General features: G+C 62.2%; 59 protein-coding genes and 2 riboswitches (1 of these 61 cut by a window edge). Of the genes, 37 read left to right on the top strand and 22 right to left on the bottom strand.

Translation table 11 applies throughout. From position 1 onward, the window contains the following. Positions 1–1,654, top strand: partial view of a phosphogluconate dehydratase gene (gene edd, locus ABIT12_RS00295; RefSeq protein ID WP_348040234.1) — the 3' portion only. The gene continues 161 nt to the left of window position 1, outside the view; only the last 1,654 of its 1,815 coding nucleotides appear in the window; the start codon falls outside the window, past its left edge; it ends in the stop codon at positions 1,652–1,654. Between the two features lie 143 nt (positions 1,655–1,797). Here the strand turns inward: edd and ABIT12_RS00290 are convergent, their stop codons facing one another. Next, positions 1,798–2,928 carry a citrate synthase gene (locus ABIT12_RS00290; protein ID WP_348040232.1) on the bottom strand — a complete coding sequence of 377 codons (1,131 nt, stop codon included), beginning with the start codon at positions 2,926–2,928 and terminating at the stop codon, positions 1,798–1,800. Positions 2,929–3,011: 83 nt separating this feature from the next. Between ABIT12_RS00290 and ABIT12_RS00285 the strand changes: the two genes are divergently transcribed. Further along, the gene (locus ABIT12_RS00285) at positions 3,012–4,088 is read left to right on the top strand and encodes a citrate synthase/methylcitrate synthase (RefSeq protein ID WP_348040230.1); all 1,077 of its coding nucleotides are present in this window, start codon (positions 3,012–3,014) and stop codon (positions 4,086–4,088) included. A 43-nt stretch (positions 4,089–4,131) separates the two neighbouring features. Here the strand turns inward: ABIT12_RS00285 and mutL are convergent, their stop codons facing one another. Further along, positions 4,132–5,931 carry a DNA mismatch repair endonuclease MutL gene (mutL, locus tag ABIT12_RS00280; RefSeq protein WP_348040228.1) on the bottom strand — a complete coding sequence of 600 codons (1,800 nt, stop codon included), beginning with the start codon at positions 5,929–5,931 and terminating at the stop codon, positions 4,132–4,134. Between the two features lie 181 nt (positions 5,932–6,112). Here mutL and fabV point away from each other — a divergent pair, with 181 nt between their 5' ends. From fabV to ABIT12_RS00265, 3 genes are all read left to right on the top strand, one after another. Continuing rightward, positions 6,113–7,288 (top strand): enoyl-ACP reductase FabV, encoded by a 1,176-nt coding sequence (gene fabV, locus ABIT12_RS00275; protein WP_348040226.1) that lies wholly within the window; start codon positions 6,113–6,115, stop codon positions 7,286–7,288. Between the two features lie 5 nt (positions 7,289–7,293). Next, positions 7,294–7,746: a nucleoside deaminase gene (locus tag ABIT12_RS00270; protein WP_348040224.1), complete on the top strand. Its 453-nt coding sequence runs from the start codon at positions 7,294–7,296 to the stop codon at positions 7,744–7,746. 89 nt (positions 7,747–7,835) lie between these two features. Next, on the top strand, positions 7,836–8,174 hold the full coding sequence (locus tag ABIT12_RS00265) for a hypothetical protein (protein WP_348040223.1): 339 nt from the start codon (positions 7,836–7,838) through the stop codon (positions 8,172–8,174). Positions 8,175–8,214: 40 nt separating this feature from the next. On the opposite strand, the gene ABIT12_RS00260 is transcribed toward ABIT12_RS00265, so the two are convergent. After that, positions 8,215–8,967 (bottom strand): SDR family oxidoreductase, encoded by a 753-nt coding sequence (locus ABIT12_RS00260; RefSeq protein ID WP_348040222.1) that lies wholly within the window; start codon positions 8,965–8,967, stop codon positions 8,215–8,217. A gap of 110 nt (positions 8,968–9,077) precedes the next feature. Between ABIT12_RS00260 and ABIT12_RS00255 the strand changes: the two genes are divergently transcribed. After that, positions 9,078–9,491 (top strand): helix-turn-helix domain-containing protein, encoded by a 414-nt coding sequence (locus tag ABIT12_RS00255; protein ID WP_348040221.1) that lies wholly within the window; start codon positions 9,078–9,080, stop codon positions 9,489–9,491. Between the two features lie 303 nt (positions 9,492–9,794). After that, positions 9,795–10,586 (top strand): alpha/beta hydrolase, encoded by a 792-nt coding sequence (locus ABIT12_RS00250; RefSeq protein ID WP_348040220.1) that lies wholly within the window; start codon positions 9,795–9,797, stop codon positions 10,584–10,586. 118 nt (positions 10,587–10,704) lie between these two features. On the opposite strand, the gene ABIT12_RS00245 is transcribed toward ABIT12_RS00250, so the two are convergent. The 4 genes from ABIT12_RS00245 to purD all read right to left on the bottom strand — a co-directional run bounded on the left by ABIT12_RS00245 (position 10,705) and on the right by purD (position 14,255). Continuing rightward, the gene (locus tag ABIT12_RS00245; protein WP_348040218.1) at positions 10,705–11,487 is read right to left on the bottom strand and encodes an AraC family transcriptional regulator; all 783 of its coding nucleotides are present in this window, start codon (positions 11,485–11,487) and stop codon (positions 10,705–10,707) included. Positions 11,488–11,511: 24 nt separating this feature from the next. Then, positions 11,512–11,817, bottom strand: coding sequence for an antibiotic biosynthesis monooxygenase (locus tag ABIT12_RS00240; RefSeq protein ID WP_348040216.1), 306 nt, complete (start codon positions 11,815–11,817; stop codon positions 11,512–11,514). 133 nt (positions 11,818–11,950) lie between these two features. Beyond that, positions 11,951–12,817, bottom strand: coding sequence for a patatin-like phospholipase family protein (locus tag ABIT12_RS00235; RefSeq protein WP_348040214.1), 867 nt, complete (start codon positions 12,815–12,817; stop codon positions 11,951–11,953). Positions 12,818–12,974: 157 nt separating this feature from the next. Beyond that, positions 12,975–14,255: a phosphoribosylamine--glycine ligase gene (gene purD, locus ABIT12_RS00230; protein ID WP_348040212.1), complete on the bottom strand. Its 1,281-nt coding sequence runs from the start codon at positions 14,253–14,255 to the stop codon at positions 12,975–12,977. A 240-nt stretch (positions 14,256–14,495) separates the two neighbouring features. Here purD and xseA point away from each other — a divergent pair, with 240 nt between their 5' ends. Genes xseA through ABIT12_RS00215 form a run of 3 tightly spaced genes read left to right on the top strand, consistent with a single transcriptional unit; the run spans position 14,496 to position 17,539 of the window. Further along, a complete protein-coding gene (gene xseA / locus ABIT12_RS00225) occupies positions 14,496–16,112 on the top strand; it encodes an exodeoxyribonuclease VII large subunit (protein ID WP_348040210.1) in 1,617 nt (538 codons plus the stop codon). A gap of 54 nt (positions 16,113–16,166) precedes the next feature. Beyond that, positions 16,167–16,391 (top strand): DUF2093 domain-containing protein, encoded by a 225-nt coding sequence (locus tag ABIT12_RS00220; RefSeq protein WP_348040208.1) that lies wholly within the window; start codon positions 16,167–16,169, stop codon positions 16,389–16,391. After that, entirely contained in the window at positions 16,388–17,539 is a 1,152-nt protein-coding gene (locus tag ABIT12_RS00215) for a hypothetical protein (RefSeq protein WP_348040206.1), read from the top strand. The genes ABIT12_RS00220 and ABIT12_RS00215 overlap by 4 nt, the downstream gene beginning before the upstream one ends. Before the next feature lie 12 nt (positions 17,540–17,551). Here the strand turns inward: ABIT12_RS00215 and ABIT12_RS00210 are convergent, their stop codons facing one another. After that, positions 17,552–17,791 carry a DUF4170 domain-containing protein gene (locus ABIT12_RS00210; protein WP_348040204.1) on the bottom strand — a complete coding sequence of 80 codons (240 nt, stop codon included), beginning with the start codon at positions 17,789–17,791 and terminating at the stop codon, positions 17,552–17,554. Between the two features lie 15 nt (positions 17,792–17,806). After that, positions 17,807–18,643 carry a 3'(2'),5'-bisphosphate nucleotidase CysQ gene (locus ABIT12_RS00205; RefSeq protein WP_348040202.1) on the bottom strand — a complete coding sequence of 279 codons (837 nt, stop codon included), beginning with the start codon at positions 18,641–18,643 and terminating at the stop codon, positions 17,807–17,809. A gap of 304 nt (positions 18,644–18,947) precedes the next feature. On the opposite strand from ABIT12_RS00205, the gene ABIT12_RS00200 reads away from it, so the two are divergent. Next, positions 18,948–19,457, top strand: a complete 510-nt coding sequence (locus ABIT12_RS00200) for a DUF6101 family protein (protein ID WP_348040200.1) — start codon at positions 18,948–18,950, stop codon at positions 19,455–19,457. A 167-nt stretch (positions 19,458–19,624) separates the two neighbouring features. Here the strand turns inward: ABIT12_RS00200 and ubiA are convergent, their stop codons facing one another. Continuing rightward, complete coding sequence (ubiA, locus tag ABIT12_RS00195) at positions 19,625–20,554, bottom strand: 4-hydroxybenzoate octaprenyltransferase (protein WP_348040198.1); 930 nt, start codon at positions 20,552–20,554, stop codon at positions 19,625–19,627. Positions 20,555–20,747: 193 nt separating this feature from the next. Here ubiA and ABIT12_RS00190 point away from each other — a divergent pair, with 193 nt between their 5' ends. Together ABIT12_RS00190 and ABIT12_RS00185 are read left to right on the top strand one after the other, a co-directional pair. Further along, entirely contained in the window at positions 20,748–21,497 is a 750-nt protein-coding gene (locus ABIT12_RS00190; RefSeq protein WP_348040196.1) for a 16S rRNA (uracil(1498)-N(3))-methyltransferase, read from the top strand. Between the two features lie 72 nt (positions 21,498–21,569). Further along, the gene (locus ABIT12_RS00185; protein ID WP_348040194.1) at positions 21,570–22,937 is read left to right on the top strand and encodes a glutamate--cysteine ligase; all 1,368 of its coding nucleotides are present in this window, start codon (positions 21,570–21,572) and stop codon (positions 22,935–22,937) included. Between the two features lies 1 nt (position 22,938). On the opposite strand, the gene ABIT12_RS00180 is transcribed toward ABIT12_RS00185, so the two are convergent. From ABIT12_RS00180 to ABIT12_RS00170, 3 genes are read right to left on the bottom strand one after another with little or no spacing between them, the layout of a single operon-like run. Beyond that, positions 22,939–24,300 (bottom strand): HAMP domain-containing sensor histidine kinase, encoded by a 1,362-nt coding sequence (locus ABIT12_RS00180; RefSeq protein WP_348040192.1) that lies wholly within the window; start codon positions 24,298–24,300, stop codon positions 22,939–22,941. After that, positions 24,297–24,962, bottom strand: a complete 666-nt coding sequence (locus tag ABIT12_RS00175; protein WP_348040190.1) for a response regulator transcription factor — start codon at positions 24,960–24,962, stop codon at positions 24,297–24,299. The genes ABIT12_RS00180 and ABIT12_RS00175 overlap by 4 nt, the downstream gene beginning before the upstream one ends. Before the next feature lie 4 nt (positions 24,963–24,966). Then, positions 24,967–25,371 (bottom strand): hypothetical protein, encoded by a 405-nt coding sequence (locus tag ABIT12_RS00170; RefSeq protein WP_348040188.1) that lies wholly within the window; start codon positions 25,369–25,371, stop codon positions 24,967–24,969. A 122-nt stretch (positions 25,372–25,493) separates the two neighbouring features. On the opposite strand from ABIT12_RS00170, the gene ABIT12_RS00165 reads away from it, so the two are divergent. Further along, a complete protein-coding gene (locus ABIT12_RS00165; RefSeq protein ID WP_348040186.1) occupies positions 25,494–25,877 on the top strand; it encodes a hypothetical protein in 384 nt (127 codons plus the stop codon). A gap of 115 nt (positions 25,878–25,992) precedes the next feature. Here ABIT12_RS00165 and ABIT12_RS00160 read toward each other — a convergent pair whose 3' ends face one another. After that, positions 25,993–26,883, bottom strand: coding sequence for a LysR substrate-binding domain-containing protein (locus tag ABIT12_RS00160; RefSeq protein WP_348040184.1), 891 nt, complete (start codon positions 26,881–26,883; stop codon positions 25,993–25,995). 152 nt (positions 26,884–27,035) lie between these two features. Between ABIT12_RS00160 and ABIT12_RS00155 the strand changes: the two genes are divergently transcribed. Further along, positions 27,036–27,296 (top strand): DUF1127 domain-containing protein, encoded by a 261-nt coding sequence (locus ABIT12_RS00155; protein WP_348040182.1) that lies wholly within the window; start codon positions 27,036–27,038, stop codon positions 27,294–27,296. Between the two features lie 162 nt (positions 27,297–27,458). Here the strand turns inward: ABIT12_RS00155 and ABIT12_RS00150 are convergent, their stop codons facing one another. Beyond that, positions 27,459–27,719, bottom strand: coding sequence for a PilZ domain-containing protein (locus ABIT12_RS00150; RefSeq protein WP_348040180.1), 261 nt, complete (start codon positions 27,717–27,719; stop codon positions 27,459–27,461). Beyond that, positions 27,716–28,216, bottom strand: coding sequence for an invasion associated locus B family protein (locus ABIT12_RS00145; RefSeq protein ID WP_348040307.1), 501 nt, complete (start codon positions 28,214–28,216; stop codon positions 27,716–27,718). Before ABIT12_RS00145 ends, ABIT12_RS00150 begins: the two co-directional genes overlap by 4 nt. 329 nt (positions 28,217–28,545) lie before the next feature. On the opposite strand from ABIT12_RS00145, the gene coxB reads away from it, so the two are divergent. From coxB to ABIT12_RS00075, 14 genes are all read left to right on the top strand, one after another. Beyond that, positions 28,546–29,478, top strand: coding sequence for a cytochrome c oxidase subunit II (gene coxB, locus ABIT12_RS00140; RefSeq protein WP_348040178.1), 933 nt, complete (start codon positions 28,546–28,548; stop codon positions 29,476–29,478). A 24-nt stretch (positions 29,479–29,502) separates the two neighbouring features. Next, positions 29,503–31,209 carry a cytochrome c oxidase subunit I gene (gene ctaD, locus ABIT12_RS00135; protein ID WP_348040176.1) on the top strand — a complete coding sequence of 569 codons (1,707 nt, stop codon included), beginning with the start codon at positions 29,503–29,505 and terminating at the stop codon, positions 31,207–31,209. A 62-nt stretch (positions 31,210–31,271) separates the two neighbouring features. Then, positions 31,272–32,207, top strand: coding sequence for a heme o synthase (locus ABIT12_RS00130; protein WP_407065566.1), 936 nt, complete (start codon positions 31,272–31,274; stop codon positions 32,205–32,207). Further along, complete coding sequence (locus ABIT12_RS00125) at positions 32,204–32,386, top strand: hypothetical protein (protein WP_348040311.1); 183 nt, start codon at positions 32,204–32,206, stop codon at positions 32,384–32,386. The genes ABIT12_RS00130 and ABIT12_RS00125 overlap by 4 nt, the downstream gene beginning before the upstream one ends. Positions 32,387–32,389: 3 nt before the next feature. After that, complete coding sequence (locus ABIT12_RS00120; protein WP_348040174.1) at positions 32,390–32,941, top strand: cytochrome c oxidase assembly protein; 552 nt, start codon at positions 32,390–32,392, stop codon at positions 32,939–32,941. 2 nt (positions 32,942–32,943) lie between these two features. Continuing rightward, positions 32,944–33,780: a cytochrome c oxidase subunit 3 gene (locus tag ABIT12_RS00115; protein WP_348040172.1), complete on the top strand. Its 837-nt coding sequence runs from the start codon at positions 32,944–32,946 to the stop codon at positions 33,778–33,780. A gap of 211 nt (positions 33,781–33,991) precedes the next feature. Then, positions 33,992–34,735: an SURF1 family protein gene (locus ABIT12_RS00110; protein ID WP_348040170.1), complete on the top strand. Its 744-nt coding sequence runs from the start codon at positions 33,992–33,994 to the stop codon at positions 34,733–34,735. A 280-nt stretch (positions 34,736–35,015) separates the two neighbouring features. Next, a complete protein-coding gene (thrC, locus tag ABIT12_RS00105; protein ID WP_348040168.1) occupies positions 35,016–36,407 on the top strand; it encodes a threonine synthase in 1,392 nt (463 codons plus the stop codon). Between the two features lie 78 nt (positions 36,408–36,485). Beyond that, positions 36,486–37,748 (top strand): pitrilysin family protein, encoded by a 1,263-nt coding sequence (locus tag ABIT12_RS00100; protein WP_348040166.1) that lies wholly within the window; start codon positions 36,486–36,488, stop codon positions 37,746–37,748. Between the two features lie 7 nt (positions 37,749–37,755). Further along, positions 37,756–38,376, top strand: coding sequence for a GNAT family protein (locus ABIT12_RS00095; protein ID WP_348040164.1), 621 nt, complete (start codon positions 37,756–37,758; stop codon positions 38,374–38,376). Positions 38,377–38,527: 151 nt separating this feature from the next. Continuing rightward, positions 38,528–39,193, top strand: coding sequence for a GntR family transcriptional regulator (locus ABIT12_RS00090; RefSeq protein ID WP_348040162.1), 666 nt, complete (start codon positions 38,528–38,530; stop codon positions 39,191–39,193). A 92-nt stretch (positions 39,194–39,285) separates the two neighbouring features. Further along, positions 39,286–39,876, top strand: a complete 591-nt coding sequence (locus ABIT12_RS00085; RefSeq protein ID WP_348040160.1) for a biotin transporter BioY — start codon at positions 39,286–39,288, stop codon at positions 39,874–39,876. Further along, complete coding sequence (locus tag ABIT12_RS00080) at positions 39,873–40,304, top strand: DUF1284 domain-containing protein (RefSeq protein WP_348040158.1); 432 nt, start codon at positions 39,873–39,875, stop codon at positions 40,302–40,304. The genes ABIT12_RS00085 and ABIT12_RS00080 overlap by 4 nt, the downstream gene beginning before the upstream one ends. Positions 40,305–40,512: 208 nt before the next feature. Beyond that, complete coding sequence (locus tag ABIT12_RS00075; RefSeq protein WP_348040156.1) at positions 40,513–43,395, top strand: EAL domain-containing protein; 2,883 nt, start codon at positions 40,513–40,515, stop codon at positions 43,393–43,395. A 196-nt stretch (positions 43,396–43,591) separates the two neighbouring features. Here the strand turns inward: ABIT12_RS00075 and ABIT12_RS00070 are convergent, their stop codons facing one another. Then, positions 43,592–44,167, bottom strand: coding sequence for a YqgE/AlgH family protein (locus ABIT12_RS00070; protein WP_348040303.1), 576 nt, complete (start codon positions 44,165–44,167; stop codon positions 43,592–43,594). 114 nt (positions 44,168–44,281) lie between these two features. Between ABIT12_RS00070 and ABIT12_RS00065 the strand changes: the two genes are divergently transcribed. The 8 genes from ABIT12_RS00065 to ABIT12_RS00030 all read left to right on the top strand — a co-directional run bounded on the left by ABIT12_RS00065 (position 44,282) and on the right by ABIT12_RS00030 (position 52,047). Beyond that, on the top strand, positions 44,282–45,088 hold the full coding sequence (locus ABIT12_RS00065; protein WP_348040154.1) for a protein-disulfide reductase DsbD domain-containing protein: 807 nt from the start codon (positions 44,282–44,284) through the stop codon (positions 45,086–45,088). Between the two features lie 133 nt (positions 45,089–45,221). Beyond that, complete coding sequence (locus ABIT12_RS00060; RefSeq protein ID WP_348040152.1) at positions 45,222–45,716, top strand: peroxiredoxin; 495 nt, start codon at positions 45,222–45,224, stop codon at positions 45,714–45,716. Positions 45,717–45,741: 25 nt separating this feature from the next. Then, complete coding sequence (locus ABIT12_RS00055) at positions 45,742–46,329, top strand: hypothetical protein (protein ID WP_348040150.1); 588 nt, start codon at positions 45,742–45,744, stop codon at positions 46,327–46,329. 119 nt (positions 46,330–46,448) lie between these two features. Then, positions 46,449–46,536: riboswitch (glycine riboswitch) on the top strand. Between the two features lie 11 nt (positions 46,537–46,547). Continuing rightward, positions 46,548–46,657: riboswitch (glycine riboswitch) on the top strand. A 56-nt stretch (positions 46,658–46,713) separates the two neighbouring features. Further along, positions 46,714–47,883: a glycine cleavage system aminomethyltransferase GcvT gene (gcvT, locus tag ABIT12_RS00050; protein WP_348040148.1), complete on the top strand. Its 1,170-nt coding sequence runs from the start codon at positions 46,714–46,716 to the stop codon at positions 47,881–47,883. 31 nt (positions 47,884–47,914) lie between these two features. Beyond that, positions 47,915–48,283, top strand: coding sequence for a glycine cleavage system protein GcvH (gene gcvH / locus ABIT12_RS00045; RefSeq protein WP_348040146.1), 369 nt, complete (start codon positions 47,915–47,917; stop codon positions 48,281–48,283). A 145-nt stretch (positions 48,284–48,428) separates the two neighbouring features. Beyond that, a complete protein-coding gene (gene gcvPA, locus ABIT12_RS00040) occupies positions 48,429–49,772 on the top strand; it encodes an aminomethyl-transferring glycine dehydrogenase subunit GcvPA (RefSeq protein ID WP_348040144.1) in 1,344 nt (447 codons plus the stop codon). Beyond that, a complete protein-coding gene (gene gcvPB / locus ABIT12_RS00035) occupies positions 49,769–51,316 on the top strand; it encodes an aminomethyl-transferring glycine dehydrogenase subunit GcvPB (RefSeq protein WP_348040142.1) in 1,548 nt (515 codons plus the stop codon). Before gcvPA ends, gcvPB begins: the two co-directional genes overlap by 4 nt. An 89-nt stretch (positions 51,317–51,405) precedes the next feature. Continuing rightward, on the top strand, positions 51,406–52,047 hold the full coding sequence (locus tag ABIT12_RS00030) for an HD domain-containing protein (RefSeq protein WP_348040140.1): 642 nt from the start codon (positions 51,406–51,408) through the stop codon (positions 52,045–52,047). A 223-nt stretch (positions 52,048–52,270) separates the two neighbouring features. Here the strand turns inward: ABIT12_RS00030 and ABIT12_RS00025 are convergent, their stop codons facing one another. The 5 genes from ABIT12_RS00025 to ABIT12_RS00005 form a co-directional block, all read right to left on the bottom strand. Continuing rightward, complete coding sequence (locus ABIT12_RS00025) at positions 52,271–52,759, bottom strand: ATP F0F1 synthase subunit B (RefSeq protein ID WP_348040138.1); 489 nt, start codon at positions 52,757–52,759, stop codon at positions 52,271–52,273. A gap of 6 nt (positions 52,760–52,765) precedes the next feature. After that, a complete protein-coding gene (locus ABIT12_RS00020) occupies positions 52,766–53,410 on the bottom strand; it encodes a F0F1 ATP synthase subunit B (protein WP_348040136.1) in 645 nt (214 codons plus the stop codon). Between the two features lie 100 nt (positions 53,411–53,510). Beyond that, positions 53,511–53,738 (bottom strand): F0F1 ATP synthase subunit C, encoded by a 228-nt coding sequence (locus ABIT12_RS00015; RefSeq protein ID WP_348040134.1) that lies wholly within the window; start codon positions 53,736–53,738, stop codon positions 53,511–53,513. A gap of 76 nt (positions 53,739–53,814) precedes the next feature. Further along, positions 53,815–54,591, bottom strand: a complete 777-nt coding sequence (locus ABIT12_RS00010; protein ID WP_348040132.1) for a F0F1 ATP synthase subunit A — start codon at positions 54,589–54,591, stop codon at positions 53,815–53,817. A gap of 34 nt (positions 54,592–54,625) precedes the next feature. Further along, entirely contained in the window at positions 54,626–55,033 is a 408-nt protein-coding gene (locus ABIT12_RS00005) for an AtpZ/AtpI family protein (RefSeq protein ID WP_348040130.1), read from the bottom strand. Positions 55,034–55,492 lie beyond the last annotated feature (459 nt).

Here is a 55,492-nt window from a genome sequence, read left to right as displayed (position 1 = left end):
TACCCCCTCGGAAAAGGCGGCTTTGGCCGGCAACAAGACGCTGAACCTTGGCATCGTCACCTCGTACAATGACATGCTGTCAGCCCATCAGCCGTATCAGTTCTACCCCGAAATCATCAAGGAAGCCGCCCGCAAGATGGGCGCCACCGCGCAGGTCGCCGGTGGCGTGCCGGCGATGTGCGATGGCGTGACCCAGGGTCAGGCCGGCATGGACCTGTCGCTGTTTTCGCGCGACGTGATCGCTATGGCGACGGCTATTTCGCTCAGCCACAACATGTTCGACGCCGCGGTTTATCTCGGCATTTGCGACAAGATCGTCCCCGGCCTGCTGATCGGCGCGCTGACCTTTGGGCATTTGCCCGCAGTATTCGTGCCCGCCGGCCCGATGCCGTCCGGCCTGCCGAACGACGAAAAGAGCAAGGTCCGTCAGCTCTATATGGAGGGCAAGGTCGGTCGCGCTGAACTGCTCGAAGCCGAGTCCAGATCCTATCACTCGGCCGGCACCTGCACCTTTTATGGCACTGCCAATTCCAATCAGATGCTGATGGAAATCATGGGCCTGCACCTGCCCGGCGCCAGCTTCGTCAATCCCGGCACGCCGCTGCGTGATGAGCTGACGAAAGAAGCCACCCGCCGCGCGCTGTCGCTGTCGGCGCAGGGCAATAATTATACCCCGGTTGGCCACATCGTCGACGAAAAGACCATCGTCAATGGCCTGGTCGGCCTGCACGCCACGGGCGGTTCGACCAATCACACCATGCATCTGATCGCCATTGCTGCCGCTGCCGGGCTGCAAGTGACCTGGGACGATATGAGCGATCTGTCCGACGCTACGCCGCTGCTGGCCCGCGTCTATCCCAACGGCGTTGCCGACGTGAACCATTTCCACGCCGCTGGCGGCATGGGCTTCCTGATCAAGGAACTGCTGGAATCCGGCCATCTGCACGAAGACGTCCGCACCGTCTGGGGCACCGGCCTTTCCGGCTATACGGTCGAAGCCAAGCTGCTCGAAGACAAGCTCGCCTTCGAACCGTCGCCCAACGAGTCGGCGCTGCCAAAGGTTTTGACCTCGGCCAAGACGCCATTCCAGACCTCCGGTGGGCTCAAGCTGCTGACCGGCAATCTTGGACGTTCGGTGATCAAGGTTTCGGCGGTAAAGCCCGAACATCGGGTTATTGAAGCACCGGCCCGGGTGTTCCACGGTCAGGAAGGCATGCAGGCCGCGTTCAAGGCCGGCGAACTCAATGGCGACGTGATCGCCGTGGTGCGCTTTTCCGGCCCGCGCGCCATCGGCATGCCCGAACTGCACAAGCTGACCCCGGCGCTTGGCGTGTTGCAGGACCGCGGCTTCAAGGTCGCGCTGCTGACCGACGGCCGCATGTCTGGCGCATCGGGCAAGGTGCCTGCGGCGATCCACATGACCCCCGAAGCCATCGACGGTGGCCCGATCAGCAAGATCCGCGACGGCGACATGATCCGCCTCGACGCCAATGAGGGCACGCTGATGTTCCTTGGCGACGAAAAGGAGTTCCGCTCGCGCACCCCGTCGGTCGAGGATTTGCGGTCCCAGCATTATGGCATGGGACGGGAGCTGTTTGCCGGGTTCCGGAGCCTGGTGGGCGTGGCGGACCGTGGGGCAAGTGTGTTTCAGTAGGCGGGTGCCTGCGGCGGCAACCCCCTCCGTTCCCTCCCCGCAAGGGGGAGGGTGACATCGCGTTTGTTGCGCCATCTAGCCAATTCCACCGGGTTCACCCTCCCCCTTGCGGGGAGGGAAGGGAGGGGGTTCTTCGGGAACACTCAATCCAGTGGTGCAGGCCCCACATAATGCGCGCGAGGCCTGATCAGCGTCCCGGTCTGAACCTGTTCCAGCGCATGCGCCAGCCAGCCGACAGACCGCCCCAGCGCAAACAGGATCAGCGGGGCGTCGGCCGGCAAATCGTAGGCGGACGTCATTGCCGCCAGCATAAAATCGATATTTGGCTGTTCACCCACTGCTGCCACACCCACCTCGGCTAGTTCGGCATACAGCGCCGGCAAGGCGAAATGCGCGGCCAGTTCGATCGCCCGCGCGTCGCCATTGGGATAGAGCCGGTGGCCAAAGCAGGGGAGCGACCGCCCAGATAGCAAGGCGCTGCGGATCGCCTGATCGGCGCCATCACGGTGAGCATGGGCGATGAGGTCACGCATGGCGGCCGCCGCGCCGCCGTGGAGCGGGCCGCTCAAGGTGGCGAGGCCCGCCAGCACGGTCGCCGCCAGTGACGCGCCGGTCGAGGCGGCGACGCGTGCGGCAAAGGTGGACGCATTGAGTTCATGTTCGGCCAGCAGCACCAGTGCCCGCCGAATCAGATCGGCGGCGTTCGGGCGCTGCCAGTGGCGGGCAAGCCGCAGGTGGACGGGCTCAAGCCCTGGTCCGGCAAGCGCGCTGACCAGAATGCCGACAACTGTCGCGCCGTCTCGGTGCAACACGATTGTCGAGCGTCCCAGCGTGGGTAACGCAACGCCCGCCATGGCACCAAGGGCGACGAAAGCCGGGGCGATGCCCAGCCCGGTCGCCTGCTCGACGTCGGTCGCAAAACTCACGCGCTGGGCACCCCACAACAGTTCCGCGACCATTCCGAGGTCGTGGTCGCGCGACAGTATCGCGGCGTCCTGACCCCGATACAGCAGCCTGCCATCGGCGATGGTGGAAATGGACGTCAGCAGCACCGGATCGCCAAAATCGATGGCTTGCGCAGCGACGGTTTCGGCCCTGCGCCGCCCCTGCTGCCGAGCGGCCAACCGCTCTACATCCTCGCTGCTGTAAAGGCTGCGGCGGGTATCGGCGGGATCGGGTTTGGCGGCAATCCGGCCACGGCTGACATTGGCATACAGCGTTTGCGGCTTGGTGCCGAGGCGGTCGAGTGCCTGTTCTGCCGTGACCCAGCCCATTGCGCCTCACATTGATCTTTTGCATCAAGATTGACGTCAATCTTGATTAGGTAGATTTACCCCGAAAGCACAGGAGAAGCAACATGTACTCGGGTCTGGACGATGTGATCGCAGCGGAAACCACGCTGTCGGATGTTGACGGGATCAATGGCCGGCTGGTGATTGCCGGCTATTCGCTGGACGATCTGGCGGGCCGCACCAGCTATGAGCAATTGCTGGCTTTGCTGGCGGGCGGCTTTTTACAGGGCGATGCGGCAAGTATCAGGCGCGAACTGGCAACGGCGCGGCGCGAGGTGTTTCACCACCTCAAATCGGTGGATGCCACTATCCTTGCTTTGTCGCCGATCGAAGCGCTGCGCGCATTGATGGCGCGATTGCCCGATGGAGAGGACAAGGCGACGGCCTATCTTCTGCTCGCCGCGCCAGCGGTGTTCACCTCCGGCCTGCTAAGGGTGCGGCAGGGACTGGCGCTGGTGGCTCCAGATGCAGCATTGAGCCATGCAGCCGATATGTTGCGGATGCTGACCGGCGCGGCGCCATCTGCCGTACAGGTGGCGGCGCTCGATACCTATCTGGTCGCCGTGTCCGACCATGGGCTTAACGCCTCGACCTTTGCTGCCCGCGTCGTCGCCTCGACCCGCGCTGGGCTGACATCGGCAGTGCTGGCGGCGTTGGGTGCGCTCAAGGGACCGCTGCATGGCGGCGCGCCGGGGCCAGTGCTGGATATGCTTGACGCCATCGGCACGCCTGCCAACGCCGAGACATGGCTGGCCGCTGAACTGGCGCGGGGCGAGCGCATTATGGGTTTTGGCCACCGGATCTATCGCGTCCGCGATCCACGTGCCGATGCGCTGAAGACGGCACTGGGGCGGCTGGCGTCGGACGGCGCGGTTGCGGTGGAGCGCATGGCGCTGGCTGAAGCGACGGAGACCGCCGCGCTGCGGCTGCTGGCGATCAGGAAGCCGGATCGCAAGCTCGAAACCAATGTCGAGTTTTACACCGCGCTGTTGCTCGACGCGCTGGGCTTCCCGCGCGATGCATTCACCTGCGTTTTTGCGGTGGGACGTGTCGGTGGCTGGGTCGCGCATGCGCGCGAGCAGATCGACCATGGCCGGCTGATCCGGCCACAATCGCGCTATATCGGGCCGGTAGCGGCTTAAGGGTTCTGCACCAGTTCCACCCGTTCTGCTTGGGGCGGTCGCCCTACCGCGTCCGCCCGAACAGCCGCTCGATGTCGCGCTTCTTGAGTTCGACATAGGTCGGGCGGCCGTGGATGCATTGGCCGGAATGGGGCGTGGCTTCCATGTCGCGCAGCAGGGCGTTCATTTCATCGACCCGCAGCCGCCTGCCGGAGCGGACCGAGCCGTGGCAGGCCATGCGGCCGATGATGGCTTCCATGCGGTCACTGATCGCCGAGGAGGTTTCCCATTCGGCAAGACCATCGGCGAGGTCGCGGACCAGCCCGTCGATATCGGTATTGCCCAGCAGAGCCGGGGTTTCGCGCACGGCGATGGCGCGGGGGCCGAAGCGTTCGAGGTAAAGCCCGTAGCGTTCCAGATCGGGCGCCGCGTCTTCGAGCCGGGCACAATCTTCCTCGGGCAGTTCGATGATGACCGGGATCAAGTGACTCTGGCTGGCCACCGGTCCGGAAGCCAGCTGGGCCTTGAAGCGCTCATAGACCAGCCGCTCATGGGCCGCGTGCTGATCGACCAGCAGCAGGCCATCGGCGTTCTGGGCGATGATGAAATTATCAAACATCTGCGCCCGCGCCGTGCCGAGCGGATACTCGACCAGACCCGCCGGCTCGATGGCTTCGACCCTGCCGCTCGGCTCGGCAAACCCGGCAAAGGCCGTGGTCATTGGCTCGCCGTGATGCGGCTGATCATAGCTGCGCAATGCCGCCGCTTCGTTCGACATCATCAGCGGTGCCGAGGCGGGGCGCGTTGCCGCGTAGTGCGGGGTGGTGAAGGCCCCGACGATGTCCTCGGCTACAGTGGTCGAGGCCTTGAACCCAGCCGCCGTCAGCGCGTCGCCGATGGCGCGGATCACCGCGGACCGCACCCCGCCGGCATCGCGGAAGCGCAATTCGGCCTTGGCCGGATGCACGTTGACATCGACCTCGGCGGGATCGACCGCCAGATACAACGCGATCACCGGAAAGCGGTCGCGGAACGTAAAGTCGGCATAGGCGGCACGCACCGCGCCAACCAGCACCTTGTCGCGCACCGAGCGGCCGTTGACGAAGTAGAACTGCGACAGCGAATTGGCCCGGGTATAGGTGGGCAGGCCCGCCAGCCCGGCGACGACCACGCCATGGCGCGCCGTGGCGAGGCGGACGGAGTTCTGCGAGAAATCATCGCCGATCACCTGTGCCAGCCGCGCGGCGAGGGCGCCGTCACCAGTGATGGCAGGCCAATTGGAGGCGGTGCGATCGCTGCCATTGAGCACGAAATGCACTGCCGGGTTGGCCATGGCGAGGCGCTTGACCACGTCGGTGATGGCGCCGGCTTCAGCCCGGTCGGTCTTGAGGAATTTCAGCCGCGCCGGGATCAGCGCGAAAAGGTTTTTGACTTCGACAATGGTGCCCCGGTTCATCGCCTGCGGCACCGGCCCGGACTTGCGACCATGACGCACCTCGAGCCGCAACCCGTTCGGCGCATCGGACGTGCGGGTGGAAATGGTCAGTTCGGCCACCGAGCCGATCGAGGCCAGCGCTTCGCCGCGAAAGCCGAGCGTGCGGATGTCATCAAGATCGGCGGGGCCGAGCTTGGAAGTGGCGTGGCGTTCGACCGACAGGATCAGGTCGGCCTCATCCATGCCGTGACCGTCATCCTCGATGCGGATCTGGGTCTTGCCGCCGCCGGAAGTGGTGACCACGACGCGCGAGGCACCGGCATCGATGGCGTTTTCCACCAGTTCCTTGACCACGCTGGCCGGGCGCTCGACCACTTCGCCAGCGGCAATGCGGTTGATCAGATCGTCGGGAAGCTGGCGGATGGGCAAGGGCGATTCTCCTGTGCGTCAGTATAGGGGATCGGCGGGCTCATTCCGACCCGGTTCCGGCGATTGCCCACCGCGCAAATGCCGCAAAGAGGCGGCAAAACCCGGAAAACCATCGCCAGCACTGTGACAGGCGAGCGGCTGTCTGCTATGTGCGGATCACATTCTGTTTGGGAGCCCAGCCATGATCATCGAGCCAAAAATCCGCGGCTTCATCTGCACCACCGCGCACCCGGTCGGCTGCGCCACCAATATCCAGCGCCAGATCGACCATGTCGTGGTCAAGGGCGCCATTCCATCAAAGCGCCAGCGCGTGCTGGTTCTGGGCTGCTCCACGGGCTATGGCCTGGCCTCGCGCATCGTCAAGACCTTCGGCAGCGATGCCGGTACCGTTGGTGTCTCGTTCGAGCGCCCGCCAGCGGAAAACAAGACCGCCAGCGCCGGCTGGTACAATAACCGCGCCTTCGAAATGCGCGCCAAGGCGGCCGGACGCGTCGCCGTCACCATCGAAGGCGATGCGTTTTCCGACGCCATCAAGGCTGAGACTATCGAAGCCATCAAAGCCAATCTGGGCCAGGTTGATCTGATCGTTTACTCCGTCGCGTCCCCCGTGCGCACCGATCCCAAAGATGGCGTGCTGTATCGCTCCGCCATCAAGCCCTATGGCACTGCGGTGACCTCCAAGACCCTCAATACCGGCACTGGCGAAGTGTCCGAAATTTCCGTCGAGCCGGCCACCGAGGAAGAAGCCGCGGCCACCGTCAAGGTGATGGGCGGCGAAGACTGGGAACTGTGGATTGCGGCGTTGTCCGAAGCCGGCGTTTTGGCCGAGGGTTTCCAGTCGCTCAATTACACCTATCTGGGCAGCGAACTGACCTGGCCAATCTACCACAAGGGCACGCTGGGCAAGGCCAAGGGCGATCTCGACCGCGCCGCTGCCGCCATTCGTGCGCAGTTCGGTGAACATGCTGCGCACGTTGTCGCGCTCAAGGCGGTGGTCACCCAGGCCAGTTCTGCCATCCCGGTCGTGCCGCTCTATGGCACCCTGCTGATCAAGGTGATGGATGAAATGGGCATCGGCGAAGGCACGATCGAGCAAATCGATCGCCTGTTCCGCGTCAAGCTGCAGGGCGATATCGCGCTGGACGAGGCGGCCCGCGTTCGCGTCGATGATTGGGAACTGTCCGGGACGGTGCAGGCCGAACTCAAGAAGCGCTGGGCGGCTCTGACCACCGAAAGCCTTGGGACGCTTGCCGATCTGCCCAAGTATCGCGCGGAATTTCTCAAGCTGTTCGGGTTCGGTCTCGGTGGCGTGGATTATTCCGCCGATGTCGATCCGCAGGTTGTTTCCTTTAGCTGATTGCCATGACCACGCTCGCCCCCATGGACCTGGCTTTGGCGCTGGCTGAAGAAGCCGCCGCCAATGGTGAGGCGCCGGTTGGGGCGGTGGTGATGGAGGGGCAGACCGTGCTTGCCGCTGAGCGCAACCGGATGAAGGCGCTGGGCGATCCGACATCGCATGCTGAAATGCTGGCGATCCGCAGCGCCTTGGCCAAGCGCGGCACCGGGCGGCTGGATGGGTGCGATCTGTACGTGACGCTCGAACCCTGCGCCATGTGCGCCGGCGCCATCGCTCATACACGGCTGCGGCGGGTGTATTTCGGGGCCGAAGATACCAAGGCCGGCGCCGTCGAAAATGGCATCCGGCTCTTCGAACAGCCTAGCTGCCACCATGCACCCGAAGTCATTGGCGGCATTGGCGGACAAAAGTCCGCGGCGCTGTTGCAGGCGTTTTTTCGTCAGTTGCGCAGCTATTGAGCGCCCTGTCGCAAATAATCTTGCACTATTGCTGGCACTCCGGCATCCCTTTTACATTGAGCGCGATCTAGCGCTTGGGGGGAATCCAAATGAAAAAGCGTCATCTGGCCAGCCTGGCCGCCTTTGCCTTGGTTGCAGTGCCTACAATTGCCCATGCGGACCCGCTGGCATTCACGCTCGACAATAAATCGAGCCACAATATCCTGTACATCTACCTGTCCACCCCCGATGCGACCGATTGGGGCGACGACATTCTGGGTGATAACGTGCTGGTCCCGGCCGGTGAATCTGGCACCGTGACCATCAAGGATGCCGCAGGCCAATGCGATTTTGCCATGGAGTTCATTCTGGACACCAAGCAGGTCATCACCGAGACCAGCGTTTCGCTGTGCGACAACGCCACCTACACCTTATCGGACAGCCAATAACGCGCTGAGGGCATCTGGCAGCGCCAGATGCCCAAATCGGTCAATGCGCGCCGTTGAGGCGTTTGAACACCGCGTCGTGCTGGCCATTGGCTTCGGCAAAGCGCAGGAACTTGACCCGCTCGACATTGATTTCGCCGGAGGCGGGCGGGGCGGCAAACAGGCTCATGCTCTCAGTGATATAGTCGGCCAGCGGCATCGAGTTCGGATTGTCGCGGTGACCCGGCATCAGGTCGGTCGCCACAGCGGGCGGTACCAGTTCGAGCACCTCCACCGATGTATCGCGCAACTGCGCCCGCAGCGACTGGCTGTAGGAATGGATCGCCGCCTTGGTGGCGCTATAGGTGGGCGTTGCCGACAGCGGCACGAAGGCCAGGCCTGAGGAAACGGTGACGATGCTCGCCTTCGCCTGCTGGCGCAGATGGGGCAGCAGCGCCGCCGTCAGCCGGATCGGGCCCAGCAGGTTGGTGGTGATCGTGTCCTCCGCCTTATCCAAGTCGAATGGCTCGGCCTTCAGGTCTTCGGCCAGCATGATGCCGGCATTGTTGATCACCACATTGAGCGCCGGATAGGTACCGGTGATTTCAGCGGCAAAGCTCTTGATCGCCTGTGCATCGGCGATGTCGAGCAGGCGATAGATCATGCCGGGATGAGCCGCGATGGTGTGTGCCAGTGGCGCTTCCCGCCGACCAGTGATGATGACCTGGTTGCCCGCGGCGTGGAACGCGGCAGCCAGCGCCTGGCCGATGCCCGAACCGCCGCCGGTGATGAGAATTGTATTGCCTGTGGTGATCATTTCCTGCTCCGAAAGGGGTGTTGTCGTTGGCCGGACTGATATAGGCTCCACACTTACCAACAGAAAGTAGGCACCCAAAAGTTCGGTACTTACTCAATGGAGAGAAATGGATGAGCAAAGGGTCAGAGGCCAAAAATAACCGTCAGGCGGCGACGGTTTATCCGCCCTCCACCCCGGAGGTGGATGCGCTGGTCAATGAACTGATCGGCCGGGTGGCGGACAAATGGACGATGATCGTCATCGAAGTGCTGGAGCAGCACGGCGAACTGCGCTTCAGCCGGCTGGCGGAACTGGCCGGTGGCATCAGCCAGAAAATGCTGACCCAGACAGTGCGGCAGATGGAGCGCGACGGGCTGATCGTGCGCACCGTGCATCCGGTGATTCCGCCCAAGGTGGAATACCGATTGACCGAGCTGGGCCTGACGCTGGGCGCGGCATTTTGTGGCGTCTGGGAATGGGCGGCCGAAAACCTCAAGCGGGTCGAAACGGCGCGGTCAGCTTATGACGGGCGGCCCAAGGGTTAGCCTGACGCCAGATCATGCAGCCGGGCGAGGTGCGACCTGCGCCTTATCGAAATGCTGCAGGCCCAAGGCCCATTTGTGGCGTCCAGAACCGATCGCGTCTAGCAAACAAACAGCAGCAGTAGCGGTATTTTCACGCCGCTTGACATCTCGTGCACGCCAGTTCATAACCAAATAGTTATAGAACGAAATGGCTATGAAAGAGAAGGGCCGAGAATGTTGCGACGAACCCTATTCACCTTGACGGCTGCCCTCGTTGCATCGGCAGCCCTTAACAGCATTACCCAGACATTTGGAGAAGAGACAATGAACAATCCCCAGACTGGCTTTGCCCCCGTCAACGGCCTCGCGCTGTATTATGAGGTCCATGGCAGCGGCGAACCGCTGTTGATGCTGCATGGCGGCATCGGTGCCAGTGAACAGTTCGGGCCGAACGTGGCGGAACTGGCCAAAACCAGGCAGGTGATCATCGCCCATATGCAGGGTCATGGTTTCACCAAGGACATCGAACGGCCTTACGGCTATCCGCAATTCGCCGAGGATGCGGCGGCTCTGCTCGATTATCTGCACCTTGGCGCAGTCGATGTACTCGGTTATTCGCTGGGTGCCGGCGTGGCGCAGCGTCTGGCCATCCAGCATCCCGACAAGGTGCGCAAGCTGATCCTGGTCTCCGGCACCATGGCCTATGACGGCTCCTACCCGGAGATCGTCGCCGCGTTCCCCGCCATGATCGAGCACGCGGCCCAGATCGCGGGTGGTGTGGCGCAATCTCCGCTCGCCACGATGTATCCCGACGTGAATTGGGAAACCGCTTTCCGCAAGACTGGCACGCTGGAAAGTGCGCACTGGGACTGGAGCGATGAAGTTGGGGCCATCAAGGCACCGGCGCTGCTGGTCTTCGCTGATGCCGACAGCGTCAAGCCGGAGCACATCGTAGCGATGTACCAAAAGTTCGGCGGTTTCCAGCGCGATGGCGGCATGGATGGCTCGATGCGCTCGCCCTCGCGGCTGGCGATCCTGCCGGGCACGCTGCATTACAACATTCTGGAAACGACGGCTGTGGCGCGGGCGGTGGAAGGCTTCCTGTCGGCTGCGTAGAGCACACTTCCGAGCCAAGATCGTACGCGACACTGCCATTCCAATTTATATAATGTGTTACATAAATCGAGGGGCGATATAACCGGTGGCATGGCCCAAGGGTTAGCCTGACGGCAGATCATGCAGCCGGCGATCCCGTGACCTGTTGTGGGGTGGCCGCCCGGTAGCTGGCGCGATAGTGGGTCGGCGTCGCGCCGGCAAACTCGCGGAATGCAGCGTTGAACGCCGACAGGGAAGCGTAGCCGACACCCATGGCAATGCTGGTCACCGGTTCGTCGGAACTGGCCAGCATCTCGATTGCCTTCATCATGCGCAACCGGCGCAGAGCCTGGCTCCACGACATGCCCAATTCCTGCATCAGGCGGCGCGAAAGCGAACGCGGGGTCATGGCCACCCGCGCCGCCAGAGCATCAAAGGCAAGTGGTTCGGCCAGCATGGCGTCGGTGATGCGCAGAATTTCGCGAACTGCCTGGCTGCGTCCCGCCGGCATCACTGCATGGCTTGGCGTTTTGGCGAGTTTCCAGGCGACGGTCGCCAGCATCAGGAACATCTGGCTGGCATAAGGCGAAAGCGCGCCGCTGCCTTTTCCCCATTGGCCGCATTCCAGCACCAGCTCACGCGCCAGCGGCGACATGTCGAACACGGTCAGTGGAGCCGCCGGAGGTGGCACGAAGCCAGTGTCGAACAGTACCGAACATACTGTGACGTGCTGGCCCAGGGTCACGGTAATCGGCGCGCCGGCTGAAATCAGCGCAGCCCGGGCAGGCGGCAGCGACCAGCTTTGGCCCTCTGCCTCGAGCCGCATCGCGCCACGCGCCGCATACAGCAGATAGTGCTGGTCGACGCGCAGGATGCGCGGCGGTTGCGGGGCAAACTCTTGGTAAAGGCTCCAGGCGTCCATCCCGCTCTCCGCCACGACTTCGGCTCAGCCGACAAGGTTCTCGAGCAGCTCGGCGCTCAAACGCTGGCTCACCGGCGGCGTGGTCATCATCGGGCGCAATTGCCGGCCGATGCTGGCAAAGGGCTCGGACACGCCATAGGCCTTGAAATGCTCAAGGCTCTCCCAGCCATGCAGCAGGCCAATATGAGCCTCGTCGCCGGCATTGGTGAAGGCGCGATAGTACAGATTGCCGGGCAGAGCCCGTGCCAGGGGAATCTCCCGCTCGAGGATTTGCAGGGCTTGGGGGCGGGCTTGCGGCGCGACAGTAAAATCCACGATGGCAATGAACATGTCCGTCTCACAATTGAGGGTTGCAGCGGTCCGGATGCATCTCCAGATCGTCATGCCTCAATTTAGCGTCCGCGACCATGGCTGGCGCGCGCCGGAAAGACAGAAACCGGCGCCTGGAGGACAAACTTACGGCCTAACTTGGCAGCACTTCCTGCCGGTCGGCGATCCAGTCTTCCACCTTCTGGTGCAGGATGCGCTTGAAGCGGTCCTTTTCCTTTTCGGCATGTTCGACGATTTCGCGGACCCGCCAAAACTCCATGGCGCCGAAACTGGCGACATGGGGACGAATGTACATATCGGGCGGATAGGCTGCCATCATGTGGGCGGTCAGCGAATGCATCATGATCTGGGCCGAGCCAAACCAGATATCGAGCGCCTTGTGGTCGGTCTTGGTCAGCCCTTCGGACGGATCGCCATTGACGTCGATGCCGATCAGGAAATCGGTGTCGATATCGGCCTGGTCCAGCGGCAGCGGATTGACCACGCCGCCATCGACCAGGATGTGATTGGCATAGGTCACCGGTTTGAACAGGCTGGGAATGGCGATCGAGCCGGCAATCGCGGGCCGCAGCTGGCCGGAATTGAACACCACCTGATGCCAGGACTGGAAATCCGTCGCCACCACATAGAGCGGGATCTTCAGATCCTTGAACTCCAGCGGGAAATTCGGCGGTGTGAAGCTGTCGACAATGGTGGTGGCATCAAGCTGCATCGAAATGCCATTCTTGAGAATGCCGCCAATGCCGCGCAACTGGATCGCCCAGAGCTTGCCGGCAATGGTGCGCATGGTGCCCAGCACGTCGAAGGCATGTTCGCGAATGTCGCGGCCGCTCATGCCGCTGGCCCAGCCGGCGCCGATCAGCGCCCCAATGGAGGTGCCGGAAATCACCGATGGCTTGAGGCCAAGCTCATCCATAGCCTCGATATAGGGAATATGCGTGAGGCCGCGTGCGGAACCGCCGCCCAAGGCAACACCGATCCGGGGATACGATGCGCTCATTTTACCTGCAGGCTCCTTGCCCTGGCTGCGCAGCCGCTCGCCGATTGCCTTGCCGCGCAATTGCAGCGGCGTCAGCGGGCGAGCTGGCCTGCGTCCGTCAAACACGGATTTGAGCGAGGTTAGGCCCGCAAGGTTTAGGAAAGGTTCAGAGCCGGGTTCAGGCTTTGCCGCGTTCGCGGGCGATGGCACGCCAGCCGATATCTGTGCGGGCGAAGCCTTCTGGCCAGTCAATCCGCGCAAGCGCCGCATAAGCACGGTTCTTTGCCTCTTCCACCGTGGAACCCAGCGCGGTGATGTTCAACACGCGCCCCCCATTGGCCAATAAACGTTCGCCGTCTCGACGGGTTCCGGCGTGAAACACCTGAATCGTCTCGCTATCGAGCGTTTCGGCGCCCTTGATTTCGCTGCCCTTGCCGTAGTCGCCAGGATAGCCTTTGGTCGCCATGATCACAGTGAGCGCAACGTCATCGCGCCAACTGGCGGTATGTCCGGCCAGTGTGCCGGTGGCGGTAGCCAGCAGCAGGGTGAGCAGATCCGAATTGAGACGCGGCATCAGCACCTGGGTTTCCGGATCACCGAACCGGGCATTGTATTCGACGAGCTTGGGACCATCATCGGTGAGCATGATGCCGGCATAGAGCACGCCCTGATATGGCGTGCCGCGCGCCGCCAGCCCACGCACCGTCGGCTCGATGATTTCGGCCATGGTCCGTGCGATCAGTTCGGGCGTCATGACGTCGGCGGGGGAATAGGCGCCCATGCCGCCGGTATTGGGGCCGGTATCACCGTCAAAGGCGCGCTTATGGTCCTGCGCGGTGGCCAGCAACAGCGTATCCTTGCCGTCGCACAGCACGAAAACGCTGGCCTCCTCGCCTTCCATGAATTCCTCGATCACCACTTCGGCGCCCGATTCACCAAAGCTGCCGCCGAAGCAATCGATAATCGCCTCTTCGGCGTCTTCGAGCGACATGGCGACAGTGACACCCTTGCCGGCGGCGAGGCCATCCGCCTTGATCACGATCGGCGCGCCATGCAGATAAAGATAGGCCAGCGCCGCGTCCTCATTGTCGAAGCGACCATAGGCGGCGGTGGGAATATTCATCTCGTCGCACAGCGCCTTGGTAAAGCCCTTGGAGCCTTCCAATTGGCCAGCTGCCTTGGACGGGCCAAAGCAGGGAATGCCGATGGCGCGCACATCATCGCCTAGCCCGGCGACGACGGGGGCGTCGGGACCGATCACCACGAAGTCCACGTGCATCAGCTTGCAGAAATCGGTCACTGCCTTGTGGTCGGTGATGTCCATCACGACATTGTCGCCGACCTTGCGCGTGCCGGCATTGCCGGGGGCGATGAACAACTGGGTGAGCTTGGGGGACTGGGCGAGTTTCCAGGCCAGCGCATGCTCACGTCCGCCTGAACCGATCAACAATACGCGCATGTCAGGCCCCTGTGTCTGATATCGGGGTGATGCACCAGCTTGGCTTGGGGTGCAAGCCTTTGCTGCCACAAGCGCGGAACGGCACCTTCCCCTCGACGCGGGAGGTTGGCAGGGCGTGTGCTGAGCCGGGATATTGTGGCTCTCCCACCCCCTCCCCTGATCCCTCGCCGCAGGGGGGAGGGTGACGACTGTGGGATTGTGGCTATTGACGCACAAGCCCGCAGAAGGCACCACACTCCAATGGAATCTCCCGCCACCAACGCCGCCGAGTTCACGGTTTCCGAGATCGCCCAGGCGGTCAAACGGACGGTGGAGGATTCGTTCGGCTATGTGCGGGTGCGCGGCGAAATCTCGGGCTTTCGGGGGCAGCATTCCTCAGGCCATGCCTATTTCACGCTCAAGGATGCCGATGCGGCCATCGATGCGGTGGTCTGGAAGGGCAATTGGGCCAAGCTGGCGTTCAAGCCCGAAGAGGGCCTCGAAGTCATCGCTACCGGGCGGCTGACGACGTTTCCGCGCTCGTCCAAATACCAGATCGTCATCGACAGTATCGAACCGGCGGGCGCTGGTGCGCTGATGGCGCTGCTCGAGGAAAGGCGCAAGAAGCTGGCCGCCGAAGGCCTATTCGCCCGCGAGCGCAAGCGCGAACTGCCCTATCTGCCGCGCGTCATCGGCGTCATCACCTCGCCGACCGGGGCGGTGATCCGCGATATCCTGCATCGGCTCGATGACCGGTTCCCCAGCCACGTGCTGGTGTGGCCGGTGCGGGTGCAGGGCGATACCTGCGCGCCCGAAGTGGTCAACGCCATTCGCGGCTTCAATGGCTTTGCCGTCGATGGCCCGATTCCGCGACCGGACCTGCTGATCGTGGCGCGCGGCGGCGGGTCGATCGAGGACCTTTGGGGGTTTAACGAAGAAAGCGTGGTCCGTGCTGTCGCCGAAAGCGGCATTCCGGTGATTTCGGCGGTGGGCCACGAAACCGATACCACGCTGATCGACTATGCCTCGGACATGCGCGCCCCAACGCCCACGGCGGCAGCCGAAGCGGCAGTGCCAGTGCGGGCCGAACTGATCGGCTATGTCGAAGACCTCGGCCAGCGGCAGCGCCACGCGACGCGCCGGGTGGCCGCCAGTTACCGCGATAGGCTTCGGGCAGCCGCTGCCGGCCTGCCACGCGCCAGCGATCTGGTCTCCACCCAGCGCCAGCGGCTGGACCATGCCGCCAGCAATCTGCTCAACGCCCTGCGCCACGCCAGCCAGGCCAAGTCCATTCAGTTCGAGCGCCTGCGGCCCCGGCTGACGCCCAGCATTCTGACCCGGCGCACCACCGAGCTTTCCGAGCGGCTGGCCAATATCAGCCGCCGCGGCGAAACTGGGCTGCGCAAGAGCGCCGACCGGGCGCGACTGGTGTTCGATCCCGTCGCCCGAAACCTGGTGCCGGCCAACCGGCGATTGATCGAGCGCAAGACGGCGCAGTTCGACGCGGTGCGCGCCCGGCTCTCGCCGACCGCACTCAAGAATGACCTGCGCCACAGCCGGATCCGGCTGAGCCCGGTCGCCGCCCGCCTTGATCCGGCGCTGGTCCGTATCGTGGGCGAGCGATCGCGGCAATTGCAGGCGCTGGGCAAGCTGCTCGGTTCACTGAGCTATAAAAGCGTGCTGGCGCGCGGTTACGCGCTGGTCAAGGACGCGCAGGGCAATCTGGTGCGGACCAAAGCCGGGTTGCAACCGGGCGATGAACTGGCGGTGGAATTTGCCGATGGCGAGATCGGCGCGACCATTTCGGGCGCGCCGGCGCAGCCGAAAAAGAAGCCGCGTCCGGCCTCCGGTGGGGGCGAACAGGAAAGCCTCTTTTGACTACGGCCTTCGGGCATTATATCCATTGTTGTCTGTGATGATCAGGATTGAGCGATGAACATTTTCGACAAGGGCTTTGCCCCGTCAGAAGCGAGCATTCGCTATCTCGATGCCGATTATGTCGTGCTCAAGCCCGGCAGCTTCGTGCGCTGCGCCGTCACCGGCAAACCCATCCCGATCGATGAACTGCTGTATTGGAGCGTCGACCGGCAGGAGGCCTATGCCGATGCCGTCATCGCCGCCGAGGCGTTCGAGCGGTTTGGTCGCGGCGCCAATTGAGCATCGCGGACGCACTGCCCCGCCGCCGCTTCCTGTTCATTTCCAATGGCCACGGCGAGGATTGGATCGCCGCCGCCATCATCCGCGCGCTGCCCGACGACATTGCGATCGAAGCCTATCCGATGATCGGCGCGGGTAACGCTTATGCGCACGTCTGCCCCATCGTCGGGCCGCGTGCCGCATTGGCCTCCGAGGGCTGGCGCAATGTTAAAGGCTCGCTGCGCAAGGACATTGCCACTGGCGGGCTGATGGTGGTGCCGCCAGCACTCAAATTCCTGCGGGCGATCAAGGGCCAATATGACCGCGTCGTTGTGGTTGGCGACATGGTCGGCATATTGGCCTGCCTTATCACCGGCAATCGCGACCTGACCTATCTCGACGTCTACAAGACCGGCGCGGCCCGGCGCTATTCGATGCTTGAAGCGATGGCGATCAAGCGGACCTGCAGGACAGTGTTCTGCCGCGCTAAAACTCTGTCCGACACGCTGGCCGGCAAGGGTGTCGACGCCCGCTGCGCCGGCAATGTGATGATGGATACGATCCCCACCGGTGATTATGGTGCGGCGGCACGGCGGACCAAGGCCCGCGCCATCACCTTGTTGCCCGGCAGCCGGGCGCTGACCGCCGAAAGTTTTTCCATTCAGGTTGATGCGCTACGCCTGCTGCCGCCGGTTGATCGGCCAGATGTGTTCCTGGCTGTCGCCGGCAGCGTCAATGTGGAGGAACTCGCCAAACAAAGCGGCCTGCGCCGCACGCTGATGCTGAGTTCAGAGGCCGATGATCTGGGTGAGTTGTCCGATGGGTCGCTGACCATCCACATGGCGCGAGGCGGGGCCATGGGCAATCTGCTGGCCACGTCCGATGTCGTGCTGTCACAGGCCGGTACCGCCACCGTGCAGGCGCTGGGGCAGGGCAAGCCGGCCATCACCTTCATCAACACCCGCGATCGCCGTTCGCGCTTTGCCGATGAGCAGGCCCTGTTCGGCGACGCCCGCGTCGTGGTGGAGGGTGATCCGGCATTGGTTAGCGCTGCGCTGCGCAAATTGCTCACCGACGACGCCGAGCGGATGCGGCTAAGTTATCTGGGTCGCGAACGCATCGGCGGACCCGGCGCGATGACGGCGATCGTGGCGGAACTGGTGGGCTAAAGCCCGCGGACTTTAGTCCTTGTGCGTTTCCGGATCGAGCAGGCGGTGCAGGTGGACGATGAAATAGCGCGTATGGGCGTTGTCCACGGTCATCTGGGCTTTCTGCTTCCAGGCGACATAGGCTTCGGCATAGTTGGGATAGAGCCCGACCACGTCGACAGCGCTGAGATCGCTGAAGGTCACGTCCTTGAGGCTGGACAACTCGCCGCCGATAACCAGGTGCAGCAATTGTTTGGCGGAGGCGGTGTTCATCGTCAGACCTCGATCTCAGGACGCATTGTTCGAAAGGGCATCAGCGGCAGGGCAACCATAGACTTTGACCAGCGCCGCATGCAGCACCGGTTTTAGGCTGATGTCGCTGAGCGCCGCAAGCGCGCCGTGGCGCACTTCTGCCTTGTTGAAAGCGGGGAACCCGATGCAGACATCGGCAAAATCCACCCCCGCTTCGCTGCAAATCAACGCTGCGGCGGCAATATCCCAATCCTGCGCGCCACGCCGGGTCGCCACAGCGTCAAGCTTGCCGGTGGCAACCTGCACCAGGCGATATGCCAAAGAGGGATATGACGGGCCTTTGGTGTAATCCAGGCCCGCCGCCTGCAATTCCTGATGCACGGCGCCGGCTGCAGGGATCAGTGGGTTGGCGCGCGTGCTGGTTTGCCGCTTGATCAGCCTTCCGTTGAGCCGAGCGCCGCCGCCCAGATCGGCGTCATACATTTCGTCGCGGATCGGCGAATAGACTACGCCGGCGATAGGGCGGCCGTTCTCAACCACGGCCAGCGAGACAGTCCAGCTATCCTCGCCCTTGATGAAACCGCGCGTACCATCGATGGGATCGACCACGAAAACCCGGGCTTTGCCAAGCCGCTCTAGACTATCGACACTTTCCTCACTGAGCCAGCCGTAACCCGGTCGGGCAGTCAGAAGTGCGGCGTGCAGAAACTTGTCGACCACGATATCGGCCTCGCTAACGGGCGAGGCGTTTTCTTTTGTCCAGGTCTTGATGGTGCGCCGGAAGAAGCCGGACGCGATGATGCCGGCGGCTACCGCGGAGCTGCGCAGTAATTCAAGGTCCTGTTCAGGGGTCGTCGGCGTCGAACTCGACATGGTTTTCCGCAAAATTCTGTTGCGGGCTTGTAGGCCGGAAGCCCCGTTTGGACAAGGGTTTCAAGGGCTTCGCACCGGACACGAATTCGTCACGCAACGCCCGGATTCTGCTTGGTTAACGCCTAGCAATCTCAATGGGTTAACTGTCCCCTATAGCTGGTTAGGACCCGTAAACCCTGTGGCAAAGCAACCTTAACTTAACCGAACTTCTTAAGCTGGCAGGCAAGGGGGTGCGCTAGATTGGGGTCACAAAAGAGAGCACCAAAACAAAAAGCTCTCGGGGTTAACAGGAAGGCAGATCAAGATGAACCATGGTGTGAGGATTGAGGGGTCGGCGGTCATTCTGGCGTTCACTCAGCCAGATTTGGCAGCCAAGCGTTTCGTCGCGTCCAATGACAATAGCTCTAAAGAGCCGGTCAAGACGGTGACTGTGCGCAAGCAGCTCGAAAAGAGCGGCGTCGCCATCAAGATCAAGGTGCCGGTCGACGAATTCGTCGGCGTGGCGGTCGCAACCAGCATCTCGGAAGACGGTGTCCTGTCCTCCTCGATCGAGCTGGTGCATGGCGACCACGAACTGAATTACCGCGTGTTCGAAGAACTGGGCAATCACTCGGTCGTTGCCGAATGGCAGAACTGGGGCCGTAAGCTGCGCCTGCCGCTGTTCATCAAGGCCGGCGACGGCAGCTACATGCCCTATAGCCAGCAGGTCGATGGCGTTATGCTTGGTCAGGAAAATGGCCGCCGCAAGCTGGCCGCTGAAGCAGGCCGCCGCCCGCGCTTTCTCAACCGCCGCAAGCCCGGACAGGCCGAATAGCTAGGAATTTTGCGGGCGCGTGCAACTAAAACCCGTTAACGCCCGTTAATACCTGCAACAAGGGGCCCCGCGCCGGCTGCATCCGACGCCCTCGCCCACCAAGATCAAAAGTTTGCCTCCAAAGCAGAAAAGACCGGTCGGTGGTGCGACCGGTCTTTTTGCGTTTGCTACCAGGCCCACTCGGCGAGCAGCGCCAGCGTCAGCGCCATGCCCACAAAATTATTGAACTTGAACCGCACCAGCGGGTTGTCCAGCTCTTCGGCGTTGATCGTATAGACCTGCCAGCCGAGCATGCCGGCGGGAACCAGGCTGGCGATGAAATAGATCGGCCCGGCGCCGATCATCACAGCAGCGATCAGCCACAGCAACCACGCGGCGCCGTAAAAAGCGGCGACCACGATCCGGGTGTTTTCGCCAAACAGAAGGGCGGTGGATTTCACCCCGATCAGCGCGTCGTCCTCGATGTCCTGCATCGCATAGAGCGTGTCATAGCCGATGGTCCAGGCGATGCAGCCGAAATAGGCCAGAAGGATCGGCAGGCGCAGATTGCCGGTTTCGGCGCTCCAGCCCATCAGAATGCCCCAGGAGAACGCCAGGCCCAGAAACGCCTGCGGCCACCAGGTGACCCGCTTCATGAACGGATAGATCGCCACCAGCACCAGCGAGGCAATGCCCAGAAGGATGGTGAAGGCGTTGAACTGCAGCAGGATGATGAACCCTAGCAGTGCCTGACCGACCATAAAACCTGTCGCCTGCCGGGTGGTAACCTGACCGGACGGGATCGGCCGCAAGCGCGTGCGCTCAACCTTGTCGTCGATATCGCGATCGACGATGTCGTTAAAGGTGCAACCTGCACCCCGCATCAGCACCGAACCAACAAACATCAGCACCGCGGCCTTCCAGTCAAAACCGCGCAACGGATCATTGATGGCGGCCAATGCCAGCCCGAACGCGCAGGGCCAGAACAGCAGCCAGAACCCGATTGGCCGATCCCAGCGGGCGAGGCGCGCATAGGGCTTCAGCCAGTCCGGAGCGTAGCGGTCGATCCAGTTATCGGTCGCGGCATCGGCGACGGGGGCGGGCGGGGTGTCGGTCATGGGCAGGGCCTTTCCACAGACCCCGCCTTCCCTCGCCCCTTGTGGGAGAGGGACAGATTTTCTGCGTTCAACAGAAAATCAGGGTGAGGGGTTCTCTCCACGCATACAGCGTTTATGGTGGCTGCCGAAACCCCTCATCCGCCCCTTCGGGGCACCTTCTCCCACAAGGGGAGAGGGGAAAGTGCTCCACATAATGCCCCGCACCCACGCCTCATTGCCGCGCCTGCATGTCACCCTCGACCTGATCGCGGGAACGCCCGTTGCGCTCGACAAGGATCAATCGCTGTATCTTGCCGCCGTGTTGCGTAAGCAGGTTGGCGATGCCGTTGTGCTGTTCAATGGCCGCGATGGCGCCTGGCTGGCCAAGCTGAGCGGGGATTCCAAAAAGTCCGTGGTGCTGGAACTGGTAGAACAGACAGCACCACAAACGCCGCCATCGGATCTCTGGTATGGCTTTGCTCCGCTCAAGACCGAGCGGCTGGATTATGTAATCCAGAAGGCTACCGAAATGGGGGCAGGGACGATCCAGCCGGTGCTGACCAAGTTTACCCAGGTCAGCCGGATCAAACACGAGCGGCTGGTGGCCAATGCTGTAGAGGCTGCGGAACAATGTGAAGTGCTGACTGTCCCGGTGGTCGCGCCGGAAATTACGCTGGGTGCCTTGCTGTCCGGATGGTCGAGGGACCATGGCGAGCGGATGCTGATTGTAGCCGATGAAGGTGCGGCATCAGCGTCACCGGTCGATGACCTGCAGGTGCTCAAGGGCAAGCGTCTCGGCCTTTTGATCGGCCCGGAGGGCGGTTTTTCCGAAGAAGAGCGGGCTTTGCTGCGCGCGCAACCTTTTGTTGTGCCGATCAGTTTGGGTCCGCGTATTCTACGCGCCGATACTGCGGCCGTGGCGGCGCTGGCGGTGATTCAGGCAATCATCGGTGATTGGCGATAAAAGCCGATTGCTTTCGGCTTGCGCAACGCTATGTTCCGGCCCAGTTGTACACCCGGATTTGACGAGGACCGCATGGCCGGCGCCGACAAGTTTTCGCCCCCCATCGAATCGCGCGCCGACCTGATCGAGGTCATGTCGCGCGGGTCCAAGCCACGCGCCGAGTGGCGCATCGGCACCGAGCACGAAAAGCACGTGTTCCACACCAATCCGCTGCGCCCGGTCACCTATGACGGACCGCAGGGTATTCGCGCGCTGCTCGATGGCGTGCAGGCGGAAACCGGCTGGGAACCGTTTTACGACGGCGACAACCCGATCGGGCTGCGCAACGATACCATCGGCGGCATCTCGCTGGAGCCGGGCGGGCAGTTTGAACTGTCCGGTGCGCCGCAGGAAAACCTGCATGGCACCGCCGACGAGACCGCCGAGCATATGCGCGTGGCCAAGAAGGTTGCCGCGCCGCTCGATATTCATTTCCTTGGGCTGGGTGTGACACCGCTTTGGTCGGTGGCCGAGATTCCGGCGATGCCGAAATCGCGCTACGGCATCATGAAGCCCTATATGGAAAAGGTCGGCACGCTTGGCACATCGATGATGTTCCGCTCCTGTACGGTGCAGACCAATCTCGATTTCTCCTCCGAAGCCGACATGGTCAAGAAGCTGCGCGTCTCAGTCGCCTTGCAGCCAATCGCCACGGCTTTGTTCGCCAATTCGCCGTTCGTTGACGGCAAGGACTCTGGGTACCAGAGTTTCCGCAGCCATATCTGGCTCAACACCGACAATGCCCGCACTGGCATGCTGCCCTTTGCGTTCGAGCAGGGCTTTGGCTTCGAGCAATATGCCGACCATGCGCTCGACGTGCCGATGTATTTCGTTATCCGCAATGGCAAGTACATCAACTGCGCCGGCGAGAACTTCCGCGCCTTCCTTGATGGCAAGCTGCCGCAATTGCCCGGCGAAAAGCCCACAATCAAGGACTGGGAAGATCACCTGTCCACCCTGTTCCCCGAAGTGCGGCTCAAGCAGTTCCTCGAAATGCGCGGCGCCGATATGGGCGACGAGGCCTCGGTCACCGCGCTATCGGCGTTCTGGGTCGGCCTGCTCTACGACGATATTTCGCTGGAATCGGCCTGGGAACTGGTCAAGGACTGGTCGATGGAAGACCGCGAGATGTTCCGCCGCGAGGTGCCAAAACACGGTCTGGCGACGCCCTATGACCGCACCAACGTTTACGACATTGCCGCACAGGCCGTTGGTATCGCCGAGGCCGGACTGGTACGCCGTGGTGTGCTCAACGCCAAGGGCCAGGATGAAACCATCCACCTGGCGCCACTGGAAGAAACCATTCGCACCAGCAAGGCACCGGCCGAACGCTGGCTGGACCTGTACCGCGGCGAATGGGGCGGCGATCTGACCCGGATTTTTGCGGCAGCTGAGATGTAGGTCAGGCCGCCGCGGGCAGTTGCAGGCAGACCCGCAAGCCGCCCAGGTTTGATCGTTTGAAGACGACCGACCCGCTGTTGAGCGCGGCGATCTCTGCGACAATGGCCAGCCCCAGTCCGCTGCCACCGTGAGTTTCATCGAGCCGCTTGCCACGTTGACCGAGTGTTGTCAGGGCGTCGTCGGCTACTCCAGGCCCATCATCATCCACAGTGATCGTTACAGTTAGATCGGACCTCGTGGCTGAAATCGAGACTGCGCCGTTTGCCCAATTGGCGGCATTTTCCAGAACCGCGCCCAACAGCTCCACCAGATCGGCCGGGTCGAGGTCGATATTGATGCTGCGATCGATAGCCACGGTCCACCTGTGCAGGGCGCCCTGCGGCGTTCGACGCACTGCCGACATAACACGCTCGACGCTGGGAAGAACCGGCGCCGAATAGCGGATTGAGCGGGAGCGGTGGCGGAGCCTGGCCAGCGCCAACTGGTGGTCGATGGTGGCAGCCATCGACTGGTTAATGTCTTCGATGGACCGGGCAACTTCGTGCTGGCCTGAGCGATGAAGAGCATCGGTCTGGGTGCTGAGTACTGTCAGCGCAGTCTTGAGGCCGTGCGCCAGATCAGCGGCCCGGGCACGGGCAAAGCTGATCGAGGTTTCCTGGGTGTCGAGCAGTTCGTTGACCTCGTTGACCAGCGGCACAACTTCACTGGGGAAGGACCCGTCGAGGCGCCTGACAGTTCCGGCGCGAATGGCGTTGATCCCGCGCCGGATCGCTGCCAGCGGATAGAGCCCTACCGTGACTTGCAGCCAACTGGCCGCAATCAAAGCGATGGCAAGGATAGCCAGCGCCCGCAGCAAATCAAATCTGAAGGCGGCGATGGCCGCATCGAGTTCCGAGCGGTCCTCGGCAACGATCAGATCGAGGGTGCGCGTGGTCCCATCGGCGCGTTCAAACAGCAGCTTGCGCACCAGACCCAATGCCTGTGCCCCTTCAGGATCAACCAGATTGGTTTCGATCAACTGGCCGGCTGGGGGCATGGGCACGGTTAGGGTAATGGGCGTGTCCCAGACCGAGCGCGACCACTGGATTGGCCCGGTAGCGGGATCATTGATTTGCCAATAGAGCCCGCCATAGGGCTTGAGGAACCGGGGATCCGGCATCGGTTGCGACAGCGAGACCGGGTCGGTGTTAACGTCGAGCAAGGCGATCAGCCGGTTCATCTCGTCCTGCAGTCCAGATTGAACATCGGTTTCAATGTGGCTGGCAAACAGGCTCGAAATGCCCAGCCCGGCAACGATCAGTGCCAGCGTGATGGACACGGCTGATACCGCCAACAGGCGCAGCCGCAAGGCAATGGGGGTCATGCTGCTTCCCCCCCGATTATATAGCCGTAGCCGCGGCGGGTCTGGATAACGTCGGACCCGAGCTTTTTCCGCACGCGACCCACCAGCACTTCAATGGAGTTGGACTCGCGGTCGAAGTCCTGGTGATATAGATGTTCGACCAGCTCCGTCTGGGCCACGACCCGGCCCTGATGGTGCATGAGATAGGCAACGAGCCGGTACTCCTGCGGGGTCAGAGACACTGGCATGCCGCCCACCGACAGTCGCATCTGGCGGGTATCAAGGGTAAGATCCGCCACGCTGATCAAGGCGCTGGCGTGGCCGACAGACCGCCGGATCAGGGCGCGCAGGCGGGCGGTGAGCTCTTCGAGGCGGAATGGCTTGGCCAGATAGTCGTCGGCACCCGCATCGATCCCTTCCACCCGTTCATCCCAGTTGCCACGTGCGGTCAAGATCAGGACCGGGGTAAATATGCCGGCCTTGCGCCAGCGCTTGAGCAAGGTGAGGCCATCCAGCGTTGGCAAGCCTAGGTCAAGGATGATGGCGTCATAGGCCTCGGTGTCGCCACGATACCAGCCGATCTCGCCATCGCGTTCGCAATCGACCACAAAGCCGGCAAGTTCGAGCGCACCGGCGATGTTGGCCCCAATGCGCGGATCGTCTTCGAGCAATAGCACCCGCATCGCGTCAATCCACTAATGTGCCATTCAGGGCGTCGAAGTAGCGCTGCCGGACCAGGCCCTGCGGATCGATGAACTTGATCCTATACTGCAGCGCGTTGTGGCGGCGGACCAAGGCCACGTCGATGACGCTGAGGGCACCATACCCCGCAAAAATGTCGAGCATGCGCCGCAGAGAAATGGCCTGATCGGCTGCTACTGCCTGACGGGGATCGTCGTGATGATCAGCGTCGGACTGGTCTTCGCCGTCGTCGCTGCTGTCCTCATTGTCACCCCCGCCACCGGCGTCGCCTCCGTGGCTGCCGCTTTCGCTATCGCTGTCCCCATCGTCGGCCCGAGCAGGGGCCGCTAGCCCCAGCGACGCGGCAAGCAGCACAATCAGAACAGTGTTGAGGGCGGCGCGGCGGTCCATTGACACTCCATAGCGGCATGAAGCTGACAAATGCCTGACAGCACGGCGTGGCGTTCCGTCAGGCCAGGCGGCCTAAATTTGATCAGCACGTCAAGTACGTTGCCAACAGAAAGGGACTTCTCGTGAATTGCAAGATCGGCCTTGCCGCCGTTGCGGCTCTTTTAGCCACCGTCTTGGTATCCGGTGTCGCCAATGCTGCCTCTATCCAGGACCAGCTATCGCCCCAGCAACTGGTCACCATCTGCGCCAACCATCCGTCGGGCAGCGAGGTTTCGGCGATGGCAACTCTACAAAACGGCACCACCGTGTCGGGTTCAGTGCATTGCGATGCCGAACAGCTGGCGGCGGCCACACAGAAGACCGCTATCAATAACGGCCTCAATGCTACGTCGTCGACCGACGGTGACGATGACTCGATGGCTGGCAACGACGAAAGCGGCGACGATTATGGAAATGATAGCGGCAGCGACGACCATGGGCCCCGCCATGGCAGCGACGACGACTGACCGCATCATCGCGGCCTGAACTATTCGCCCCCCACGATCAGGCCGCCGGCCGCCGGTTGAACCGCAATCAGCCGGCGGCCGATGTGCGCAAACACCAGAGACGGTGTCGAGCGCTCTACTCCGCCGCTTCTGCCGCCGGGCCGGTCATGTCCAGATTGCCCATAGACTGCACGATGTGGTTGGCCAGCGCGTCATAAATGCCGCCATAGGCATGGCTGCCGCGCATCAGTGCGATCTGGGCATCGGCAAGGCGCGGCAGGTTGTGTTCTTCCGACACCACCTTCATGCCGGGCTGCATGGCGCTTTCGGGCAGAAAGCCGATGGCGAGGTCCGACAGCACCGCGCTCGAAATCGCCGTGGCGTTGGAGGACGTATAGGCAATGCGATAATCCTTGCCGACGCGATTGAGCGACTCGATGGCATCGGTGCGCCAGATGCAGCAACTGGGGCCGCAGGCCAGCGCCAGCGGTTCAGAGGCCAGCGCGCGGCCACCATGGGACGCCACCCAGAACATCCGCTCGGTGCGGAACAGTTCGCCAAAGTTCTGGTCGGTGCCCTGCGTGAACACGATCAGGTCGTAGCGGCCGCCCTTCATGCCCTCCAGCAATTGCTCGGACGCCATGCACGACACATCCACGGCAATCCGCGGATGGGTCCGCTGGAAACTGGACAGGATCACCGGCAGCAGCCGCACCGCATAATCGTCCGGCACGCCGAAGCGGATCGAGCCGGCTAGATCCTCGCTGGAGAAATGGTCGATGATCTCGGCATTGATCCGCAACATTCGGCGGGCCCGGGCATAGAGCGCATCGCCATGCACCGTCAGGCCGACGCTGCGACCGTCGCGGGTCAGCAGCGAATGTCCGATTCGTTCTTCTAGCCGTTTGATCTGCATGGAGACAGCGGACTGCGTCTTGTTCACCCGGCGCGCCGCCTCGGTGAAACTGCCGCAATCGGCGATGGCGCAAAAGCTCTGCAACTGGTCGAGGTCGAGTGGGGAGGTCATCCGGCTTCTCCATCACTGAAATTGATAGGATGGATGAAATCTATTTGTTAGACGAATGGATGTCCAGTGGCGTATCTATTGAACATCGGCGGACAAGGTTCGCTGAACCCCAGCCGGTCCCTGCCGGCAAAACCAAAATTTGGAGAAGTATCATGGCTTTCTCGCTGTACAGCGAGCGGCCCATTGTGGCCGCAACTTCGACGGGTTTCGTCGCTTCCGTGCAGATCTGGTTTGCCAAAGCCGCTGCCGCACGGACCCGTCGAACCGCGCTTGCGACCCTTCTCGAACTGGAAAATTTCCGGCTCGACGATCTCGGCATCAGCCGTGAAGACGTCACCGATGCCCTGCGCGATCCGACCCGCAGTGCTGGTCGCCGCCTGGCTTTCAAGCGCTCGGTGCGCGCCAGCCTCTAATCTGATTTCTGCGGTCCGCTGTCAGCGGGCCGTATGACCTGCGTTGGCATCGACACGTTTCTACGAGCTGTTCTTGCCATCTCCAGGGCCGGTTTTGCCACCGGCCTGTTTCCTGATGACTTGGCCGGTCGGGTTCAGAAGAACTGCGTCCGGCCTTTTTTGTCAGATGAACGCCACACCAAGCTCGGTCTCGCGCTTCCAGGCGATCTTGCAGTCAAAACTGCGCCCATCATTCATCACCAGCTTGAACTGGTCTGGAACACCGATAATGCTGGTGACACGCAGCAGTGCGCCGGTCGCCGACAGATTGCGAACGGTGCAATCGATGGTGGAATAGCCGTCATTGAGAGCAATCTTGCCGCCCTTCAGCGTCCGCTGACGCGGGTTGGCCCGACCATTGTCGCCGGTTTCATTGCCGGTCATGGCAATTGTTTGAACCCGTCGCCGAAGCCCTTGAGCGATACCGGAATGCCGATACCTTCCTCAGGGGTCTTGAACACCACGAAAATCGCGCTGGCGCCCTTGGAGAGCTTGTCGACCATGGCATCGTCGAGCACCACTTCGGCCACGCAGCCATTGGGCAGGCAGCGCACAAACGCCACGCGACCCATGTCCTTGCCATCAATGTTCAGGCCCAATCCATTGGGCAGCAGCACGCCCAATGGCGCCAGCACGCGCAGCAGCCGGGCAGTGTGGTCGGCGGTCTTGAGCACGATGACCGACAGGCCAACATTGGGCTGGTCTTCGGCGGTCACGTTCTGAATCATGGCGCATTGCTCAAAGCTGGCGCCCGGAGGCGTGTCGCAGCTCATCTGCCAGTCGCCATATTGGGCTTTGACAAGGCCTTGCGCTTGCGGCGCTGCCACCATCAATGTCGTCAACAGGCCAGCCGCCGCTACAATACGCACCAAAAACCGCATCACTTGCCCAATACTCCCGACGAATCGGGCTTTGACCCGACCTTCGACCTGTTTCCGACAGGCATGGTTCGGTGTCAACTTTTGCCCCGGAATTGCGGGTTATATGGCATACAAACTGGGGCGGCGATGAGGCGGATTTCCGGCGGCAAGGGCGCAATATGACGCATAAGCGGAATCGCTGGGCGGAATGGACTTGATTGGCGGGATGTGATTTAGCTCAAAACACAGAATTTTCGCTCCGAGGTTGAGTCGGGGCGGCGTAGCTATGCCGCACAAATCACCTCAATCCCGCAGCGTTGCAGCAATCGCAGTTATTCAGGGGGTTATAGGTGACCGGACAGTTTTTGAGGCGTTTCGGAGCCGTTTCGGTCGCAGCGCTAGCCCTGGCGCCGGCTCTGGCGGTTGCACAGGAAGCGGCCAAGACCAATGATTGGGTGGCCGGCCAGCCGGCGCCCGACCAGTGGCACTTCCAGCGCTCGGTGACCCCGATCATGGACTCGATCGAGGCCTTCCATAACGGCATCCTGATGTGGACGATCACGTTTATCGTCCTGCTGGTGCTGGCCCTGCTGCTCTATTGCGTGTGGCGGTTTAGCGCCAAGCGCAACCCGGTGCCGTCCAAGACCACCCATAATACCTTCATCGAAATCGCCTGGACCGTGCTGCCGATCGTCGTGCTGATCGTCATCGCTATCCCTTCCTTCGGCGTGCTTGGCGACCAGCTGACCGTTCCCGATGGCGTGCGCAAGTATCTCGGCCCCAACATTTTCAGCTTCGGCGAAGTTGCGGTTCCCGCTCCCGCCCTGACCGTCAAGGCGACCGGCCAGCAGTGGTACTGGAACTATGAATATGTCGAAGACGCCAAGGCGTTCGACAGCAATATCCTGCACGAAGCTGATCGCACCAAGCTCAAGCCGGCCCAGCCGCGCCTGCTGGCTGTCGACAACGAACTAGTCGTGCCGGTCGATACCACCGTTCGCGTGCAGGTGACTGCCGATCCGAGCGGCGTGATCCATGCCTTCGCGGTGCCCTCATTCGGCATCAAGATCGACGCCGTGCCGGGGCGCCTGAACGAAACCTGGTTCAACTCGCGCGAAACCGGCATTTTCTACGGCCAGTGTTCGGAGCTGTGCGGTAAGGACCATGCGTTCATGCCGATTGCGGTGCGCGTGGTGACCAAAGAACAATTTGCGACCTGGATGGCAGCGTTCAAGGCCGGCGATTACGCCGCAGCCACTGCAACGCTCGCCGCAGTCCAGTAACAGAAAGCATAGGGGACAGCAGCAATGGCCAACGCCGAGGCAACTCATCTGGACGCACACGGGGCGGGGCACGACCACCATGCCGCCGACCACGGGCACTCCGATCCCACGGGTTGGCGCCGCTACGTCTATTCCACCAATAACAAGGACATCGGCGTGATGTACCTGATCTTCGCCATCGTGGCGGGGGTGATTGGTGGCCTGCTCTCCGGCGCCATGCGCATGGAGCTGCAGGAGCCCGGTATCCAGATTTTCCACGGCCTGGCCTCAATGGTCTATGGCGTGTCCGGCGACGATGCGCTTGATGCCGGCAAGCACATGTACAATGTGTTCACCACTGCGCACGCGCTGATCATGATCTTCTTCATGGTCATGCCCGCCACCGTTGGCGGCTTCGGCAATTACTTCGTGCCGCTGATGATCGGCTCGCCCGACACCGCGTTCCCGCGCATCAACAACATCGCCTTTTGGCTGCTGCCGCCGGCGTTCATCCTGCTGTGTATTTCGCTGTTCGTCGAAGGTCCGTCCGGCGCCATGGGTGCCGGCGGCGGCTGGACGCTATATCCGCCGCTATCGACCACCGGCCAGCCTGGTCCGGCCGTCGACTTCGTCATTCTGGCGCTGCACGTCGCCGGCGTGAGTTCGATTCTGGGGGCGATCAACCTGATCACCACCATCTTCAACATGCGCACGCCCGGCATGACGCTGCACAAGATGCCGCTGTTTGCCTGGTCGATCCTGGTCACTGCCTTCCTGCTGCTGCTGTCGCTGCCGGTTCTGGCGGGTGGCATCACCATGCTGCTGACCGACCGCAACTTCGGCACCTCGTTCTTCAAGCCGGAAGAGGGCGGCGACCCGGTGCTGTTCCAGCACCTGTTCTGGTTCTTCGGTCACCCCGAAGTGTACATCATGATCCTGCCGGGCTTCGGAATTGTCAGCCATATCATCTCGACCTTCTCCAAGAAGCCGATCTTTGGCTACATGGCGATGGCTTACGCCATGGTCGCCATCGGCGTCGTTGGGTTCGTGGTGTGGGCGCACCATATGTACACCACGGGCCTGAGCCTGCATGTGCAGCAGTACTTCGTGGCGGCCACCATGGTCATCGCGGTGCCGACAGGCGTTAAGATTTTCTCGTGGATCGCCACCATGTGGGGCGGCTCGATCACCTTCCGTACGCCCATGCTGTGGGCCATCGGCTTCATCTTCCTATTCACCGTCGGTGGTGTGACCGGCGTGGTGCTGGCCAATGCCGGCGTCGATCGTTCGCTGCAGGACACCTATTACGTGGTAGCCCATTTCCACTATGTGCTGTCGCTGGGCGCGGTGTTCTCGCTGTTTGCCGGCTGGTACTATTGGTCGCCGAAAATGTTCGGCATCATGTACAACGAAAAGCTGGCCAACGCGCATTTCTGGATCATGTTCGTGGGCGTGAACCTGGTGTTCTTCCCGCAGCATTTCCTCGGCCTTGCCGGCATGCCGCGCCGCTATATCGACTATCCGGATGCGTTCGCGTTCTGGAACCGCGTGTCCTCGATCGGCTACTACATCACCTTCATCTCGATGCTGGTGTTCTTCGCTATGCTGATCGAAGCCAAGATCAAGAACCGTCGTGCTGGCAATAGCCCGTGGGGCGAAGGCGCCACCACGCTGGAATGGACCACGACATCTCCGCCGCCGTTCCATCACTTCGCGACGCTGCCGGTGTTTGAAACGACCGACGCGCACTAAGGCGCAGCTTGAATTGGGACGTCGCGCAAGCGCGGCGCCCGAGACTCTAGGAAAGTGACCCAGTGGCCTATATCGACGATCACCGTAACCTTGCCGCCATGACGGGCGAAGCGCGCGTGGAGGATTACTTCGCGCTGCTCAAGCCCAGCGTCATGTCGCTGGTGGTGTTTACGGCGTTCGTCGGGCTGGTGGTCGCCCCGGGTGCGATCAACCCGATCGTGGCGCTGATTGCCGTGCTGTGCATCGCCATCGGCGGTGGGGCCTCGGGCGCACTCAACATGTGGTATGACAGCGATATCGACGCCATCATGAGCCGCACCCAGAATCGGCCGATCCCTGCCGGGCGCATCAGCCGCAACCAGGCGCTGGTGTTCGGCATCGTGCTCGCGGCATTTTCAGTGGGCGTACTGGGGCTGGCGACCAATTGGCTGGCCGCGGGTTTCCTTGCCTTCACGATCTTCTTTTACGTCGTGATCTACACGATGTGGCTCAAGCGCCTTACCCCGCAGAATATCGTCATCGGCGGCGCCGCTGGCTCGTTTCCCCCCATGATCGGCTGGGCCGCGGTCAATGGCACCATCACCATTCAGAGCGCGGCTTTGTTCCTGATCGTCTTCCTGTGGACCCCGCCGCATTTCTGGGCGCTGGCGCTGTACAAGCAAAGCGACTACGGCGCAGCCGGCGTGCCGATGATGCCCAATGTCGCGGGCGAAGAGTCCACCAAGCTGCAGATCCTGGTCTATTCGGCGCTGCTGGCGGCTTCGACGCTGCTGCCGTCGTTCCTGGGCATGGCCGGCTGGCTGTATACCGCGGTCGCAGTGGTGACCGGGGTGTCCTTCACCTTCCTCGCCTGGCGGCTGTATCGCGCGCCGGACGGGGTGCCGATGCGCAAGATGGCGCGCAACCTGTTCGCCTATTCGCTGAGCTACCTGTTCATCGTGTTTTTTGCGCTACTGGCCGATAACCTGCTGATGCGCTTCGGGAGTGTGCTGTCGTGAGTGCCCCTGACGAACTGCGCGAAGTCACCGTCGAAACTCCTGAAGTTGCTGCAGCACGAGCCAAGGTGCGTCGGCGCCGGTCGATCGCGTTGGGCCTGATCCTTGCCGCACTTGTGGCGATTTTTTATGCGCTGACCCTCGTCAAGATGGGTTCTGCCGTCTTTTATCGGGATCTTTGAGCGATGAGTGATGCAGGCGCGCTGGTTTCCTACAATCGCAATCGCTGGGTCGCCTACGCGCTGACCGGCTTTGTCGCGGCCATGCTGTTGCTGGCCTATGCGGCGGTGCCGCTTTACCAGGTGTTCTGCCAGGCCACCGGCTATGGCGGCACCACGCAGGTCGCGTCCGACAATCCCAAGGGCCTTATCGCCCGCGAGATGACCGTGAGCTTTGACTCCAATGTCGACAATAACCTGCCCTGGAAGGTGACGCCGTCCAAGCCGATCACCGGCCAGATCGGCAAGGTCGAGACCATCAATTTCACCGCGACCAACACCACCAACCACCCGGTGACCGGGCAGGCCGTGTTCAACGTGTCGCCGGAACTGTCGGGCCAGTACTTCAACAAGATCGAGTGCTTCTGCTTTACCAAGCAGACCCTGCAACCGGGCGAAACCGTGCAGATGCCGGTGGTGTTCTTCGTCGATCCGGACCTCGACAAGGACCGCGACCTCAACACCGTGCGCAATATTACTCTTTCCTATACATTCTACCCATCAGACAACGAGGGCTGAACATGGCCGCAATAGCCAAGAACCATGACTACCACCTTGTAAAGCCCAGCCCGTGGCCGTTTGTCGGCTCGGTCTCGGTCCTCGTTCTGGCGATTGGCGCCGTTTCGTGGATGCACCACTGGACCCCATGGGTGTTCTTCATCGGCCTGGCTGGCGTGCTCTACACCATGTATGCGTGGTGGAGCGATGTGCTCAAGGAATCGAGCAACGGGGTCGACCATACCCCGGTGGTGCAGATGCATCACCGCTATGGAATGATCCTGTTCATCGCTTCGGAAGTGATGTTCTTCGTCGCCTGGTTCTGGGCCTATTTCGATGGCTTCTTCCGCCTCGATGACGTCGAGCAATATGCCCGTGTTGCCGCGACGGGCGGTCTTTGGCCGCCGACCGGCGTCGAGCTGTTCAACCCGTTCCATCTGCCGCTGTTCAACACGCTGATCCTGTTGACCTCGGGCACCACAGTGACCTGGGCGCACCATGCGCTGCTTGAAGGCGACCGCGAAGGCCTGAAGTGGGGCCTGGTGCTGACCGTCGCGCTGGGCCTGCTGTTCAGCTTCGTGCAGTTCACCGAGTATTCGGAAGCCGGCTTCTCATTCTCGGGCGCCATGTATGGGGCGACCTTCTTCATGGCCACCGGTTTCCATGGCTTCCATGTGCTGATCGGCACCATCTTCCTTGCCATCTGCCTTATTCGCGCGTTGAAGGGCGAGATGACCCCGGAACGGCACCTCGGTTTCGAATTTGCCGCCTGGTACTGGCACTTTGTGGACGTGGTGTGGCTGTTCCTGTTCGCCTCGGTCTATGTCTGGGGTGCCTGGGGCGTGGCGATCCATCACTAGGAGACTGCTTGGAAACTCTACTCTGGCGGCCGTCTGAAGCGATTTTCTGTGCTTCCGGTGCTCACCTACCAAAGGTACGCTGCGCTCCGGTCCTCGAAAACCACGCCAGCCGACGCCCCAGAGCGAATTTCCAAACGGTCTCCAAGACGGCGCCGGATAGTTTGATGGGGCGCGGCACCAGCCGCGCCCCGAATTTTTTGCAGGGCAGCACGTGAGCGAAATCAAACGCACATCGCCAGTCATGGCGGGGATCTTTGCAGCACTGATGCTGGCCCTCTCCGCTTTGTGTGTCTATCTCGGCACCTGGCAGGTCCACCGCCTCGCCGAAAAAGTAGCGCTGATCGCCGCGGTTGACGCAAGGTTGCACGCTCCGGCAATCCCCGCGCCCGGCAAGACCGAGTGGGCAAAGCTCGATACCAATGCGCTGAATTTCCAGCCGGTGACTGCCACTGGCGTCCTGCACACCGAGCAGACAATCCGCATCTTCACCAGCCTGGTCGATGGCAGGGGCCCGGCCTCCGGTCCGGGCTACTGGATCGTCGCGCCGCTGACGCTGGCCGACGGCGGCTCGATTTTCGTCAATCGCGGCTTTGTGCCCGAGGCGCAGTCCAGAGAGTACGCCAGTCGCGCCCCCGAAACAGTCACGGTTAGCGGCCTGCTTCGCCCGGCCGAGGCTGCGGGAATGTTCACTCCCGCCGCCAGTGCTGCTGATCGGATCGATTGGGTCCGCGACCCGGCGCGGCTGGCAGCGATGGTAACGCCCGAACTCGGTCCGTTCGCGCCATTCTATATCGATCAGGCCGCAGGCCCGACAGGAACGCTGCCGCAGGGCGGCGAGACGGTGATCGAATTTCCCAATAATCACCTTGGTTACGCCATCACCTGGTACGGCTTTGCCGTGGTCGCTGTGATCATGCTGGGGTTTTGGCTGTGGCGGCAACGGCGGCGTGGTTGAGACCGCGTCTGGCGCCATCAGTCGTCAACCTTCTCCCCTTGCGGGAGAAGGTGCCCCCACGGGTCGCGTCGCGCCCGAGGGCAGGCTCCGGGCGGATGAGGGGTGGCTTTCTTTTGGCGCGGATTTTGCGGCAGCAACCCCGCACCTTGATTTTTCGCTGGACGCGAAAAATCGGGCCCTCTCCCTCAAGGGGAGAGGGCAACCCTCAGCTTCCGGAAAACTTGCGGCGCGCCCTGGCTTTGTCTAGGTTGCACCAATTCTAAAAGGGCAATTTCCCTCGATGCAGTTCGTCTCAACGCGTGGCCAAGCGCCCGTGCTCGGTTTTGCTGACGCCGTTCTGGCAGGTCTTGCCGCTGATGGGGGGCTCTATGTCCCCAAAACCTGGCCCCAGATCAGCAGGGACGAAATCGCTTCGTTTGCCGGCAAGCCCTATGCGGACGTGGCCTTTGCCATCATCTCGCGCTTCGTTGGCGGTGACATTGCGCCGGCGGCGCTCAAGGCTATCCTCGATGGAGCCTATGCCAGCTTCCGGCATCCCTCGGTCGCGCCGCTGGTCGAGCTGGAACCCAACCATTTCGTGCTCGAACTGTTCCATGGCCCGACGCTGGCGTTCAAGGACGTGGCGATGCAGTTTCTCAGCCGGCTGATGGACCACATCCTCACCGAGCGCCAACTGCGGGCAACCATCGTTGGCGCCACTTCCGGCGATACCGGCTCAGCCGCCATCGAAGCCTTCCGCGGCCGCGACACCACCGACATTTTCATCCTGCATCCGCTTGGCCGCACCTCGCCGGTGCAGCGCCGGCAGATGACCACGGTGCTTGATGCCAACGTGCATAACATTGCGCTTGAAGGCACGTTCGACGATTGCCAGAACATCGTCAAAGGCCTGTTTAACAACGCTTCGTTCCGCGACGGCGTACGCCTCTCCGGCGTCAATTCGATCAATTGGGGCCGCATCGTCGCGCAGATTGTCTATTACTTTACGGCCGCCGCTTCGCTGGGCAGCCCGGCGCGGACCGTATCGTTCACCGTGCCGACCGGCAATTTCGGCGACATTTTTGCCGGCTATTGCGCCAAGCGCATGGGGCTGCCGATCGATCGGCTGGTGATTGCCACCAATGCCAATGACATCCTGCGCCGCACGCTCGATACCGGCCGCTATGACATGGATGGGGTAGAGCAGACCATCAGCCCGTCGATGGATATCCAGATTTCGTCGAACTTCGAACGACTGCTGTTTGAGGCAGCCGGGCAGGATGCCAGCGCTGTCGTCCGCATGATGGATGGCCTCAAGCAATCCGGCGGTTTTGCCGTGCCGGACAAGGCGTTGAGCGCCATCCGCGCAGAGTTCAACTCGGGCACCACCGGTGAGGCTGAAACGAAAGCGACCATTACGCGCGTGCTGGCCGAGGCTGGGTATACGCTCGATCCGCATACTGCGGTGGGCGTGCACGTTGCCCAGGCCGTGCGTAATGCCCATATTCCGATGATTACGCTGGCGACGGCACATCCGGCAAAATTCCCCGCCGCCGTGCGCGACGCTACCGGCATCGAACCGCCGCTGCCGACCTGGCTGGCCGATTTGCACCAGCGCGAAGAACGCCTGAGCGTTCTGGCCAATGACCAGGGCGCGGTGGAGACATTTATCAAGGCACGCACGCGCGCCTGACACTGGAGCAGCGGGGGGCCGCACATCCAGATTGAATTTGTGCCCGCCCGTTGAGGGCGATGCATGAGGAGGAATTGAGTGAGCGTACAATCCACGACCCTTGCCAATGGCATGGTGGTTCTGACCGACGACATGCCGCACCTCGAAAGCGCGTCGCTGGGCGTCTGGGTCAAGGCCGGGGCGCGCTCGGAGCGCAAGGCCGAACACGGCATTTCGCACCTGCTGGAGCACATGGCGTTCAAGGGCACCAAGACCCGCTCGGCGCTAGAGATCGCCGAAACCATTGAAAATGTCGGCGGCGATCTAAACGCGGCGACCTCTATCGAACACACCGGCTATTTTGCCCGCGTGCTCAAGGAGGATGTGGTTCTGGCCGCCGATATCCTGTCGGACATTCTGCAGAACTCGGTGTTTGAACAGGCCGAACTGGATCGCGAACAGCAGGTGATCGTGCAGGAGATTGGCGCGGCCCGCGACAATCCCGATGATCATGTGTTCGATCTGTTTCAGGAAGCCGCCTTCCCCGAACAGCCGATTGGCCGCACCATCCTGGGCACGGTGGAATCGGTGCGGCAATTCTCCCCCGAGACCATCCGCAAATACATGAATCGCAATTATGTCGGCGACCATATGGTGATCGCAGCAGCGGGCAATATCGACCATGACGAGCTGGTCAAGGTGGCCGAGCAGCGCTTTGCCGATCTCAAGCCCAATGGCGCTCCAGCGCCGCAGCGCGCCGAATACAAGGGCGGGCAGGAGCGGCTGGTTTCGGACCATGAGCAGGCCCATATCGTTTTGGGTTTTGAAGGCCGCGCTTATAATTCCGATGGCTTTTACGCCGCGCAGATCCTTGCTTCGATCTTGGGCGGCGGCATGAGTTCGCGGCTGTTTCAGGAAGTGCGCGAAAAGCGCGGCCTGTGCTACTCGGTCTATTCGTTTCACTGGGCCTTCGCCGATAGCGGCGTGTTCGGCGTCGCTGCAGCGACCGGTGCCGACGAAGTGGGCGACCTCGTGCCGGTGGTGGTGGATGAACTGCGTCGTGCCACCGAATCCATTACCGACGAGGAAGTCGTGCGGGTGCGCAACCAGATTCGCGCCGGCCTGCTGATGTCGCTGGAAAGCCCATCGGCCCGCGCCGGCCAGTTGGCGCGCCAGCAGATTCTGTGGGGTCGCCCGATCCCGATGGCTGAAACCGTCGACCGGATCAATCGCGTCACCGTTCAGCGTGTCAAGGACGTGGCGCAGCAGATTTTCATGTCCGGCAATATCTCGCTGGCCGGCATCGGGCCGATCAATAATCTTGCCGATATCGGCGAGATTTCCGACATGCTCAAGCGCTGACCGATCCATGCTGTGGTCCTGGCTGACCCCCGACAAGACGCCGTTCCTGCGCGGCAGGCGCGTGTTATTGCGTGCCCCGGCGATGAACGACTATGACGCTTGGTACGCGCTGCGCAAATCCAGCCGCGACTTCCTCAAGCCGTTCGAGCCACGCTGGACCGAGGCCGATCTGGCGCACAAGGTCTATGCCGCCCGTGTCCGCCGCGCCCGCCAGGAGGCCGACGAGGGCACCGATTATTCCTTCTTCATTTTCATGCCCGATGCACCGCGCGAAAAGCTGGTTGGGGGCATCACCCTGTCCAATGTGCGCCGCCGCGCCGCCCAGTTCGTCAATCTCGGCTACTGGATGGGTCAGGACTACGCCGGCAAGGGGCTGATGAGCGAAGCTGTCGGCGCCACGCTGCCGTTCATTTTCAATACGCTGGACCTGCACCGCGTCCACGCCGCCTTCCTGCCGGGCAATATGGCTTCGCGCCGGGTGCTGGAAAAGAACGGATTCGTTGAAGAAGGCTTTGCCGAGAGCTATTTGCAGATCGACGGTCGCTGGGAAGACCATGTGTTGTTCGGGCTAACGCGCGAACGGTATGAGGTGGCGAAATATCATGCGGGTGGCGGCAGGGTTGTGTGACTGAGCATTAGAAATCAGCCTGCGGGATGCTGCAGTCGACACCCTCCCCGTCGAGAGGGAGGTGCCGTCCGGTAGATGTGGGATCATCGCGGTGAGGCCTGTGGCAAGGTTTTCCTCGACAACCCGGCCCAGCGCAAATTATCGATAATTCATGGCAAGCAAAGACGACACTATCGCTGTCCGCATCAGCAAGATCCTTGGCGAGCGGATCATTTCAGGCGATCTCGAACCTGGCGCCCGCCTGCGGCAGGATCACATTGCCGAAGAATTCGGCACCAGCCACGTGCCGGTGCGCGAGGCATTCCGGCTGCTTGAAGCGCAGGGGCTGGCTATCAGCGAGCCGCGCCGCGGCTTCCGCGTTGCCGCGTTCGATCTGGCCGATGTCAAGGAAGTTGCCGAAATGCGGGCCGCACTGGAGGTGCTGGCACTGCGTCAGGCCGCGCCGCACCTGACGCCTGCGATTCTGGATCTGGCGGAGCAGGCCAGCAGAGCCGGCGATAAATCCCGCGATGTTCGCTCCTGGGAAGAGGCCAACCGCACCTTCCATCGCACCATCCTTGCGCCGTGTGAGATGCCGCGCCTGCTCGCCGCGATCGATGACCTGCATGCGGCGAGCGCTCGTTTTCTATTTGCCGCCTGGCGATCGGAATGGGAAAGCCGCACCGATCTGGATCATCTGGCGATCCTGGTGGCGCTGCGGCAGGGACAGGTGGAGCAGGCGGCGGCGACATTGGGGCGGCATGTGCAGTGGATTGGCCAAAAGCCGGTGAAATCCGGGGCAGGGGTGATGCGCAATGCCTTCGCCATTGTCGGGTAAAAGTCATCGGCACCCTTGCTCGCAGGCGTGATTTTAGGTTTAATAGATTGAAGCCAAATATTATCTATAATTTTGGCATACCGGAGAAATCAATGTCGCAATCTGCTTCTGCCCTTCCCTCGTCTTTCAGCCCGCTGCACTTGCAGAGCCGGTCCTTGCAGTGGCAGGGCGCTGCCGTGCTGCTGGGCACGGCGTTTCTCGCGCTGTCCTCCTATGTCGAAGTGCCGATGTACCCGGTGCCAATGACCATGCAGACGCTGGCCGTTACACTGGTCGGCGCGCTTTATGGCTGGCGCCTTGGTGCCCTGACAATTGTTGCCTGGTTGATCGAAGGCGCGCTGGGCCTGCCGGTGCTGGCTGGCGGCGCTGCTGGCTTTGCCCATTTCATGGGGCCAACGGGCGGCTATCTGTTCGCCTTCCCGGTGATCGGCGCGCTGGTTGGCTGGTTGGCCGAACGCGGCTGGAATGGTCAGCGCGTTGTACTGGCCTTTGTCGCCATGCTGGCCGGCAACTTGCTGTGTCTGGCGCTGGGCGCTAGCTGGCTTTCTGTCAGCATTGGCGTGGAAAAGGCCATCACCTTTGGCGTGACCCCGTTCGTGCTCGGCGGCGTGCTGAAATCGGTGTTGGGCGCGGCGCTGCTGATGGGCTTGACCCGCTTGCCCGGCAAATCTGCTGCCAAGTGACGATCAGCCTGCGACCACACCATCTGCTCTGCCTGCTGACCTATGTCGGCAAGGGCTACAGCCTTGCGTTCACCGCCAATTATGACGTGATCGCGGGGCGGCTCAACGCCGGGGAAGACATTGTGATCGTCGATGGGCCGGACGACGTCTGCCAGCCTTTGCTGGATGACGCCGATCCGCATTGTCACAACGAAAGCGTGATCGAGCGCGATATGCTGGCGGCGCGGGACCTCGCTGAACTGCTGGAGCGACCCATCGCGGTCGGCCAGCAGTTTCTGCTTGATGCCGGAACCCTGGCGCGTCAACGCGTCGCCTTTGCCCAGGGGCAGGTCCGCAAGGCGTGTAGCCGTTGCGAATGGGCCAGTCTTTGCACCGAAATTGCGGCCGCCGGTTATGCCGGCGTGAAGGTTCAGCACGATCGCTGCTAGACTAGGCTGCGCTCGGCCGCGTTGATCCCCATTGCCGGTTTCAAGGCTAACCATCCCGCCATGTTGCCGATCCGCAACAGTGTCAAACGCTTGTGGCGGCCGCCAAACCTCGCTACCAAAGTTGCGCTCCCGCAGAGGGGCTGACAATGGCGATCCCATTTCGCGCAATTGCCACAATGAAGCCCACCGCAGGATATATTCGCCCCTGATGCGTCATCTAGTTGCTTTCGTGGTGTTCATTGCGCTTGGGTTGGCGTCGGCTCTGCCGACATCGGCTTTCGAGGTGATTTCGGTCCCCGTGGACGTCAATGCCGTCAATCTTTCCAGTGTTATCGAGCTGAACCCGGGCGACGCCGGGCATATCCAACTCTCCACAGCGCCCGGCGAAGATGGCATTATCCGCCGCATCGAAGTTCTGGCCTCCAAGGCCGGCACCAATCCCGATTGGGCGCTGTTCGCACTGCGCAACGATAGTGACCAGCAGATCGAACGCCTGCTGGTAGCGCCATTCTTTCGCTTGCCGGGTTCGGGCGTGTTCAACCCCGATCTGGGCAATGACCGGCTAGCAGCGCTGACGCCCAGCGCCGGCATCCGTCCGGTGCGGCTGGCCGATAGCGAAGCCGATGTCTTCGAGATTACTCTCGATCCCGGCGCCACCGTGACCTTCGTGGGCGAACTGGCCTCGGCCAACCTGCCTGAACTATACCTGTGGGAGCCGAACGCCTACCGCGACTATGTCAACTCGTTCACGCTGTTCCGCGGTGTGGTGCTGGGCATCGCCTCGCTGGCGGCGGTGTTTTTGACCATCATGTTCGTGGTCAAGGGACGCGGTGTGTTTCCGGCAACCGCAGCCTTTGCCTGGGCCGTGTTGATCTACCTGCTTATCGATTTCTCGGTCCTCGGACGATTGCTCGGGCTGCCCGCCGGCGCCATGCAACCGTTCCGCGCCGCCTCGGAGGCGGGCATCGCCACGACTCTGGCCGGGTTCCTGTTCATCTATCTCAACCTGCATCGTTGGCACCTGCGCTTTATTCACCTGGCGCTAGGCCTTGCCGCGCTGTTCCTGGCGCTGTTCGCCTTTGCGTTCTTCCAGCCTGCCATCGCGGCAACCATCGCGCGGCTGGTGCTGGCGCTGCTCGGCGTCTCTGGCTTCGTGCTGATCCTGCTGCTGGCACTGCGCGGCTATGATCGAGCGGTGCTGCTGGTGCCGACCTGGATCATCATCATCGCCTGGTTGTTCTACGGCTGGCTGGTGATTTCCGGGCAAGTCTCCAACGATGTGGCCCAGCCAGCTGTTGCCGGCGGACTGGTGCTGGCGGTGATGTTATTGGGCTTTACGGCGGTTCAACACGCCTTTTCGGAGGGACAGGTGTCGATCGGCACGTTGTCCGAAGTCGAGCGGCGCGCCCTGGCGCTGACCGGTTCGGGCGATTTCGTGTTCGACTGGAATATCGAACGCGACCGCGTTTCGGTCAGCGATGAACTGGCCACCCGCCTTGGCGAAAAGCGCGGTGCGCTGCGCGGGGCGATCAAGCGCTGGCTGGATCGGGTCCATCCCGAAGACCGCGATCGCTTCCGCACCGCTTTCGATACGCTGGTCGAACTGCGGCGTGGCAAGGTGTCGTCGGACATGCGCATTGCCAGCCATGACGGCAGCTACCGCTCGTTCCGCATGCGGGTAAAGCCGGTGCTGGGCGGCGACGGCCAGGTCAACCGCATCGTCGGTACGTTGCAGGATGTCACCGAGGACCGGGCCGCCCGCGAACGGCTGCTGCACGATGCGGTGCATGATAGCCTGACCGGCCTGCCCAACAAGCAGTTGTTCCTTGATCGGTTGGAGCGCGCCCTGGTCCGCGCCCGCACCCCGAGTGGGACCAAGCCGGCGGTGTTCCTGATCGACATCGACCGGTTCATGGAACTGGAAGAACGTGTCGGTCATTCCGCTGCCGACAGTGTATTGCTGGCGATCTCGCGCCGTATCAGCCGCATCATGCGTCCACTCGATACCGTGGCGCGGGTGGCCGGCGATCAGTTTGCGGTGATCCTGTCGTCCGAACAGGCGGCCGGAAAGATTGCCGAAACCGCCGAACAGATCCGCAAGGCGCTCAAGGCGCCGTTCAATTTTGGCGACCGCGACCTGACGCTGTCGGCCTCCATCGGCGTCACCATCTATGACAGCAATCCGGCCAGCGCCGCCGACGTGCTGCGCGATGCCGAATTGGCGATGTATTATGCCAAGCGGCTGGGCGGCGACCGCATCGAGGCCTATCGCGCTTCGGCCCGCTCGATCTCGGCTTACAACCGCGCCAATGAGGAAGACCTCGAACGCGGCATGAAGCAGGGTGAATTGCAGGTGCAGTTCCAGCCGATCATGGACATCATCACGGGCCAGATCGCTGGGGCAGAAGCGCTGATGCGCTGGAACCATCCGACCCGGGGTGTCGTCGCCCCGGAAGAATTCATCACCTTGGCCGAACGCTCCGGGCAGATCGAAAAGCTCGGGCGTATCGCCTTCGAGCAGGCCGCCTATCATACGCGCGACTGGATGACCCAGCTGCCGAATCTGCCCGAGAGTTTCTTCATCTCGGTCAATCTGTCGCCCACCCAATTGGCGACCGAAACGCTGCTCAACGATATCCGCTCGCTGGTCGGCCAACATCCCGAGGTCGCGCCGCATCTCAAGCTCGAACTCACCGAATCGCAGGTGATGACCAATCCCGAGCACTCGGCCTATATGCTAGCGGCGCTGAAAAACCTCGGGCTGGGCCTGGCGCTGGATGATTTCGGTACCGGTCACTCATCGCTGAGCTACCTGCACCGCTTCCCGTTCGACACCATCAAGATCCCCGCCGATTTCGTGCAGATCAGCGATACCAAGGGCGCTGGCCACACGCAGGCGCCGATCATCCGCGCTGTTGTCGCCCTGGCCAATGATCTGGATTTGCAGGTGATCGCCGAGGGCGTCGAAACGTTGGACGAAATCGAGCGGCTGCGCACCCTCAATTGCCGCCTGGCACAGGGCTTTGCGTTCGGGGCGGCGATGACGGCTTCGGAATTTGGCAAGCAGCTGACGGCTCAGGTTTCGCGGTAGATTTCGGATGACACCGTCGTGGGCGCGGCGAGCGCGCCACCAGCCCATTTGCCACAGCTTCAAATCTTTCAGTCGGTTCCCACGGGCTTGACCCGTGGGCCACGCGTTGCACGTGCTGTATTGGAAGAGGCCCTCGGGTCAAGCCCGTGGGAACCGGCTGAGGGTGTGGTGCGAGAGTACTGAGACTAGAGAAAGGCTAAGCGTGCCCCGGCTCACCGCTCAGGCTGGCGCGGGTGATGTGGAGTTTGGCTAAGGCCGCTTCATAGCGCTTCTCGATTGGCAGATCGAACAGCAGGTCGCGCGAGAACGGGACGTTAAGCCAGCCATTGTCGCGGATTTCCGCTTCGAGTTGGCCCGGGCCCCAGCCGCTGCAACCCAATGCAAACAGTGCCGCCTTGGGCGCCGGGCCAAAGGCCATGGCGCGCAGGATATCCAGCGTCGCGGTCAGGTAAATCTCATTGGCGGCCGGGAAGGTGTTGCCGCTGCGGAAGTCGGCGCTGTGCAGCACGAAGCCGCGACCGCGCTCCACCGGGCCTCCCGACATCACGGCACGGTCCCTGATACGGTCCGGTAGGCGAATGATTGCGTCGGGATCGCCCAGTTCCAACTCGTCCAGGATATCGGCAAACGCCATATCCTTGAGCTTCTGGTTGATGATGATGCCCATGGCGCCATCGGCGCTGTGGCCAATGACGTAGATGACGCTTTGGGCAAAGCGTTCGTCCTGCATGTCGGGCATGGCCACCAGAAACTGGCCTTCAAGCGTATCCATTGCGCCATTGTAAAGCGGACGCCGCGTGCTGCCAAGCCGGGGGTACCGGGCCATCACGCAGGTCTGATCGGGTCCGCGCTATTTCTTCATCCAATCGTGGTTTATGGCTGGGCTATGAAAACGCTGCTCTCGTTCGCTTTGTTGACCCTTTCCGCCATGCCGCTGCTGGCGGCAGAAACGCCTTGGCAGGAAATCGCCGGTGGCGTGAAGCTGCGGCTGATTTCGTCCGGCCAGATCAAGGCCGATGGACACACGCTGATCGGACTGGAAATCGACATGCCGGCCAATACCCGCACCTATTGGCGGGTGCCGGGCGAGACCGGCATACCGACGCAGGTTGATGCCGCCGGATCGACCGGGGTGGCCAACCCCACGATCATCTGGCCCTATCCGGTGCTTGATGAGCGCGACGGCTATACCGACTACGTCTATTGGGGTCCGACGGTGCTGCCGATCGATCTGGCGACCACCGATGCGACGCCGCAGCTTTCTCTCTCAGTGGTGATGGGGATTTGCTCGGAAGTGTGCATTCCCGCCCAAGCCAAATTCCAGTTGCCGCTGGATTTCTCAACGTCCGATCGCGCCAATGGCCTGCGCATCCGGCAGGCTCTGGCACTGGCGCCGGCCGAGTGGACGGATCAGATCCCGGCCATTGATAGCGTCAGCTATGACCAGGCGGCTCACGCCATAGCCGTGAAGCTGGCCGATCCGCAGGTCGATCCACAATCCCTGATTGCCACCAGCACCACTGGCGACCCGCTGTTCGGCGCGCCGCAAAAAAGCCCGGAACCCGGGCTAGTGCTGCTGCCAATTCTGGGCGAGACTGGTGAAAACGGCTTGGCAAACCAGTCCGTTCAGCTCACGTTTATGACCTCGATGGGAGCATTTGAGGTCTCGCGACGGGTGAGCGCTTCGGACTGAGCAACGATGCGGTAGTCGGGGGAGACGGTGATCTCTTGCATGCGGATCAAAAGCCGCATATCCGAATTGCCAGACTATGTACGCCCCGGCTGGCGCCAATGGCGGTTTGACGGGAACGAGGGGCTTTGGATTTATGATTGAACGCGGAAACACCATTCCGTCCGTACCGCTCAAGCTTGTCGATGCCAGCGGAATCTCCGACACTACGTCCGATGCCGTGCTGGGCCAGGGCACCGTCGTGATGTTCACGGTGCCCGGCGCCTTTACGCCCACCTGTCACGTCAATCATTTGCCGGGCTTTCTCGCCAATGCCGCCAAGCTGCGTGCGGCAGGCGTCACCCGCATCGTTTGCGCCTCGGTCAACGATCAGCACGTGATGAAGGCCTGGGCTGAAGCCACCAATGCTTTGGGCGAGATCGATTTTCTGGCCGATGGCAATGGCGAGCTTGCTGCAGCCCTTGGCCTCGACAAGGATTTCTCCGGCGGCAATCTGGGCACACGCTATGCCCGCGCCGCGCTGATCATTCGCGATGGCGTGGTCAAATCCGTATTCGTTGAAGATGCTCCGGGCGTCTCGGGCAGCGGTGCTCCTGCTGTGCTGATGGCGCTGGAAACCGACCTTGTTTAGAGTGTGTGCGTTTGGAGGCCGGCCCATGCCGATGACTGTTGTAACTGTTGCCGCGCGTCTTGCCGGTTTTGCCGGTGCCGCTGCGCTGTTGGCTGGTTGTTCGATGGGCCCGATGTTTGGTGGCGGGGCGCCTGCCGCCGATGCCGGGCTCGCCAATACCAATGCATCTCCCGCCCAGATGGCGCAGGCGCAGACCAACGCTCTTCCGGCCATCGCTACCCAGTGCCCGCCGATCAAGGTGCGCCCCGGCGGGGAAGCGATATTCTACTATGGCAACGGCAAGGTCGGCGACCCGACCAAGCTGAACTATCAGGCGGTCATCGACGAAGTGACTCGCAACTGTGTGGTCTCGAACGGATTGATCACGGTCAACATGGGCGCCGCCGGCCACGCCGTGCTTGGCCCTGCTGGCAATCAGGCTTCGGTCACGCTGCCGCTGCGCTTTGCCGTCGAACGCGACGGCCAGGCGGTCTATTCAGAAAAGTTCAGCCTGCCAGTGGCGTTCGCTGGCGCCGGTGCGCAGGAGTTCACCAAGGTGGTCAATGGTGTTGCCATCCCCTATCTGGGCGGCGACGAGATCACCATCTGGGTCGGCTTCGATACCCGCGGCTAATCAGTCTTAAAAGCCTTCGGCAATGCCGCCTCCGGGCGGCATTTGCTTTTGTGCAGTGCTGCAATCCTGTGATCAAGCGCCGGCCGCGGTTGACGCGCCTGCCATTCTGAACCATGGTGCCGGTGACTGCGGGAGAGACTGGTTTTCTCCAGCGCCGAAGGAGCAACCGCCCCGGAAACTCTCAGGCAAACGGACCGCAGTCCGGGCGTTAAACCGCCTGCATACACTCTGGAAAGCGGGCGCGCCGATCGGCAGCGCCCCACCGAAGGAGCAACCGGACCATAGGCGTCCGGGAAATCTCTCAGGTGACAAGGACAGAGGGGGCACGGAATTCGCCGCAAGGCGAGGTTTGTCGTGTCACCTTTGCCCGAGAGTGCCCTGCCTATGGCCGAAATCCCAGTTCAAGACCTCAAGACTACGCCGCTCAACGCGCGCCACATCGCACTCAGCGGTCGAATGGTGCCGTTCGGCGGTTACGCGCTGCCGGTGCAATATCCCACCGGCATCATGGCCGAACACAAATGGACCCGTGAGCATGCTGGGCTGTTCGACGTCAGCCATATGGGCCCGTCGTTCCTGATGCTCAAGGATAAAACCGGCGATGCGGAAGCCGATCACGCCGCGATTGCCGCGCTGATCGAGCCGCTGATCTGTGGCGATATCAAGGGGCTGAAGCCCGGCCAAATCCGTTACACACTGCTGCTCAATCCGGATGGCGGCGCCATCGACGACCTGATGATTGCCCGGCCACTCGATTCGGCCTGGGCCGGCACGCTCTATATCGTGGTCAATGCCGGCACCAAGGATGGCGACTGGGCCCATATCGAAGCGGCTGCGGGCGGCAAGGCTGTGCTCAACCGCGCCGACAATTGCGGCCTGCTGGCGCTGCAGGGGCCGGACGCGGTCGCGGTGATGGCGGCCATCGTGCCCGAGGCCACCGAACTGGGCTTCATGCAATACGGCTCGTTCAAGTGGAACGGCACCACGCTGGTAGTCGCCCGCTCCGGCTATACCGGCGAGGACGGCTTTGAAATTCTGGTTGAACCGGAATTTGCGCAGGCGTTCTGGGATGTGTTGTTGGCCGACGAGCGAGTCAAGCCGATTGGGCTGGGCGCCCGCGACAGCCTGCGGCTGGAAGCTGGCCTGCCGCTCTACGGCCATGATCTCAACGAAACCATTTCCCCCACCGAAGCGGGATTGAACTTCGCCATTTCCAAGCGCCGCCGCGAGGTCGCCGATTTCCCCGGTGCGTCGCGTATTCTCAAGGAATTCGCCGGCGATCTGAGCCGGGTTCGGGTCGGCCTGCTCGTGGACGGCGCTCCCGCACGCGAGGGTGCAGAAATTCTCGACAGCACCGGCGCTGTCGTCGGCGTGGTCACCAGCGGTGGCTTTGCGCCCACATTGGCCCGCGCCATCGCTCTGGCGTTCGTGCCGCCGGCACTGGCCACGCCGGGCACCAAGCTCGGCGTTTCGGTGCGCGGCCGCGTCCAGACAGCCGAAGTGGCGCCGACGCCCTTCGTGCCACATCGTTATTTCCGTAAAGCCAAAATCTGAACATCCAGATCTGACCATCGTTGAGGACGCCATGACCACCAAATTCACCACCGATCACGAATATATCCGCGTCGACGGCGGCGTGACCGGCACTGTCGGCATTACCAGCTACGCCCAGGAACAGCTCGGCGACATCGTCTTTGTCGACCTGCCAGCAGTCGGCAAGGTGCTGAACAAGGGCGACGAAGCCGCCGTCGTCGAATCGGTCAAGGCCGCTTCGGAAATCTATGCACCTGTTTCGGGCACCGTGACCGAAGTCAACGCAGCGCTGACCGGCGAGCCGGGGCTGGTCAATCAGGACCCTGCCGGGGCGGGCTGGATGTTCAAGATCGCGCTGGCGACGCCACTCGAGCTGGATGGGCTGCTGGACGACGCGGGCTATGCCGAACTGATCAAGTAAGCCGAAGCACCCCCTCCCTGGCCCTCCCCGCAAGGGGGAGGGTGGACCCGGTGTTTTGGCAGAATCTCGCCACACCACGGAACTCACCCTCCCCCTTGCGGGGAGGGAAGGGAGGGGGTGTTCCACATTCAAGAAGGCAATTTTCATGCGTTATCTCCCCCATTCCGAAGCCGAGCGCGCCGAAATGCTTGGCGTTATCGGCGTCAGCTCGATCGAGGCGCTGTTCAGCGCCGTGCCAAAAATCGCGCTGCAATCGGCCTCACTCGATCTGCCCAAGCATTCGCCTGAATATATGGTTGAGTCGCATATGCGGGGATTGGCGGACCAGAACCATGCGGCAGGCGACGGCCCGTTCTTTGTGGGGGCAGGCGCCTATCGCCACCATGTGCCGGCTTCGGTCGATCACTTGATCCAGCGGTCGGAATGGCTGACGGCCTACACGCCCTACCAGCCGGAAATCTCGCAGGGCACCCTGCAGATGCTGTTCGAGTTCCAGACCCAGGTCGCCAAGCTGACCGGCATGGATGTGGCCAATGCCTCGCTCTATGACGGCTCCACCGGCACCGCCGAAGCCGTGCTGATGGCGCGACGGCTGACCAAGCGCAACAAGGTGATCCTGTCGGGTGGCCTGCACCCGCATTATCGCGACGTGGTGCGCGCCTACCTCAAGGGTGACGACGATCTGGAGTGTCTGGCCGCCTCGCCGGAAGGGCAGGGCGATATTCTCGACCGGATCGACGACCGGACCGCCGCCATCGTGGTGCAGACGCCGGACTTTTACGGTCACCTGCGCAACATCAAGACCGCCGCCGACGCGGCCCATGCCAAGGGGGCGCTACTGATCGTGGTGGTCACCGAAGTGGTGTCGCTGGGCCTGCTCGAGGCTCCCGGCGCCTTGGGCGCCGATATCGTGGTGGCCGAAGGCCAGTCGATCGGCAATGCACTGAACTTTGGCGGCCCCTATGTCGGGCTGATGGCGACGCGCAAGGAATTCATCCGCCAGATGCCGGGGCGCCTGTGCGGCGAAACCGTCGATGCCGAAGGCCAGCGCGGCTTCGTGTTGACGCTGTCCACCCGCGAGCAGCATATTCGCCGCGAGAAGGCGACCTCCAATATCTGCACCAATTCCGGGCTCTGTGCCCTGGCATTCTCGATCCATATGGGCCTGCTGGGCGAAGCCGGGTTCACCAAGCTGGCGCGGCTCAACCACGCTCGGGCCTGTGCTTTGGCCGACGCACTAGGCGGCGTGAAGGGTGTGACGCTGATCAACAAGACCTTCTTCAACGAAATGACTATCCGCCTGCCGGTCGCCGCTGCGCCGGTGATCGAGGCCTTGGCCCGCAAGGGCATTCTGGCCGGTGTGCCGGTTTCCAGGCTGGAACCGGATCGACCCGAACTGGCCAATCTGATCGTGCTGGCTGCGACTGAACTGACCACCGACGAGCATATCGCTGCGCTGGTTTCTGGCCTGAACGAGCTGCTGGCATGAGCATGAACACGCAAGGCCGCCCAACCGGCACCGGCTCCGTTACTTCGGTCAATTCCTCCGGCTCGTCGCTGTTGCCCAACGAACCGCTGCTGTTTGAGATCGGCGATACTCACCATTCGGGCGTCGACCTGCCGGATGTGGAGATCTCGTCGAGCCGCCTCGGCGGCTTCGAGCGCAAGCTGCCGCTTGATCTTGCGGGGCTGACCGAGCCGGAAGCGATGCGCCACTATGTGCGCCTGAGCCGGCTCAACCACTCGATCGATTCGGGCATGTATCCGCTTGGGTCGTGCACGATGAAGCACAATCCACGGCTGAACGAGAAGATGGCGCGGCTGCCGGGTTTTTCCGACATTCATCCGCTGCAACCGACCTCGACGGTGCAGGGCGCGCTCAAGCTGATGAACGAGCTTAGCCATTGGCTGATGACGCTGACCAATACGGCTGCGGTAGCGCTGACACCCAAGGCCGGCGCGCATGGCGAACTGTTGGGGATGATGACCATCAAAGCCGCGCAGGAAGCGGCGGGGCAGGCTAATCGCACTGTGGTGCTGGTGCCTGAGAGTGCCCACGGCACCAACCCGGCCACTGCTGCCTTCCTTGGCTATACCGTCAAGCCGATCCCGGCACGTGATGATGGCACCGTCGATGTCGCCGCGGTCAAGGCCGCGCTGTCGCCGGACGTGGCGGCGATCATGCTGACCAACCCCAATACCTGTGGACTCTTTGAACCTCAGGTTATTGAAATCGCCGAAGCCGTACATGCGGCGGGCGCGTTCTTTTACTGCGATGGAGCAAACTTCAACGCCATCATGGGCGTGGTGCGGCCGGGCGATCTGGGCATCGACGCCATGCACATCAACCTGCACAAGACCTTCTCGACGCCGCATGGTGGCGGTGGTCCGGGCGCCGGGCCGGTGGTGCTGTCGGCAGCATTGGCGCCGTTTGCGCCGGTGCCGTTCGTGCGCAAGGGTGAAGATGGCCTGTCGCTGGTCGAACACTCCGAGGGCGAGTCCTTGGGTCGCATCACCGCATTCCAGGGCCAGATGGGCATGTATGTCCGCGCGCTGACCTATATGCTCAGCCACGGCGGCGATGGGCTGGCGCAAGCGGCCAAGGATGCGGTGCTCAACGCCAACTATATCAAGGCGCGGCTCCAGCATGCTTTCTCGGTGCCGTTCCCCGACTATCCCTGCATGCACGAAGCGCTGTTCAACGATGATTTCCTCAGCGGCTCGGGCGTGACCACGCTCGATTTCGCCAAGGCGCTGATCGACGAGGGCTTCCACCCGATGACCATGTACTTCCCGTTGGTGGTGCATGGCGCCATGCTGATCGAGCCGACCGAGAGCGAACCCAAGCAGACGCTGGATCATTTCTGCGACGTGATGCTGGAACTGGCCAAGGATGCGACGGGCGGCAACAAGGACCGGTTCCTGTCCGCCCCGCTCAATGCCCCGCGCCGGCGCCTCGACGAGACGCGGGCGGCGCGTTCGCCGATCCTGAAATGGGAGCGGCCCGAGCCGTTGCCGCAAGCGGCGGAATAGACTTGGAAGGCGGGCTCCGGCCCGCCTTTTTGCTTTCATCATCGGGCAGACTCGGTGAAGTCTCCGCGCTCTGTTTGTGAGAGTGTCCGATGACAAGTTCCGCCTTTGCGCCATTCGATGACTTGGCCAGCACGCTGCTGCCCCATGCGGTTTCCGGCGATGATGGATCGCATGATGTGTCGCATTTGCAGCGCGTCTGGAAGAACGCTGCGACCATTGCCGTCACCGAGGGCGGCGATCTCGAGGTGCTGGTGACGGCGGCGCTGCTGCATGATTGTGTGGCGGTGGAAAAGAATGCGCCCAACCGCGCACAGGCCTCGCTGCTGGCCGCGGACAAAGCGGCGAGACTGCTTGCAGACTTGGGTTGGAGCGCGGACCGCGTTGCACAGGTTCATCATGCCATTGTAGCGCACAGCTTTTCGGCGGGGATAACTCCGACGACGGTTGAGGCTAGAATCCTGCAGGACGCCGACCGACTCGATGCCATCGGCATGGTGGGCGCGGCGCGGTGTTTTTATATCGCCGGACGGATGGGGAGCGGGCTTTACGACCCGGTCGATCCGAAGGCGGAGGCCAGGCCGCTGGATGACAAGCGGTTCGCCATCGACCATTTCGAGGTCAAGCTGTTTGGGCTGGTCGAGGGATTCCAGACGGTGACCGGGCGGCGGCTGGCGGTTGGCCGGCAGCAGAAGCTGCGGCGGTTTCTGGATGAGTTTTTGGACGAGATTTGAGGCACGCCTCTTCCTTCTCCCCTTGAGGGAGAAGGTGCCCGAAGGGCGGATGAGGGGTTTCTTTCTTCGCTGAGTATTTGCGGAGGCAACCCCTCACCCTGCTTTTCTGCTGAACGCAGAAAAGCGGTCCCTCTCCTTCAAGGGGAGAGGGGACGACTGAGGGATTGGCGCAAACAAAAAGCGGGCCTTGCGACCCGCTTTTGAATTTCATTCCGTCCGAACCTTAGTTCAGGCGCGAGGCCACGTCGCCGATGGCTTTTTCGACCAGGTCGCCGGCCTTGCGGGGCATTTCCTGGACCAGGACGGCGCGGGCCGCTTCGATGGCGACGTCGGCGGAGCGGGCACGCACTTCGGCAACTGCGGCAGCTTCGGCCTGGGCGATCTTGTCTTCGACGGCCTTGGTGCGGCGGGTCAACAGCTCGGTCAGTGCCACCTGGGCTTCGGCGGTCATGCGGACAGCTTCGTCCTTGGCAGCAGCGATAATGCCTTCGGCTTCGCCTTCGGCGGCAACGCGCTTCTGTTCATATTCGACCAGCAGGGCAGCGGCTTCTTCGCGCAGGCGCTTGGCAGCGACCAGTTCGTCCGCGATCTGCTGGATCTTGCCGTCGAGCAGCTTGCCGATGATCTTGGGGACGCCGAAATAGGTGATCAGGCCGAGGAAGATGACCAGGCCAAGAGTGGCGTAGAAGGTATTGTCGAGCGCAAATGTCATCGCGGCTTACTCCTTGCTGGCCTTGGCCACGGCAGCTTTGACCGTGTCGGGGGAGACATCGCCGATCAGCTGGCTGACCACGGCCTGCGCCGTTTCGCTGGCGATTTCGTCGACATGGGTGAGGGCTGCCTGCTTGGTCGCCTGAATGCGGGCCTCGGCCTGGGTGACCTTGCCCGACAGCTCGGTTTCAATGGCGGTGCGCTTGCCGGCCAGTTCGGCGGCATTGGCATCGCGCGATTCCTGGGCGATGGCATTGGCCTTTGCCTTGGCGCTGGCGAGAGCTGCTTCATAAGCGGCAATCGCTGCGTCGGTCTGCTGGCGGCTGGCATCGGCAGCGGCCAGATCGCCATCGATCCGGCTCTTGCGATCTTCCAGAATGCCGCCAATGCGGGGCAGGGCTACGCGGCTCATCAGAATATAAAGGGCGCCAAAGGTGATCGCCAGCCAGAGCAGCTGCGAGCCAAAGGTAGCAGGATCGAACGGCGGAAAAACTTCCTTGCCGCCATGGGCCTCGGTCGTGGCATGGGTGGTATCGGTCGCAGCCGCATCATGGGCAACGGGAGCAGTGGTGCTCTCGGTTGCCGCCGGCGCTGTTGCTGCCGGAGCTGTAACAGCCGGTGCGGCCTCTTGTGCAGTCGCTTCAGTCGCCATGATCAGACACCCATTGAATATGGATCATCCCGCCAGCGGCGGAACAATGAACGGCAGCCGGAACGGTCCCGGCTGCCAGTATCAGTGGTCGTTGCTTTTATTAAGCGACGAACAGCAGGATCAGCGCGATCAGGAACGAGAAGATGCCCAGAGCTTCGGTCACGGCGAACCCGAAGATCAGGTTACCGAACTGGCTCGGAGCAGCCGAAGGGTTGCGCAGGGCACCCGACAGGAAGTTCCCGAAGATGTTGGCCACGCCAATGGCAGCACCGGCCATACCGAAACAAGCAATACCGGCACCGATGTACTTTGCGGCTTCAGCTTCCATTTTTAATTCCTTTCAAAGCGATAGTTTCGCGGGTTTTCTCTGGCGGAAAATCCCGCCGTGGACAGGTAGTTGGGACTTAGTGCGACGGATGGATCGCATCATTGAGGTACATGCAGGTCAGCACCGCAAAGACGTAGGCCTGGACGCCAGCGACCAGGAATTCCAGGGCGGTCAGCGCGACAGCCATGATCAGCGGCAGCGCCGAACCAAGAATGCCGAGGAAACCCAGCGAGCTCATGGTGACGATGAAGCCGGCGAAAACTTTGAGGGTGATGTGGCCGGCAAGGATATTGCCGAACAGACGCACCGACAGGCTGATCGGACGCGACAGGAACGAAATGATTTCGATCGGCGTCACAATCGGCAGGATATAGCCCGGCACACCGGCGGGCACGAACAGCTTGAGGAATTTCGGGCCGTTCTTGACGAAGCCATAGACAATGACGGTGAGGAACACCAGCATCGACAGCGCGAAGGTGACGATGATGTGGGAGGTGACGGTGAAGAAATACGGCACCAGACCGAGCACGTTGGCCACGAAAATGAAGGTGAACAGCGAAAACACCAGCGGGAAGAACTTCATGCCGGCAGTGCCGGCCGAACTGCGCACCATGCCTGCGACAAACTCATAGGTGAGTTCGGAGAGCAATTGCATGCGGCCCGGAATGACCCGCTTGCCGGCGGACGACAGGATCAGGAACAGCGAGATGACGACAACCGTCACCACCATGAACAGGGCGGAATTGGTGAAAGCGAGATGGACGCCGCTGCCGGGCGTGCCGTCGCCACCAAAATTGCCGAACGAGACAATGTCGGTGATGATAAACTGGTGGATCGGATCGGTGCCAGCCAAGTCTTAGCTCCTAATTAGGTCCGGTCGACATTATCTATCTGTCCGCTTCGTCTTCCGCGTCGTCGGGTCCCAAATCGGACCCCGGCGGGGCAGGCGATGCGGCATTCATTTCTGCCACCACGCGGATGACGTTCGTAACCCCGGCAGCAAAGCCTATCATCAGCAGGATAAGCAAGCCCCAGGGACTGGATTTCAGGCCCAGGTTACCCAGACCCAGATCGATGAGATAGCCGAGGCCCGCACCAACCAGGATCGCGGCAATGAACTCGGTGCCAATGCGCATACCGCGCGCCAGACCGCTCATGTCGCCGGAACCATTTGCCGAGGCTCTATCGTCCTCGACCGCGCGGTCCCGTTTCGCAGAAGCAATGCGCGATGCAAGATCGCTCGTCACTCCGCTGGCACTCTTGGCCGGACCCTTGGTGTCTTGCGGCTTTGCCATCCGCTTCCTCCCCCTGTCCGGCTGCTTTTCCGATTACTCGGGGCGCCTGTTTAGTCGCGCGCAACATAGTGGTGGGTGGTTGCAGTGTCAAGGTTGGCGGTGCGCGCTTAAGTGTATGATATAACAGGGGATTTTGGCAAAATGCACAGGTGCGGCATGCTGTCCACCCCAGATCGTGGCGGAGTTGGGGCGGGGGTGAAGGGATTCTGCGAAAAAACCGCAGGCAAAAACGCCGCATGGAGTGCTCCTGCGGGTGCGACATCCAGCATCATCACAGCCTGAACTGCGACATGGGGCAAGGATCGCCTGGGTGCCGGTCTTCCGGCGGGTAGTAAAATGAAGCAAGCCTTGCCCCATGCTGTTCCGGAGGCTCGCTGCATGCGCTGGACAGGCGGACTTGCGTCTTGGCTCCGCAACGGCAGGCCCATGGCGTCCACGCCCTGATGGCGTCGCCATGGG

It is taken from the genome of Devosia sp., from assembly GCF_039927955.1.
Lineage (GTDB): Bacteria > Pseudomonadota > Alphaproteobacteria > Rhizobiales > Devosiaceae > Devosia.
The sequence above is the reverse complement of the archived record's forward strand: the minus strand, read 5'-3'. Positions and strand labels throughout refer to the sequence as shown.

Coding starts and splice junctions, on each gene's coding strand:
- ABIT12_RS00085 (WP_348040160.1), top strand. CDS start 39,286: ATGTCGCAATCTGCTTCTGCCCTTCCCTCGTCTTTCAGCCCGCTGCAC.
- ABIT12_RS00170 (WP_348040188.1), bottom strand. CDS start 25,371: ATGGACCGCCGCGCCGCCCTCAACACTGTTCTGATTGTGCTGCTTGCC.
- ABIT12_RS00185 (WP_348040194.1), top strand. CDS start 21,570: ATGGCCGGCGCCGACAAGTTTTCGCCCCCCATCGAATCGCGCGCCGAC.
- ABIT12_RS00070 (WP_348040303.1), bottom strand. CDS start 44,167: ATGGATACGCTTGAAGGCCAGTTTCTGGTGGCCATGCCCGACATGCAG.
- ABIT12_RS00120 (WP_348040174.1), top strand. CDS start 32,390: ATGAGTGATGCAGGCGCGCTGGTTTCCTACAATCGCAATCGCTGGGTC.
- ABIT12_RS00205 (WP_348040202.1), bottom strand. CDS start 18,643: ATGTCGAGTTCGACGCCGACGACCCCTGAACAGGACCTTGAATTACTG.
- ABIT12_RS00290 (WP_348040232.1), bottom strand. CDS start 2,928: ATGGGCTGGGTCACGGCAGAACAGGCACTCGACCGCCTCGGCACCAAG.
- ABIT12_RS00160 (WP_348040184.1), bottom strand. CDS start 26,883: ATGACCTCCCCACTCGACCTCGACCAGTTGCAGAGCTTTTGCGCCATC.
- ABIT12_RS00155 (WP_348040182.1), top strand. CDS start 27,036: ATGGCTTTCTCGCTGTACAGCGAGCGGCCCATTGTGGCCGCAACTTCG.
- ABIT12_RS00260 (WP_348040222.1), bottom strand. CDS start 8,967: ATGATCACCACAGGCAATACAATTCTCATCACCGGCGGCGGTTCGGGC.
- ABIT12_RS00090 (WP_348040162.1), top strand. CDS start 38,528: ATGGCAAGCAAAGACGACACTATCGCTGTCCGCATCAGCAAGATCCTT.
- purD (WP_348040212.1), bottom strand. CDS start 14,255: ATGCGCGTATTGTTGATCGGTTCAGGCGGACGTGAGCATGCGCTGGCC.
- ABIT12_RS00180 (WP_348040192.1), bottom strand. CDS start 24,300: ATGACCCCCATTGCCTTGCGGCTGCGCCTGTTGGCGGTATCAGCCGTG.
- ABIT12_RS00145 (WP_348040307.1), bottom strand. CDS start 28,216: ATGCGGTTTTTGGTGCGTATTGTAGCGGCGGCTGGCCTGTTGACGACA.
- ABIT12_RS00115 (WP_348040172.1), top strand. CDS start 32,944: ATGGCCGCAATAGCCAAGAACCATGACTACCACCTTGTAAAGCCCAGC.
- ABIT12_RS00025 (WP_348040138.1), bottom strand. CDS start 52,759: ATGACATTTGCGCTCGACAATACCTTCTACGCCACTCTTGGCCTGGTC.
- ABIT12_RS00220 (WP_348040208.1), top strand. CDS start 16,167: ATGAACATTTTCGACAAGGGCTTTGCCCCGTCAGAAGCGAGCATTCGC.
- ABIT12_RS00270 (WP_348040224.1), top strand. CDS start 7,294: ATGACCACGCTCGCCCCCATGGACCTGGCTTTGGCGCTGGCTGAAGAA.
- ABIT12_RS00210 (WP_348040204.1), bottom strand. CDS start 17,791: ATGAACACCGCCTCCGCCAAACAATTGCTGCACCTGGTTATCGGCGGC.
- ABIT12_RS00240 (WP_348040216.1), bottom strand. CDS start 11,817: ATGTTCATTGCCATCGTGGATTTTACTGTCGCGCCGCAAGCCCGCCCC.
- ABIT12_RS00075 (WP_348040156.1), top strand. CDS start 40,513: ATGCGTCATCTAGTTGCTTTCGTGGTGTTCATTGCGCTTGGGTTGGCG.
- gcvPB (WP_348040142.1), top strand. CDS start 49,769: ATGAGCATGAACACGCAAGGCCGCCCAACCGGCACCGGCTCCGTTACT.
- ABIT12_RS00235 (WP_348040214.1), bottom strand. CDS start 12,817: ATGAGCGCATCGTATCCCCGGATCGGTGTTGCCTTGGGCGGCGGTTCC.
- ABIT12_RS00055 (WP_348040150.1), top strand. CDS start 45,742: ATGCCGATGACTGTTGTAACTGTTGCCGCGCGTCTTGCCGGTTTTGCC.
- gcvT (WP_348040148.1), top strand. CDS start 46,714: ATGGCCGAAATCCCAGTTCAAGACCTCAAGACTACGCCGCTCAACGCG.
- ctaD (WP_348040176.1), top strand. CDS start 29,503: ATGGCCAACGCCGAGGCAACTCATCTGGACGCACACGGGGCGGGGCAC.
- gcvPA (WP_348040144.1), top strand. CDS start 48,429: ATGCGTTATCTCCCCCATTCCGAAGCCGAGCGCGCCGAAATGCTTGGC.
- ABIT12_RS00255 (WP_348040221.1), top strand. CDS start 9,078: ATGAGCAAAGGGTCAGAGGCCAAAAATAACCGTCAGGCGGCGACGGTT.
- fabV (WP_348040226.1), top strand. CDS start 6,113: ATGATCATCGAGCCAAAAATCCGCGGCTTCATCTGCACCACCGCGCAC.
- ABIT12_RS00190 (WP_348040196.1), top strand. CDS start 20,748: ATGCCCCGCACCCACGCCTCATTGCCGCGCCTGCATGTCACCCTCGAC.
- ABIT12_RS00030 (WP_348040140.1), top strand. CDS start 51,406: ATGACAAGTTCCGCCTTTGCGCCATTCGATGACTTGGCCAGCACGCTG.
- xseA (WP_348040210.1), top strand. CDS start 14,496: ATGGAATCTCCCGCCACCAACGCCGCCGAGTTCACGGTTTCCGAGATC.
- ABIT12_RS00250 (WP_348040220.1), top strand. CDS start 9,795: ATGAACAATCCCCAGACTGGCTTTGCCCCCGTCAACGGCCTCGCGCTG.
- gcvH (WP_348040146.1), top strand. CDS start 47,915: ATGACCACCAAATTCACCACCGATCACGAATATATCCGCGTCGACGGC.
- ABIT12_RS00175 (WP_348040190.1), bottom strand. CDS start 24,962: ATGCGGGTGCTATTGCTCGAAGACGATCCGCGCATTGGGGCCAACATC.
- ABIT12_RS00020 (WP_348040136.1), bottom strand. CDS start 53,410: ATGGCGACTGAAGCGACTGCACAAGAGGCCGCACCGGCTGTTACAGCT.
- ABIT12_RS00265 (WP_348040223.1), top strand. CDS start 7,836: ATGAAAAAGCGTCATCTGGCCAGCCTGGCCGCCTTTGCCTTGGTTGCA.
- ABIT12_RS00285 (WP_348040230.1), top strand. CDS start 3,012: ATGTACTCGGGTCTGGACGATGTGATCGCAGCGGAAACCACGCTGTCG.
- ABIT12_RS00005 (WP_348040130.1), bottom strand. CDS start 55,033: ATGGCAAAGCCGCAAGACACCAAGGGTCCGGCCAAGAGTGCCAGCGGA.
- thrC (WP_348040168.1), top strand. CDS start 35,016: ATGCAGTTCGTCTCAACGCGTGGCCAAGCGCCCGTGCTCGGTTTTGCT.
- ubiA (WP_348040198.1), bottom strand. CDS start 20,554: ATGACCGACACCCCGCCCGCCCCCGTCGCCGATGCCGCGACCGATAAC.
- ABIT12_RS00015 (WP_348040134.1), bottom strand. CDS start 53,738: ATGGAAGCTGAAGCCGCAAAGTACATCGGTGCCGGTATTGCTTGTTTC.
- ABIT12_RS00065 (WP_348040154.1), top strand. CDS start 44,282: ATGAAAACGCTGCTCTCGTTCGCTTTGTTGACCCTTTCCGCCATGCCG.
- ABIT12_RS00200 (WP_348040200.1), top strand. CDS start 18,948: ATGAACCATGGTGTGAGGATTGAGGGGTCGGCGGTCATTCTGGCGTTC.
- ABIT12_RS00060 (WP_348040152.1), top strand. CDS start 45,222: ATGATTGAACGCGGAAACACCATTCCGTCCGTACCGCTCAAGCTTGTC.
- ABIT12_RS00095 (WP_348040164.1), top strand. CDS start 37,756: ATGCTGTGGTCCTGGCTGACCCCCGACAAGACGCCGTTCCTGCGCGGC.
- ABIT12_RS00245 (WP_348040218.1), bottom strand. CDS start 11,487: ATGGACGCCTGGAGCCTTTACCAAGAGTTTGCCCCGCAACCGCCGCGC.
- ABIT12_RS00150 (WP_348040180.1), bottom strand. CDS start 27,719: ATGACCGGCAATGAAACCGGCGACAATGGTCGGGCCAACCCGCGTCAG.